We start from the raw sequence: 57,671 nt of genomic DNA, 5'->3' as shown, positions 1-57,671 counted from the left end.
CCTCTTCTTTCCCGGCGTTCCCGAAGTCCGCCAAGGACACCCTTTCCACTTGCAGTTGGATATCGACGCGGTCCAGCAGCGGGCCTGACATCCTCCCGAAGTAGCGGCGTCGCATCATCGCCGTGCAGGTACACTCCATCCCTTTGCCGGATGCTTTCCCGCAAGGACATGGATTGGCGGCCAGAACCAGTTGGAAGCGGGCAGGATAGGCAGCAGTTCCGGCCGAACGGTGGATCACCAGCTCGCCACTTTCCAGTGGCTGCCGAAGGGCGTCCAACACCCGTCGTTCATACTCCGGAGCCTCGTCGAGGAACAGCACGCCCCGATGGGCGCGTGATGCGGCGCCTGGCCGCGGAAGCCCCGAGCCGCCACCGATGATGGCAGCGGCCGTTGCACTGTGGTGCGGATTCTCAAAAGGCGGCCGCCGGACCAACCGAACGGCAGAGGCTTGGACCGCGGCCAAGGAATGGATGGCGGTCACCTCCATTGCCGCCGTATCCGACAGGTCCGGCAACAATCCAGGAAGTCTCTCGGCCAGCATCGTCTTGCCGGCTCCCGGCGGGCCGGTCAGCAGCATGTGGTGTCCCCCGGCAGCAGCCACTTCCAGCGCGCGCCGCGCTTCGCCTTGCCCTGAGACATCGCAAAGATCAGGCGTCGAGGCCAAGCTGTCCACGTCCGGATCAGGGGCATCCTCGTCCGCGGGCTCATAGTCCAGAGCGAGGTCTTTCGGGTCTGCGCCAAAGTCGTACGCCAGCCTGGCCAGCGTCTTGTAGCCCCGGACGTTTGCGCCCGGGACGAGCGCTGCCTCCGCAACATTCGCCTCGGCCACCACGATGTCCGGATAGCCCGCTTGGACGGCGGCCATGACCGCGGGCAACATTCCACGGACCGGTCTCAGCCTGCCGTCCAGGCCAAGCTCAGCGATGAACACGGTCCCGTCGATGGACCTGATGTCCTTGGCAGCCCGCAGCACTGCCATGGTGATCGCCAGGTCGAATCCCGAACCACGTTTCGGAAGTGAGGCAGGAATGAGATTCGCCGTGATCTTCCTGCGGCTCAAAGGTATCCCTGAGTTTTGCGCGGCCGAGCGAATTCGTTCCTTCGCCTCGTTCAAGGCAGCATCGGGGAGCCCGAGGATCACGAAGTTGGGTAGCGTTTGGCCGATGTCGGCCTCTACTTCCACGATGTAGCCGTTCAGGCCCACAAGGGCGACGCTGTAGCTGCGCCCGACCCCCATCTACCCAACACCCCGAAGGTGTTCCAGCACGGGATCACCGAAGCCGCTGTCTACCACCGACACCACGTCAACACGTTGACGCTGTGCCTTGAACTCGTGGGCGCGGCACCAGGACGAGACAAGTCTATGGAGCCGGGCCAATTTGGCCGGTCCTACAGCCTCGAATGGATGCCCGTAGGCCAGGCTCCTCCGGGTCTTGACTTCGGCCACCACCAGGGTGTCCCCGTCAATCGCAACGATGTCGATTTCCCCATCGGCACAACGCCAGTTGCGATCGATGATCCGCATCCCCTGGTCCGCCAGGAAATCCGCCGCCAATGCCTCGCCATATTGGCCCAGCAGGTCTTTTGCCCTCATGGCCATCACCTCCACTGACCAGCCTTCAGGCTGGAGGCGGACCGTGACAGGGCGGGATGCCGCTATGTGCGTAAACCGGCCGAATTCGTAGGCTGTGGAGGAAAAGTGCGTGCCGGTAGAGTGCTAGTTGCCGAGATCTCCAAGGTCTCCCAGCCCGCCGTCCTTGGGCAATGCAAGGTCTTCGCTGCGGGGCAGTTCTTCGACGTTGACGTCCTTGAAGGTGATGACACGGACGTTCTTGACGAAACGCGCTGAGCGGTAAACATCCCAGACCCACGCGTCCTGCAACGTCAGGTCGAAGTAAACCTCACCGTCCGCGCTGCGGGCTTGGAGATCGACATGGTTGGCCAGATAGAACCGTCGCTCCGTCTCGACAACGTAGCTGAACAGACCAACTACGTCCCGGTATTCACGGTAGAGCTGCAGCTCCATGTCGGTTTCATAGTTTTCAAGGTCCTCGGCACTCATAGTTCCATCTTGCACTATCTGCTGGTGGGTACGCGCCAAGTACACAACAGCTGCGCGACTGGCAGGAGTTATTCCTCCACGGCTCCGGTCAAGTGCCAGCTGGTGCGGTGGTAAGCACTGGGACCCTGAAGGCGGATAACGTCACGGTGGGCTGCCGTGGCATACCCCTTGTTGACATTCCAGCCGTACGCGGGCAACTCGGAGTGGAGGTCCACCATGATGCGGTCGCGGGCCACCTTCGCCAGCACACTGGCCGCCGCGACGCTGAGGCAACTCATGTCGGCTTTGACCCTGGTGTGGACAGGAGCGTCGCACAGAGCACCGGTCGGCGCCGGGTCAAAGAGCGACGCCTGGACGTCCGGTGACAGCCAGTTATGGCTGCCGTCCAGCAGCACCAGGTCAGGGGTGATGCCGCCGTCGAGAATTTCACACCACGCCCGCGTTCCGGCCAGGCGCAGGGCGGCAATGATGCCGATCTCATCAATTTCCTGTGAGGAGGCATGCCCCACGGCCGAGGCCAAGGCCCATTCACGAACCAGGGGTTCCAAGCGGTCCCGGTCCTCGGGCTTGAGCAGTTTGCTGTCGCGCACGTCCGCCAAGAGGCCATGCTCGGCCAGGTCAACCACCGTGATTCCCACGCTGACTGGACCGGCCAAAGCACCGCGTCCTACCTCATCCACGCCGGCAAGCAGGCGCACACCCTGGGAGAGAAACGATCTCTCCACATCCAACGTGGGAAACCCAAGGGGGCTCTTGGTCTTTGCTTTGCCTTTGGGCAGGGCCTTGCCTTTGGGCGGGGTCTTGCCTTTGGCCTTAGGACCTGTTGTTGTCGTTGCCATCTACTGTGCGGGGGTTGCTTGTGGGACGTTACGGAAGACGTCCGGGTAGTTGTCCAGGACGGTCCACCGGTTGATGGGCCAGGCGATAACGGTCGCCTTGCCCTCAACGTCTTCGATGTTCACGAATCCGCCGTTGGTTTCCTGGTGTGCCCGGGAGTCCGCAGAGTGGTTGCGGTTATCGCCCATAACCCACACTTTACCCGCGGGAACAACGACGTCGAAGGTTTGGGGCGAGGGGCTTTCAGCAGGATTTATGTAGGTTTCGTTGAGCGCAACCCCGTTGACGCTGACGCGCCCTTGGGCGTCACAGCAGCTGACGTGATCGCCGGGGAGCCCGATAATCCGCTTGACCAGGTGCTGCTCGCTGGCATCGGGAGCCAGGCCCACGAATTCAAGGGTGTCTCCCACCCAGTCCATGGGGCCGGCGGGCTTCTGCGCGACAGGCGGCAGCCACGCTTGGGTGTCCTTGAAGACCACCACGTCCCCTCGCGAGAGGTCGAATGGCCCGGGAACCAGCAGGTTGATGAAGATCCGGTCCTGGACATCCAGGGTGCTTTCCATGGACTCCGAGGGGATGAAGAATGCCTTGAAAAGGAAGGTCTTTAGCAGGAAGGACAGCACCAGCGCAATCGCCACAACGGTGAGGATCTCCCGGACCCATACCATGACCGGGTTCTTGGGCGACTTTTGTGCCTCGGCCCGGGTCTCCGCAGCCCCGCCCGTACTTGCCGTTTCGTCCGAGAGCCGCGCGTCGTCGTCGTACCGCTCGGGTGTCCCGGGAGCTTTGTCCGGCATCTACTGTCCGTTCTTCGATGATGTTTCGGCCTGCGGAGAGCGAGGCATCCCTGTAAATCTATCAAGTGGCCAGATGATCTGGACCGGCCTTCCGATAACCCGTTCGATGGGAACCATGCCGCCGCCCGGCGCGCCCAGCAGCCCGCGGGAGTCGGCAGAACGTGAACGGTGATCGCCCATCAGCCAGAGACGGTCGCGCGGCACGACGACGTCGAACTTCTGTGTGCTGGGTTCGTCACCCGGGTATAGATAGGGTTCCTCAAGTACCTGACCGTTCACTGTGAGGTGGCCGGTGGCATCGCAACACTGAACATGGTCCCCGGGGACGCCTATAACCCTCTTCACGTACGTGGTATCACTGCCCATCAGCCCAAACCACTGCCCGGCTGCGTTGACCGCATCCACGAAGGGACCCTTGCCGCTGCTCAGCGGCGCAAAGGAACCGCGGCCATCGAAGACCACGACGTCGCCACGCCGGATCGGTTCGACGCTGAAATCGGTGCGGGAGACCAGGATCCGGTCGCCCGTCATCAGGAGAGGCTCCATGGATTCGGAAGGAATGTAGTAGACGTCCACCCAGAGTGAACGGACCAGGCCACTGATGGCGATCGCGAGGACCAGCGCCAGCAAAACAAAACGCCAGCCCTGTTTCCGGGGCTGGCGTTCTGTTGTGTCCATGACTCGTATCCTGTGTTGCGTTGCGGATTGCTCCGGAACTACCGGGCACGAATCCTGGACCCGTTGCGTAAGTCGCAGGACTTACTTGGCGAAGTCGCGCTTTTCCTTGATCTTCGCAGCCTTACCGCGCAGTGCGCGCATGTAGTAAAGCTTGGCGCGGCGGACGTCACCCTTGGTGACGACCTCGATCTTTTCGATGATCGGGGAGTGTACCGGGAAGGTACGCTCTACGCCGACACCGAAGGAAACCTTGCGGACGGTGAAGGTTTCGCGAACGCCGTCACCCTGGCGGCCCAGGACGAAGCCCTGGAATACCTGGACACGGGAGTTCTTGCCTTCGATGATGTTGACGTGAACCTTGAGGGTGTCACCCGCGCGGAACTCAGGAACATCGCTACGCAGCGAGGCTGCATCTACGCTATCGAGGATATGCATTAATCCACTCCTGGTGAACGCCACAGGTCATTCACTTTGGGTTACGGCGGACAAGCCCGGAGCGCACGAGGGGCCCGGAAATTTCCGCCGAAGTTTCTTAGTGTCCGGCTCCGCCACTGATTGGCGTCACCGGGTTGTCCGACTGTTGGCTGAACTCCCCCTGTGGCAGGTGTCAGCCCAGCAGACACAAGGGTTAATTCTGCCATATGCACAGCAATCCGGCCAACTGGCAGGAGGGACCAACGTTCGACGGCGGCAGGAAGGTTCAGTTGGCGGCGTCGCCGCCGGGCCTGCCCCGCAAGCGACCGTCCACGACGTCGTAACCCAGCTCTGCCAGTGCGTTGCGGTCCGCGCGGCTCAACGCACCGGCGTCGAAATCCGCCAGAAGGTCCGGGCGCCGTTCGGCGGTTCGGCGGAATTGCTCATGGCGGCGCCACTGGGCAATCTTCCCGTGATTGCCACTGAGCAGGATCTCCGGCACATCATGATCCCGCCACGATGACGGCTTGGTGTAAACGGGGTACTCCAGGAGCCCATCGGAGTGGGACTCCTCGATCAAGGATTCGGGATTGCCGACCACTCCGGGAAGGAGGCGGCCGATCGCTTCCACCATGGCCAGGACGGCAACTTCGCCCCCGTTGAGCACGTAGTCACCAAGACTGACCGGGCGCACGGTGAAGTGCTCGTGGGCCCAGTCGATGACGCGTTCGTCAATGCCCTCGTAGCGACCACAAGCGAAGACGAGTTGCTCTACCTCGGCAAGTTCATAGGCCAACGCCTGGTTGAAGCGCTCCCCCGCCGGTGATGGAACGATGAGCACCGGCTTGGTGCCCGCCTCCCCAGGTACCAAGGACTCAAGCGCCTGCGCCCACGGTTCGGGCTTCATGACCATGCCGGCACCGCCGCCGTACGGGGTGTCATCGACTGTCCGGTGCTTGTCCGTGGTGAAGGTACGGAGATCGTGGACATTAAGCTCCAGCAATCCATCCTGCCGGGCCTTGCCTATGAGCGAGAGCTCCAGCGGGGCAAGGTACTCAGGGAAGATGCTAACGACATCGATCCTCATTCAGCAGGCTCCCCGGCGGATTCCGCAGCGCCTTCGTCGTTGAGCTCGAACAGGCCAGCCGGCGGAGTGATCAGGATGTAGCCTTCCTCGACGTTGACCTCCGGGACGATTTCGTCGACGAAGGGAACCAAAATCTCCTTGCCGTCTACGGATTCAATGACCAGCAGATCCTGGGCGGGCATGGTGTTCAGCGCCGCGACCTTGCCCACCGTTTGGGCACCCACGCGGGCCTCAAGGCCAACGAGCTCGTGCTCGTACCAGCCTTCCTCGCCGTCGTCGTCGAGTTCTTCCGTTTCGATGAACAGCTTTGCCCCACGAATGGCTTCGGCGGCATTGCGGTCCGCGATCTCCTCGAAGCCGAGCAGCAGGATGTCCTTGTTCCACCTGGCGCTGCGGACAGTCAGCGGGCCGGCTGAGGCCGGCTCCACGACGAACTCGGTCCCCGCGACGAAGCGCTCTGCGGGCGCGTCGGTGAGTACCTGCACCGTCACCTCGCCACGAATGCCATGGGGTTTGCCGATCCGTGCCACCTGGAGCTGCATGGGTTCCTCTGAATTCTGTTGTTCCGCGCCGCCGGGCAGTCGCGGTGGTGAAGTGTTGGACAAAGCAATCCGGCCCCTCCACCATATTCGGTGAAGGGGCCGGACCTAAGACAAAAAGTGCTGAGCGCGTTACCGGCGGCGGTCGGTATCGACGACGTCGACCCGGACCTGCTCGCCACCAGCCAAGGCAGCAACCACAGTGCGCAGTGCACGTGCAGTACGTCCTTGACGGCCGATCACCCGTCCGAGGTCCTCCTGGTGAACGCGCACCTCGAGGGATTCCCCGCGACGGTTGTTCCTGGCACTGACCTTGACATCCTCAGGGCTGTCAACGATCCCACGGACCAAGTGCTCGAGCGCTTCTGCCAGCAACTTACTCAGCCTCGGTGGTCTCTGCTTCAGCTTCGGCCGGAGCCTCAGCAGCGTCGTCCTTCTTGGCCTTCTTGGTGATGGCTTCCGGGATGATGACGGAACCCTTCTCCGGAGCTACGAAAGCTTCCTTCGGAGCTTTGGTCTTCAGGGTGCCTTCCTGGCCCGGGAGGCCCTTGAACTTCTGCCAGTCACCGGTGATCTTGAGGATCGCGGCGACCTGCTCGGTCGGCTGGGCACCAACAGAGAGCCAGTACTGGGCGCGCTCGGAGGCGACCTCGATGTACGACGGCTCTTCGGTGGGGTGGTACTTGCCGATTTCTTCAATGGCACGGCCATCGCGCTTGGCGCGGGCATCCATGACGACAATGCGGTAGTACGGTGCGCGCATCTTACCGAAGCGCTTAAGGCGAATCTTTACGGCCACTTTTGTGGTCACTCCTGTTTCTGAAACGGGGTTGAACCGCGCGTTCTGCACCCGTGGGGCGGGCCATACTTGACGGTTCGAAGGACAAGATGCGAGCACGGAGAGAGGGGCCGCACCGATCGAGTACCTGTCTATTGTGCCAGATGCCCGGGCCATTTACGACTTGCGCGGCGCGGGCCGGTGAGTTCTTGGTCACACTCGGTGGCGGCGCGATCGCAGGAGCGGCCGGCGGACAGGTTATTCAGACCAGACGTAGAGCCCGGCCCGCTCAGCCTTTTCCACGTCCGCAGCGAGGGCAGCCAGTTGCTGGACGTACTGCCGTGACTGCACGGCTTCGAAGGGCATGTCTTCCTGCGCAGCCCAGGCGGCAGCGACGTCGTCGAGGACATTGGCTTCGCCCTCGCTTTCGTAGGTGAGCAGTTCTGCAAGCGCCCTGACCATCGCCTCCGGAACACCGAGCAGCGCGTCACTGGTGACATCCACCAACGCGAGTTCGTAGTCGGCACCAGCAGCATGGACTGCCTGTCCCGCCAGGTCTCCAAGCTGTTCCACTTCGTAGTCCGTGATGCCGTTGATCCGGACTGCGGGGCCGGCAACATCCGCGCCCTTATCCAGGGCAGCTGCCCGCTTGAGCGCTTCGTCGTGGGTGGCTACAAAAATTTCGGCAAAGCCCATGGAAAGTACTCTCAATCCTTCGTGCTGACGGGGCATGGGGGCCCAGGACTGGTGGTCCTGCACCTTCACTGCCCAGCCTAGTGCAGCTAAGCGCCCGCCTGGACTCCGGGAGCGGAATCAGGACGGCGAACGGCCACCCGCAGCTTGTTCCGCCATGGGTCTTCAAACTGCAATTCTGCGCCCGTGTGGTGGTTCTGCACTCCGGCAACCCGCAGACGATCGGCCAGCGCGCCGACGTCATCCCCTGCGGGGACCTCAATGAGCACTTCGCCGAGCCCCAGGGTGTCCTTCCGGGGCCCCGCACCGCGACTGTTCCACACGTTCATGGCCATGTGGTGGTGGTACCCACCGGCCGAGACGAACAGGGCCTGGCCGTGCCAACCCGCCGTCTTCTCGAAACCCAGGGTGTCGACGTAGAAGTTGTGGGCCGTCGCGACATCGCCAACCTGAAGGTGGACGTGCCCTACCCCGGCCGCAGCCTCGTGCTGGCCTGTGACCGCGGCTTCGCTCAGGTGTTCCTGGAGGAAGCGCTGCGGCGGAAGGGCCACGTTGTCCATGACCACATTCTTGCCGTCCCACTGCCAGCCTTCACGCGGCTTGTCGTAGTAGAGCTCAATGCCATTGCCTTCGGGGTCGGTGAAGTAGAACGCCTCACTGACGAGGTGGTCGGCGCTTCCCACGAAGGCCCGGGGTTCATATCCGGCGGCGGTTGCGATGGTGGCCGCCAAGGAGGGCTGGTCCTGGAAGAGGATGGCGGTGTGGAACAGCCCGGCCTCACCACGCCCCGGCAGGTGAAGACCGGCGGCCGGCGCCAGATGGACGACGGGCTTGCCGACCCGCCCCAGGTAGAGGCCGCCGTCCTGCTCGGCCACAACTTCCAGCCCCAAGGCGCGCTGGTAGTAGTCACTCATGACTTTCATGTCGCCGACTTTGAGCATGACAGTGCCCATGGCGAGGTCGGCAGGCAGTAGGTCCTGGTTGGATGAAGCGGACATGTGAAGCTCCCGGTGTCGATGCGGCCGCCTTTCGGCTCGTTCTACCCATCTAAATTACTTGAAGCTTCAATTTATTCCTAGCGGATCAGCTGCCCTCGAAGGACGACGTGCTTCAGCGCGGAAACGGCAGCCAGATTCCGGCGCGGATCCTCATGGCAAATCACGACGTCGGCACTCGCCCCTTCGCTGATGGCCTCGGCTCCCAGCCACTTGCGGGCGCCCCAAGTGGCCGCATCAAGGACCGCTGCCGGCGGCAGGCCGGCGTCGTACAGTTCGTTCATCTCGTCTGCGATCCGGCCATGCCGGATGACGCTGCCAGCATCCGTACCGGCATGAATGGCGACTCCGGCCTCGTACGCCTCCACCACGCGTTCACGCCGACGATCCCAGAGGCGCGTCATGTGGTCCGCGTATTCAGGAAACTTGGGCGCAGCCTGGGCGGCGATATCCGGGAAGGTCGCGATGTTGACAAGTGTGGGAACGATCGGAACGGACTGCTCCACGAGCCGTGGAATGTGGCGTGGCAACAGACCCGTAGCGTGTTCGATGCAGTCGATACCGGCATCAAGCATGTCGTCGATGGTGTCTTCGGCAAAGCAATGCGCCGTGACCCGGGCGCCCTCGTCATGGGCGGCGGAAATGGCATCCTTGACCGTCTTCGCCGGAAAGGAGGCAGCCAGGTCACCAATACCCCGGTCTATCCAATCGCCCACCAGTTTCACCCAGCCGTCGCCGTCGCGGGCTTCCTTCCGGACGGTCTCGACCAACTGCTCCGGCTCAATCTCGTGACCCAATCCGCGCAGGTACCGGCGGCTTCGGGCTATATGGCGGCCGGATCTGATCAGGCGGGGCAAGTCCTCGCGCTGCTGCACCCACCGCGTGTCGCTGGGTGAGCCGCAGTCGCGGATGAGCAGGGTTCCCGCGTCCCGGTCCGCCTGGGCCTGCGCGAGGGTCGTGGGCCCATCCACCGCACCACCGGCGCCCAGTCCGATGTGGCAATGGGCATCAACGAATCCCGGCAGGACCCAGCCGTCAAGCACTCTGTCCGGTTGCTCCTTGGGGCGCTCGAACGTCAGTGTGCCCCCAACGGACCACATCCCGCGTCGCTCCTGATCTGCGGCGACGAGCACGGGTCCGCTGAATTCGATGATGTTGGACATGCCAGAATCCTAGTCCGGTACAGGGCCGGCAAGTGCAGCCAACATGTGACCAGGTGCCATGTGACTGGGTAGCGCATGGGAGCTGTGGTAGCTTCGTCATGACCACACGGGGGCCCTTGCAGGGGCTGAGATCGGGCTGAGGCGGCCTGCGACCGTTGAACCTGTCCGGGTAATGCCGGCGAAGGAAGTGAGTAATCCTTGAGCACCATCGAAACACAGCACAGCCCTGCCCAAAACGAGGTTGTTACGCAGTCCCTGAAGTCCCATTCGCTGGCCTATGTCGAAGACCCAGCCACCGGCATCCGCGTTCCGGTGACCGAAATTTCGCTTGAGCCCTCCCCCAATGGCCAGGCGAACCCGCCACTGCAGGTGTACCGGACGGCGGGCCCCGGGAGCGATCCCGTAGTGGGCCTTGAAGCCTTCCGGGCCGCTTGGATCGAGGCCCGCGGCGACACTGCCGCGTACACGGGCCGTGAACGCAACCTGCTCGACGACGGCAAGGCGGCTTTGCGGCGCGGCGCCGCCTCTGCCGAATGGAGGGGTGCACAACCCGTGCCCCGCCGCGCCGTCGAAGGCAAAACCGTCACCCAGATGCACTACGCGCGGCAGGGAATGGTAACGCCCGAAATGCGGTTCGTGGCGCTGCGTGAAAACTGCGATGTGGAACTGGTCCGCAGCGAAGTTGCCGCCGGCCGGGCGATCATTCCCAACAACATCAACCACCCCGAGTCCGAGCCCATGATCATTGGCAAGGCCTTCCTGGTGAAGATCAACGCCAACATCGGAAACTCCGCCGTCACCAGTTCCATCGCGGAGGAAGTGGACAAACTGCAGTGGGCCACCCAGTGGGGCGCTGACACTGTCATGGATCTGTCCACGGGCGACGACATCCACACCACCCGCGAGTGGCTCATCCGGAACTCCCCGGTACCGATCGGCACAGTGCCCATCTACCAGGCGCTGGAGAAGGTCAATGGCGAGGCCAACAAGCTCACGTGGGAGATCTTCCGCGACACCGTGATCGAGCAGTGCGAACAGGGCGTGGACTACATGACCATCCACGCCGGTGTGCTGCTGAGGTATGTGCCGCTGACCGCCAACCGCGTCACGGGCATCGTCTCCCGCGGTGGATCCATCATGGCCGGATGGTGCCTGGCCCACCACCAGGAAAACTTCCTTTACACGCACTTCGACGAGCTGTGCGAAATCTTTGCCCAGTACGACGTCGCGTTCTCGTTGGGAGACGGCCTGCGCCCGGGTGCTACTGCCGACGCCAACGATGCCGCACAATTTGCTGAGCTGGATACGCTGGCCGAACTGACCCAGCGAGCCTGGGAATACGACGTGCAGGTCATGGTGGAGGGTCCCGGGCATATTCCGTTCCACCTGGTCCGTGAGAATGTCGAACGGCAGCAGGAACTGTGCAAGGGGGCCCCTTTCTACACGCTGGGACCGTTGGTCACCGACGTCGCTCCCGGCTATGACCACATCACCTCGGCCATCGGTGCCACTGAGATCGCCCGGTACGGCACAGCCATGCTCTGCTACGTCACGCCCAAGGAGCACCTGGGCCTGCCCAACAAGGACGACGTGAAAACAGGAGTGATCACCTACAAGATCGCGGCGCATGCAGCAGATCTGGCCAAGGGACACCCAGGAGCACACGAGCGCGATGATGCCCTGTCCAAAGCCAGGTTCGAATTCCGTTGGCGGGACCAGTTTGCCCTGTCCCTGGATCCGGTCACCGCGGAGTCCTTCCACGATGAAACCCTGCCGGCAGAGCCCGCCAAGACGGCACACTTCTGCTCGATGTGCGGTCCCAAGTTCTGCTCCATGCGCATCAGCCAGGACATCCGCGACGAGTATGGCTCGGCGGAGTCACAAGCGGCCATCGCAGGAATGTACGACGACGTGAGGGAAGAGGGCATGCGGGAAAAGAGTGCAGAATTCCTCGCCGCCGGCGGGAAGGTGTATTTGCCGGAACTTCAAGTACCGCGAACTCAGGATGCCTGAACCGACCGGGTCCGTCCCACGTCTGCAACGAAGCTGCGGATGATGTGATCGCCGTCGGATGAATCCTGGGGCCGGTGCCCGCCCGCTGCAACGCGGCGGAGGGCGCCGGTCTCCTGGAGGTACGCGGCAATTTCCTCGTACAGAGGTTCCCACCCGCCCGTCAGGACAAGGGTGGGTACTCCGGGAACGATGTGCAGCGGTGCTCCCCACGGGGGCGCCTGCAGCCTCAAGCGACGGGCCGAGCGCTGGGCCTCGAGGGTTTCCAAGCCACCTGTTTCAGCAGAGAAGGCACGCAGGTAATACTCTCGGTGGTAATCGGCGTCGTTGAGCTGGCCCCGCACCTCATACAGCGGTTCCATCAATGCGCGGTAAGAAGCAGTGGCCGGAAGCTCCGCAGTCAAGGACAGGCAGGCCGGCTCCACCAAGACCAGAGAATGGATAAGGTCCGGGCGCTCCACCGCTGCCAGCATGGCAGGAATGGCACCTTGCTCATGCGCCACCACGTGACCTCCGCCCGAATCAGCCAGAGCCTGGATCACGATGGCAACATCGGCAGCGACATCGGACTCAACGGGCTCGGCCACGGGATCGAAGCCGTGCCTGCGGAGGAACAGGGCGTCGTAGTGAAGGGCCATTCCGTGCTGCTTCGGCCACGCCGCAGCACCGAAACTGCCCACTCCGTGAAGGAAGACTACGCGCTGCTTCTGCATTGGTTCAGCCTATGCGACAGCTCCGACATCCCAACCAGTGCGGTTGGGATGTCGGCGCGGGTTATTTGCCGAGGAACTTGTCGAAGCCTTTGGGAAGGTTCAGCGATGACGGATCGAAGTCCGCTGCGCCCTGGCCGAAAGCTGCACCCTTGGGAGCTGCCGAAGCTGCGTTGGCCCGCTTGGCCTCGGCGTCGCGCAACTCCTGGGCCGCCTTGGCCGGATTGCCGGACCGTGCCTTCTTCTTGGGAGCGTTCTTGCCGTTCTTGCGTCCGCCGCCAGGACCACCAAGGCCAGGCATTCCGGGCATCCCCGGCATGCCGCCACCCTGGGCCAGCTTCTTCATCATCTTCTGGGCTTGGGCGAAACGCTCCAACAGCCCGTTGACCTCGGACACGTGGACACCGGAGCCCTTGGCGATACGCGCACGGCGTGAACCGTTGATGATCTTGGGGGCGACACGCTCATGCGGTGTCATGGAGCGGACGATGGCCTCGACGCGGTCGATCTCTTTTTCGTCGAAGTTCTCCAGCTGCTGGCGGATGTTTTGGGCACCCGGCATCATCATGAGCATCTTCTTCATGGAGCCCATGTTGCGGATCTGCTGCATCTGGGCGAGGAAGTCGTCCAGGGTGAAGTCTTCCTGGTCGGCGAACTTCTTCGCCATCCGGGCTGCTTCTTCCTTGTCCCACGCCTTCTCAGCCTGTTCGATCAGGGTGAGGACGTCACCCATGTCCAGGATGCGCGAGGCCATGCGGTCCGGGTGGAAGAGTTCGAAATCGTCCAGGCCTTCGCCCGTCGACGCGAACATGACTGGCTTGCCGGTCACCGACGCTACGGACAGGGCGGCGCCACCGCGGGCATCGCCGTCGAGCTTGGAAAGGACGATGCCGGTGAAGTTGACGCCTTCATCGAAGGCCATCGCCGTGTTGACGGCGTCCTGGCCGATCATGGAGTCGATAACGAAAAGGACTTCGTTGGGAATGATCGCCTGGCGGATCCGGCGGGCCTGGTCCATCATCTCGGCGTCAACACCGAGGCGGCCGGCCGTGTCCACGATCACGACGTCGTGAAGCTTCTGGCGCGCTTCCTCGACACCGGCCTTGGCAACAGCGACCGGGTCACCGGCGGGGTGCTCAAGTTCGGAGGAGGTGGCGCCGGGGTGCGGGGCGAAGACAGGGACACCGGCACGCTGTCCAACAACCTGGAGCTGGGTTACTGCATTGGGGCGCTGAAGGTCGCACGCCACCAACAGGGGGCTGTGGCCCTGGGCCTTGAGCCACTTGGACAGCTTGCCCGCCAGGGTGGTCTTACCGGCACCTTGGAGACCGGCCAGCATGATGATGGTCGGGCCGGTTTTCGCCAGGCGGATACGGCGGGTCTCGCCACCGAGGATCTCCTTGAGTTCCTCGTTGACGATCTTGACGATCTGCTGGCTCGGGTTCAACGCCCCCGAAACCTCGGCGCCCAGGGCACGTTCGCGGATGCGCCCGGTGAACTCACGGACCACGGACACGGCGACGTCGGCGTCCAGGAGGGCACGGCGGATCTCCCGGACTGTGGCATCGACATCAGCCTCGGTGAGGCGGCCCTTGCCACGAAGGTTCTTGAAGGTTGCTGTCAACCGGTCAGAGAGTGAATTGAACACGCGCCGTGCACTTCTTTCGATGGTCTACGAATGGTGGCCGGTCCGGCACACCAGAGTCTTGACGATTACTGCCCCAACAGATGTGTCTCAACCACAACAAATCTGCGTTATCCACGGGACTCGACTATCTAGGGTACCAAGTCACGCTGGCAAGGTGGCATGCTGGCACAGTGACCAGTAAAACAACTGTAAAAACGTTGCTCATCCTCGGCGCGTCCGGGGACCTGACAGGCAGGCTGCTCCTGCCCGGGCTTGCAGGGCTGCTGGCGGCCGGACGCGCGCCCGGTCTGAGGCTGGTGGGTGCCGGCTCCGACCCCTGGTCCCCCGAACAATGGCAGGAAAGGGTCAAGGGCGCTTTCGCGGCGGCGTCGACGTCGGCGGATGAGGCCGGGAACGCGGCACTGGACGCTGTTGCCAACAGCACTTCCTACCACCAGGTGGACGTGACAGCGGATGGCCCCCTGGCTGATCTGCTTGCACAGCTGGAGGGCCCCGTCGCCGTCTACTTCGCCCTGCCACCCCACGTCAGCCAGAAGGCCTGCGAAGTACTGCATCGGGATCAAGTGCCGGCAGGAACGCGACTGGTCATGGAGAAGCCATTCGGTTCAGGTACGGAATCAGCTCACGAGCTGAACAAAACATTGGCGGCACTGGTCCCCGAGGACCACATTCACCGCGTGGACCATTTCCTGGGCAAGGCCACGGTGCTGAACATCCTGGGCCTCCGCTTCGCCAACCGGTTCCTTGAGCCCGTCTGGAACCGTGACCACATTGAAAGTGTGGAAGTCATCTTCGATGAGGACCTGGCCCTCGAAGGCCGGGCGCGCTATTACGATACCGCGGGTGCCATGCGGGACATGATCCAGAGCCACCTTCTGCACATCATGGCATTCCTGGCCATCGACGCCCCGGCCACCATCGAGGAACGCGACCTACGTGATGCCGTAGCCACCGTGCTGCGGGCCAGCAGCATCAAAGCCCCCTATGAGGCCTCCACCCGCCGGGCCAGGTACACGGCCGGCACCCTGGGTGAGCGCGCAGTGCCCGACTACACGGCCGAGCAAGGCGTGGATCCCGGCCGCAACACAGAGACTCTCGCAGAGGTGCAGGTCGAAATCGACAATTGGCGGTGGGCGGGAGTTCCCTTCATCCTTCGCTCAGGGAAGGCGCTGGGGCAGCGGCGCAAGGAAGCCGTCATCACCTTCCGGCCGGTTCCGCACCTGCCGCAGGGATTCTCGGGGGTGGACTCGCCCAACCAGCTCCGCATTGGATTTGGCCCGGACGTCCTGCAGCTGGACGTCGACGTCAACGGCCCCGGAGACATCTTCACCCTGGACAGAGCCAGCCTGGTGGCCGAACTCAGCGCAGCGGACCTGTTGCCCTACGGTGAAGTCCTGGAAGGCATCCTCACCGGCGATCCGTTGCTGTCCGTGCGAGGAGACACCGCTGAGGACTGCTGGCGGATCATCGAGCCCGTCCTTCGCGCCTGGGAGAAGGACGAGGTTCCGTTGGAAGAGTACGACGCCGGAAGCGCCGGGCCGGCCTCCTGGCCCACCGCCGTCGGGAACTGACGCCGCCGTCGAACGCGAAAGCGGGCCGGGTACCTTTAGTGGTACCCGGCCCGCTTGTTCTCTGCCCTGGTGTGTGGCTGCACCCTAGATGGCGGCAGCGCCCCGTTCACCGGTGCGAACCCGCACTGCTTCGTAAACGTCGACAGTCCACACCTTGCCGTCGCCGGCCCTGCCCGTGTTTGAACTGGCGATGAGGACATCCAGAATGTCGTCCGCTTGCTCATCCGTGGCGAGGACCTCGATGCGGACCTTCGGCAGCAAATCCACGTTGTATTCAGCTCCCCGGTACACCTCGGTGTACCCACGCTGGCGGCCGTAACCGCTGGCCGCGCTGACCGTCAGGCCCTGGACTCCGTAGGCCTCAAGGCCTTCACGGACTGCTTCAAGCTTTTCGGGACGAACGATCGCCGTGATGAGCTTCATGCCTGGACACTCTCCTTGCCTTCTGCGGATGCTTTGCTTGCGGGGGCTTCCGTTTTGCCGATCATGGCCTCGTGCAGCGGCTGGAAGCTGCCACCGTGTCCGTTGACGCCAAACTCGTAAGCCGTCTCAGCGTGGAGGCTGAGGTCGACACCGACGTTCTCCTGTTCGGTGGAGACCCGGAAGCCCATGGTCTTGTGGATGGCCAGGGCGATGATGGCCGTCATGACCGCCGAGAAGACAATTGCCACGCCGGCTGCTGCGAGCTGCGCCCACAGCTGGGCGAATCCGCCGCCGTAGAAGAGACCGCCGGGGGTGGAGCCTTCGCTCGGAACCGCGATGAAGCCGAGAGCAACGGTGCCGATGATACCGGAGACGAGGTGGACGCCTACAACGTCCAGCGAGTCATCGAAGCCCCAGCGGAACTTCAGGCCGACTGCAAGGGCGGAGGCCACACCGGCAACCACACCAAGGCCGAGGGCACCGACGGGGCTGACGTCTGCACAAGCCGGGGTGATGGCCACGAGGCCGGCGACGACACCGGAGGCCGCGCCGAGGGATGTCGGGTGACCGTCACGGATCCGCTCAGTGATAAGCCAGCCGATCATGGCCGCTGCCGGAGCTGCGAGGGTGTTGATCCAGATCAGGCCGCCCTGTTCAGCAGTCGCTGCTGCGCCGCCGTTGAAGCCGAACCAACCGAACCAGAGGATTGCCGCGCCGAGCATGACGAACGGGATGTTGTGCGGACGGTGGTTGGGGTCCTTGCCGAAACCACGACGGTTGCCAATGATGAGAACCAGGACAAGGGCCGCCACACCTGCGTTGATGTGGACCACGGTGCCGCCGGCGAAGTCGATGGCGTGGCCCAGGGCCTTGCCGATCGCACCTTCAGGGCCGAAAAGGCCGCCGCCCCACACCATGTAGGCCAGAGGGCAGTAAACCAAGGTGACCCAGACCGGGACAAAGATGCTCCAGGCTCCGAACTTGGCGCGGTCGGCAATGGCGCCACTGATGAGGGCCACCGTGATGATGGCGAAGGTGGCTGCGTAGCCAACCTTGATCAGGCCATCCGGAGTTGCGCTGACCCCCTCGAGGCCGAAGGTGGCGAGCGGGTTGCCCACGATCTCCAGGAAACCTTCGCCGGAGCTCATGGACGCGCCCCACAACACCCAGACAACGCCTACGATGCCGATGGAGATGAAGCTCATCATCATCATGTTCAAGGCTGCTTTGGCGCGTGTCATGCCGCCGTAGAAAAATGCCAGACCAGGTGTCATGAACAGCACAAGCGCCGCCGCCACCATGACCCATACGTGACCTGCGGTAAGTTCCATGGTGCACGTTCCTCTCTTGCTAGATCTGCGGTTCAACCGCCGTCCTGACGCCTTTTGCGTCCTGCTTAAGAGTTTTGTGCCGCAGTGTTTCACCTGCGCGGGTTTTATATTGCGGGGCCGTTACAACAACCTCCCCAACGTAAATGGTGCATATCTGCGACGTTACGGATATGTTTCAGGCGTCGGACTTCACGGGTGGACCTGGTTTTCCGACACTCAACGCGTTCAGGCGCCAAATCCCCCACCAGAAGGACCGTCACCGAATGACCCAGTCGCCCCGATCCGTCAAAGCTCCAAGGATCCGGCAGGAGAAGGTTCCCTTGCCCCGCGACATCAAGGTGATGTTGGCCGCGGCGTTCCTGATCGCCTTGGGATTCGGGTTGGTCGCTCCCGTTTTGCCGCAATTCGCCACCACTTTCGACGTCGGTGCCACGGCCGCCGCGGTGATCGTGAGCATCTTCGCCTTCATGCGACTGGTCTTCGCGCCGGCCGGCGGTGCGTTGATCGGTCGTTTCGGGGAACGGAACGTCTACGTTTCCGGCCTCTTGATCGTTGCTGTGTCCACCGCTGCCTGTGCTTTCGCGCAGGATTATTGGCAGCTCCTGATCTTCCGTGGCCTGGGCGGCGCCGGTTCTGTGATGTTTACCGTTGCCGCCATGGGATTGCTCATCAGGCTTGCTCCCCCGGAACGCCGCGGACGCGTGTCCGGCGCCTATGCTTCGGCTTTCCTCATTGGCAGCGTGCTCGGACCGGTAGTAGGTGGCCTGTTGGCAGGTTTCGGACTGCGAGTTCCGTTCCTGGCCTATGCCGGTGCGCTGCTTGTCGCTGCCATCGTGGTCCGGACCATGCTTAGTGGGGACGGCAGCGTCTCCCAGGATGCCGGGAATGCACCGGTGATGGCGCTGCGCGAGGCATTGGCTGACTCGGCGTACCGGGCAGCCGTGTTCTCCAGCTTCGGCAATGGCTGGGTAACCTTCGGTGTCCGCATGGCCACCATCCCGCTCTTTGCGGTGGCCGTGCTGGATTCACGGCCGGAAACAGCCGCCTGGGCCTTGGCCGTCTTTGCGGTGGGCAACGCCGTTGCCCTGACGTTTTCCGGCCGCCTTGCGGACGCGTGGGGGCGCAAGTTCATGTTGATTCCAGGCCTCGTAATCACGGGCGTGGCCACAGGGCTCATCGGGTTGACGACGGACCTCACAGCGTTCCTCGTCGCCTCAGCGGTGGCGGGGTTCGGCTCCGGCCTGCTGGGCCCGGCCCAGCAGGCCGCCGTCGCCGATGTCATTGGGCGCGGAAGATCCGGTGGCAAGGTGCTTGCCGTCTTCCAGATGGCGGCCGATACCGGCGCGATCATCGGCCCGGTTGTGGCCGGCCTGATGGCCGATCACTGGGGTTATGGTTGGGCCTTCGGCATCACAGGATGCGTGCTGCTGCTAACGGCTGCGGGCTGGGTGGCGGCCCGCGAGCCGCTGGCAGCACGCATTAGTTGAGCAGGGCGTCAACGAAGCCTTCGGCTTCAAACGGAGCGAGGTCGTCAGGGCCTTCACCGAGGCCGATCAGCTTCACGGGGACGCCGAGTGACTTCTGGATGGCCACAACGATGCCACCCTTGGCCGTACCATCCAGCTTGGTCAGCACGATGCCCGAAATGTTGACGACCTCTGCGAATACCCGGGCCTGGTTGAGTCCGTTCTGGCCGGTGGTGGCATCGAGGACCAACAGGACTTCGTCCACCTCGGCGAGCTTCTCGATGACGCGCTTGACCTTGCCGAGTTCATCCATGAGGCCGGTCTTGTTCTGCAGGCGGCCTGCGGTATCGACCATGACCACATCGACTTCCTGGTCGATGCCGGCCTTGACGGCCTCATAGGCAACCGAGGCGGGATCGGCGCCGTCGATGTCGGACTTCACAGTGGGCACGCCCACCCGCTGGCCCCACGTAGCCAGCTGTTCGGCCGCGGCCGCGCGGAAGGTATCTGCCGCACCCAGCAGCACATCCTTGTCTTCGGCCACGAGGACACGTGCCAGCTTGCCTACCGTGGTGGTCTTGCCGACGCCGTTGACACCGACAACCAGTACGACGGCGGGACGGTCACCTTTGCGTTCGACGTTCAGTGAACGGTCCATCCCGGGATCAACCAGCTTGATGAGTTCTTCCCGCAGCATGGTCTTGACGTCTTCGGGGCTACGGGTGCCCAGGACTTTGACCCGCTCACGCAAAGCATCGACCAGTTGCATCGTGGGTTCGGTGCCGAGGTCGGCAAGGAGGAGGGTTTCTTCCACCTCGTCCCAGACGTTCTCGTCGATCTTGTCGCCGGACAGCAAAGCCAACAGGCCCTTGCCGAGGATGTTGTTGGACTTGACCAAGCGGGCGCGAAGGCGGGTCAGGCGCCCTTCCACCGGCGCAGGAGTGTCGATGGCGATGGTCTCAAGCCCTGCGGCGTCGTCCGGAACCGCGGCTCCGTCAACTGTTCCGTCAAAGGTGGGCGCCGGAGCCTTGGCACCGTCCGGGCGGTCCTCCACAAGGGTTCCGCCGCCTGCTGCAGAGGACTGCACGGGATCGTTGGCATCGCGTGTTCCGGGGTACTTCGGGCCCGACTTACGGGCTTTCAGGAGTACCGGCACGAGTCCGCCGACCACTACGAGCGCAGCGAGAATGGACAGAATTATGGGTAGGAAATCGTTCACTCCCCTACCTTCTCATAAAGCTAAGCCCCGGAACTGAGCCTCTGGCTGATGACGGTGGACACCCCATCGCCCCGCATGGTGACACCGTAAAGTGCGTCGGCCACTTCCATGGTGCGCTTTTGGTGGGTAATCACGATGAGCTGGCTGGACTCCCGCAGTTCTTCGAAGATGGTGATCAGGCGGCCCAGGTTGGTGTCGTCAAGGGCTGCTTCGACTTCGTCCATGACATAGAACGGCGAAGGCCGGGCTTTGAAGATGGCCACGAGCAGCGCAACTGCGGTCAGGGAGCGCTCACCGCCGGAAAGAAGCGATAACCGTTTGATCTTCTTTCCTGCAGGGCGGGCCTCCACTTCAATCCCGGTGGTCAGCATGTCATCAGGGTCCGTGAGGACGAGTTTGCCCTCCCCACCGGGAAAGAGCCGGGCAAATACGTGGTCGAATTGGGCCGAGGTGTCGGCAAAGGCCTCCGTGAAGACCTGCTGCACCCTGTTGTCCACCTCTTTGATGATGTCCAGCAGGTCTTTCCGGCTGGACTTGAGGTCCTCCAACTGCGAGCTGAGGAACTGGTGTCGTTCCTCAAGGGCGGCAAACTCTTCGAGTGCCAGCGGATTGACCTTGCCCAGGGCTGCCAGCTCGCGCTCTGCCTTCTTCAGCCGTTTTTCCTGCTCTGAGCGGACGAATGGAATTCCCTCGACAATGGGTTCTCCGTTGGCGTCCACCGGTGCCCGCAGTTCTGCCCATTTGTCGGTGGTGGACCCTGCAGGAAGCGGAACCGGCTGGTCCGGACCGTAGTCGGCGATGAGCTGCTCAGCCGAAAGTCCCAAGTCGTCCACGGCCCGGGTTTCCAATGCCTCGATCCGCAGCCGCTGCTGCGTCCGTGCCATTTCATCCCGATGCACCGAATCAGTCAGTTCGGCCAGCTCCCGGGCAAGGGACTCATTGGCAGTTCGAACGTCCGAAAGCTCCTTTTCGAGGAGCTCCCGCGTTTGCTCGGCCTGGTCGCGCTCCTTGGCCGCAAGATCCACTGAAATGTCGAGATAGCGAAGACTCTGCTCCACGGCCGAACCCACGGCGGCAGCACGTTGCGCTTGTGCCCTGCGGCGCTGGGCCCTACGGGCGGCCTCTTCACGGGCCCGGCGCTCGGTAGCCGCAGCCCGTTCCAGGGAAGCTGCACGGTTGCTGATGGCACCGAGTTGCTCTTCGGCCGTGCGAAGGGCGAGCCTGGCTTCTGTTTCAAGGGTGCGGGCGGTCCGTGCATCCGCAGCGAGTTGATCCCGTTCATCAGTGGATGGTTCCTCGTCCGGGACCTCCTGGGCAGCGGCAAGGCGTTCAGCTGCAACTTCCAGGTCCAGCTGCGCTTCGGCGATGTTGACCTCCGCCTTTGCCATGGACGCCGCAAGCCGCTCGCTTTCGCCCACCGCGCTGCGTAGGACGGAGTTCAGATGGCCCAGCCGTTCAGCGACAGCGGCAAGCCGGGCATCGGATTCATGGAGCCTTTCCAAGGCGGCATCTGCACGATCCTGTGCCTCGGCACGGCGGGACTGGGCCCCGGCCAGGGCGAAGCGGCCCCGCTCCAGCCTGGCAGTGACTTCTTGAAAGCGGGCGCCGGCGTCGTCCACTGCTGCCTGGACCTCCAGCAGGGAGGGCGCGGTAGCTGACCCGCCGAGGACCGTCACCGCTGTGAACACGTCACCTTCGGTGGTGACGGCTTTCAGCCCCGGTTGTTCCCGAACCACTCGGGCCGCAGTCCCGATGTCATCCACGACGACGGTGGCGGCCAAGAGCTGCAGCGCACCCTGGGCTGAGGGGTCGTCTATTTTGACGACGTCGGCGGCCCACCGGCAGCCAGCGGGCAGTTCGTTCGTACCCGCCCATTCGTTGCCTGCCCCGTCATCCTCGGGCAGGGTGTCGGCCAGAAGCAGCGCCGCACGGCCGGCGTCGTCCTCTTTCAGCCTGGTGATTGCCGCCGCGGCGGCCTCAACGCCGGCCACCACCAGGGCATCCGAGGCGCTACCCAAGGCTGCGGCGATCGCAGTTTCGTAGCCCTGCTCTATGGTGACCATGCCAGTCAGCGGGCCGAGCACGTTCTCGGCCGTCAGCAGGTGACCGGAGCCATCCTTGCGGTTGAGCCCCAGCTGGAGGGCATCGCGTCGGGCGGCCAGGGCATCGCGTTCCCGAATCGCGTCCCGCTCGGAGGCCTTGAGCTCTTCGATCTCCGCGATGACAGCGTCCAGTGCCTCGTTGGCGTCCTCGTACTCGGCGTCCAGGCTTTCTTCGCCATCTTCGGCTCCTGCCACCTGGGCTTCAAGTGCAGTAAATTCGCTGTGTGCCTGGCGGCGCCGCTCATCACCGGCCCCAAGGGACTCCCGCAACCGGCCACGTTCGGCCTCTGCCGCCTCCGCCCGGGATCGCGCTGCCGCAACCTGGCCGGCGAGCCTGGCAAGGCCCTCCCTGCGGTCCGCTGCGGCGCGCAACATACCGGTGAGGCGTTTGTCTTCGGCGGCTGCGAGCGCTTCGGCTGCGTCCTTGGCGACAGTGGCTTCCAGAAGCGCCGCCTGTTTGGCCAGGATGTCGTGTTCCAAGGCCGCTTGTTCTTCCCGGACCCTTGCCGCCTGGCGCTCCAAGTGTTCCGGGTCCCGGCCCGATTCGACGGCGGCTTCCGCGGAACCGAGCAAGCGCTTGCGTTCTGAGGCCAGTGAACCGAGCGAACGCAGGCGCTCCCTGCCGGCTGAGAGCTGGTACCAGTTGTCGCGGGCGGCGTTGAGGCGGGGGGTTGCCTCGGCAGCTTGCTGTTCAAGCTCCGCCTGGCGCCGCCGCCCCATCCCCAACCCGGTTTCGACCACCTTGCGCCGCTCTTTCAGCGCGGCTTCGTCAGCGACGTCCTTTTCCAGGCTGGTTGTCAGTTGTACGAGATCATCGGCGAGGAGACGCGCGCGGGCGTCGCGGACGTCGAACTGGACGGTCTGCGCGCGGCGGGCGATCTCGGCCTGCTTGCCCAAGGGTGTCAGTTGCCGCCGGATCTCTGCTGTGAGGTCGCCAAGGCGTGCGAGGTTGGCCTGCATGGCCTCCAGCTTGCGTACTGTCTTTTCCTTGCGCCGCCTGTGCTTGAGGATGCCTGCGGCCTCTTCGATGAATCCGCGTCGGTCTTCGGGTGTCGCGTGGAGGACACGGTCCAACTGGCCTTGGCCAACGATGACGTGCATCTCCCTGCCAAGGCCGGAATCGGAAAGAAGTTCTTGGATGTCCAAGAGCCTGCAGGCCGCACCGTTGATGGCATATTCAGATCCCCCGGTGCGGAACAGTGTCCTGGAGATGGTTACTTCGCTGTACTCAATGGGAAGTGCGTTGTCGGCGTTATCGATGGTCAGGGAGACGTGCGCCCGGCCCAGCGGCGGGCGGCCGGAGGTACCGGCGAAGATGACGTCTTCCATCTTTCCGCCGCGCAGGGTCTTGGCGCCTTGCTCGCCCATGACCCACGCCAGTGCATCCACCACATTGGATTTGCCGGAACCGTTGGGACCGACAACAGCGGTGACGCCGGGTTCGAAGTCGAACGTCGTGGCCGACGCAAACGACTTGAATCCGCGGACGGTCAAACTTTTCAAATGCAAGGCGCTTCGGTTCTCCTGGGTGGCCTGGGTGTTTGTATCCCCTAAATCTACTGCTGTTCAGCTGAAATCCCCGGATCTGAAGCGGGAAAGCCTTGCGGCGGACATGCCACGCCCCTACACTCCTGCCAAGGGTTACTTTGGTGGGTTCGTTCCGGTGATCCGGCTTTGGCTTGAACTTCTGTTCGTCCGCAGCCGGGTCCGGTCCCGCAAGAGGAACGTCGATCCGCAAAGGACCCTGGGTTCCATAACTGAAGATCTTGGTTTGACCCTGGCTGGGGAGCGGCAAGCAGGGACTGCGCGCAGGCGCAGCACCGTCATTGCAATTGGCGTACCACCCCAGGAGTTCTCATGGCCGGTCCTTCAGCAACCCCATCCCAGCGGGCCCTCAAAGGGTTGCTTTTCCCTTTGGTCTTGGCCATGGTGGCGGCAATGCTGCCGCTGACCGCGCCGGCTGCTGTGGCGGCGGGTCCCTGTGACCCAGTAGTAAACGCCGTCGCTTGTGAGAACTCAAAACCAGGCAGCCCGCCATCGGAGTGGGACATCCTTGGCGCCGGTGATGACACCATCCAGGGCTTCTCCACCGAGATCAGCGTCAACGCCGGGCAGCCCATCCGCTTCAAGATCGACACCAAAGCACCCAGCTACACCATCGCGATCTACCGCACTGGCTGGTACGGCGGCAATGGCGCCAGGAAGATCGCCGACGTCACTCCTTCAGTCCTTCGACAAACCCAACCTGCTTGCCGCAGCGACGTTACTACCGAGCTGTACGACTGCGGCACATGGGCGGTCTCGGCAACCTGGCAGGTTCCCGCCACCGCTGTTTCGGGAGTGTATATCGCCCTGCTGACGCGACCGGACACGGGCGGGCAGAGCCACATCACCTTCATCGTCCGCAATGACGGCAACCGCTCGTCAGTGGTTTTCCAAACGGCGGATCAGACCTGGCAGGCCTACAACACCTATGGGGGCGCCGACTTCTATCAGGGCTCAGTCAACGGGCGGGCCTACAAGGTCAGCTACAACCGCCCGGTGAATACCCGTGGAGGCATCGGGGGCAGGGACTTCTACTTCGCCAATGAATACCCCATGGTGAGGTTCCTGGAACAGAACGGCTATGACGTCAGCTACATCAGTGGGCTGGACGCCGATCGAAGCGGTGCTGAGTTGCTGAACCACAAGGTGTTTCTTTCAGTCGGACACGACGAGTACTGGTCCGGCCCGCAGAGGGCCAACGTTACTGCGGCCCGTGACGCGGGCGTCAACCTCCAATTCCTCTCGGGCAACGAGATGTACTGGCGTACGCGGTTCGAGCCCTCCTCCGTGGACGGCGCCGCGGGCCGCACTTTGACCTGCTACAAAGAGACCTGGAGCAACGGAAAGATCGACCCCACCAGCCAATGGACCGGCACGTGGAGGGACCCGCGCTACGCCTCCCAGGCCAATGGCGGAGGCCTGCCTGAAAACGGTCTGACGGGCACGGCGTATATGTCCAACTACACTGACCTGCCCGTGACGGTTTCCGCCGCCGAAGGTAAGTCGAGGCTGTGGCGGAATACCTCCTTGGCTTCCCTGCCGGCGGGCTCCACAGCGGCACTGGCACCGCACACAGTGGGCTACGAATCCGACGAGGACCTCGATAACGGTTTCCGGCCAGCAGGCCTGATCCAGCTTTCCACAACAGTGGGCAGTGTCAGTGAGTACCTTCAGGATTACGGGAACACCGTCAAACCCGGGACTACCACCCACCATGTCACCCTGTACCGGGCGGCAAGCGGCGCTTTGGTCTTCTCCGCGGGCAGCGTCCAGTGGACGTGGGGTCTGGACCAAGAACACGACGGCGACGGAGCTGCGGCCGATGCACGCATGCGGCAGGCCCAGATCAACCTGTTCGCCGACATGGGCGTACAGCCGGCAACCTTGGCATCAGGCCTTGTTGCTGCGAGCGCGAGCTCGGACCTGACCGGCCCCACCGTAACCATTAACGCTCCGGCAAACGCCGCAACCATTGCCCACGGGACCAGCGTTACTGTTACCGGAACAGCGACGGACAGCGGCGGCGTAGTGGCCGGCGTCGAAGTTTCCACCGACGGCGGCACCACCTGGCATCCGGCCCAGGGCAAGGGCACCTGGACCTACAGCTACATCCAGAAGGGCTTGGACACCGCCACGATTCAGGTACGGGCTGTGGACGACAGTGCCAATATCGGAGCGGTGGCCACCAGGAACCTGACCCTCACTGGCCCGTACAGCGTCTTCGGTCAAACGGTGCCTGCAACAATTGACTCCGGAGACGGCGGCGCCTACGAGATGGGCCTGCGATTCACTCCCTCAGTGGATGGCTTCATCACCGGCATCCGCTTCTACAAGAGCACGGCGAACACCGGTACCCACATCGGGTCCCTGTGGAGCTCGACTGGTACCCGCCTGGCAACCGCAACCTTCGCCAACGAAACCGCCTCGGGTTGGCAAAGCGTGCTCTTCAGCCAGCCGGTAGCAGTTACCGCAGGGCAGAAGTACACGGTCTCCTACTGGGCGCCCAAGGGGCATTACGCTACGAAGGACTACCAATGGGCGAGTTTTGGATTCAATGACCCACCACTGAAGGTTGTCGGTGGTTTCGGAGCCGAACCCGCGGGTGTCTACAACACCTCCCAAGGCTTCCCGACCACGAGTTTCAATGGCGGAAACTACTTTGTCGATGCCCTCTTCAGCACCGTAGACACCTCCCCCCTGACTGTTAATGGGCAGTCTCCCATCCCGTCGTCGTCGTCCGTGGCTGTGACCACGAAGGTGAGCGCCTCGTTCTCCAAGCCCGTGACTGCGGCCAGCGTCCAACTTTCCCTTAAGTCTTCAGCTGGACCTGTAGCGGGAACTACGAGCTATGACGCAACCACCCGGAAGGCCACGTTCACACCGACCTCCCAGTTGGCCTACAGCACCGTTTACACGGCAACGTTGGCAGGCACCGACAGTACCGGAGGCCAGGTCACCTCCGGCGGTACGTGGACGTTCACTACTGCGGCCACGGCGTCCGTCCCGGGTTCGTGCCCGTGCAGCCTCTATGACGACACCGTGACACCGGGCATCGCGGAAATCCAGGATGGAGTGCCGCTGACTTTGGGCGTCCGCTTCACCAGTGTCTCCGCCGGGCAGGTCACCGGTGTCCGCTTCTACAAGTCGGCCGGAAATACGGGGACACACACCGGCGCCCTTTACACCGCAGGCGGCCAGCAGCTGGCGACGGTAACCTTCGCCAACGAGAGCAGCTCCGGGTGGCAGACGGCGATGTTCAGCCAACCGGTCCAAATGGCAGCCAATACTGAGTACATTGCGAGCTACAAGTCGCTTACAGGGGCGTACTCGGCAACCACCAACGGGTTTGGATCAGGCATGAGCGTAGGGCCGCTGCGGACAGTTTCCGACGCGGGAGCCTACTCCTACAGTGGAGACTTCCCTGCCTCCCGGTCCACCGCCAGCTACCTCGTGGACGTAGTGGTGGTGATCTCTGCGCCTCCGTTCACCGTCGGCGGCCAGTCCCCCGTTCCGAACGCATCGAGCGTCCCGGTCAACACCACCGTCAGTGCGGTTCTTTCGGAAGCAGCAGTTGCCTCGAGCGTCGGGCTGTCCCTGAAGACCGCGGCCGGCGCTGCGGTTGCCGGAACCACCACGTATGACACAACCACCCGCAAGGTCACCTTCACTCCCGCAGCTGCCCTGGCGACGGCTACCTCGTACACAGCCACAGTGACTGCGACGGCGTCGTCCGGACAACCGATGTCCTCCGGCGGTACGTGGCAATTCACCACGGTCCAGCCTGCTGGCACGCCCGGGACATGCCCCTGCACGCTGTACGACGACTCGGTGACTCCAACCACTCAGGAAGTCAATGATGGCGTGCCGTTGACCTTGGGCGTCAGGTTCACCAGCGACACTGCCGGGCAAGTGACGGGCGTGCGCTTCTACAAGTCGGTCGGCAATACAGGCACCCACACCGGGTACCTGTACACGGTGGGCGGCCAAGTCCTGGCGACAGTGACTTTCTCCAACGAATCCAGCACCGGGTGGCAAACGGCTACGTTCAGCCAGCCGGTGAACATCCAAGCTGACACAGAGTACATAGCCGCCTACAAGACCACCACCGGTAAGTACTCCTACACTGCTGGAGGCTTCGGCGATGGCTTTACCCGGGGACCCTTGAAGACCCAACCCGATTCCGGGGCTTACTCCTACAGCAGCGACTTCCCCAACACGGCCTCGACGGCCAGCTACCTGGTGGATCTGGTCTTCACCGTGGCGGTCCCACCGCTGACCGTCACCGCGCAGGTGCCCGCTCCGGGAGCCACGGCCATTCCCACCGACGTAAAGCCCTCGATCACGTTCTCTACTGCCATCAATCCGGGCGCAACTTTCACGTTGACTGCGAACGGCTCGTCGGTGGCAGGAACGGCGGCATTGTCAGCTGACGCGCGCACCATCACGTTCACTCCGGCTGCGGCCCTGCCTGCCAGCACCCAGATAACGGTCAACGTTTCGGCCGTGGCAACTCCTCAGGGGCAAACCCTGCCCCCGACCACCTGGCAATTCACCACGGCAGCGGCAGCTGTCCAGCAATCGACCATCTTCGGCTCGCTGGTTCCGCAGGTTGCTTCCAACTCCGATTCGCTGTCAGTCGAGCTGGGGACTGCCTTCACCGTATCCCAAACAGGCAATGTGACTGGAATCCGCTTCTACAAAGGAACCGGAAACACCGGTACGCACGTAGGTTCGCTCTGGAATTCCGCTGGCACCCGGCTGGCGCAGGTTACATTTACCAATGAAACGAGTACAGGCTGGCAAACGGCCACCCTCGGCGCACCCGTGGCGTTATCCGTCGGCCAAACCTACGTGGTTTCCTACCGGGCACCGAATGGCCACTACTCCTCCACACCAGGGTTCTTCAACCAGACGTGGACCAGTGGAGTCTTCACGGCCTCGGGACCAAACAACGGGCGCTACCGGTACGGCTCAGGCGGCGTGATGCCGACAAGCTCCTGGAACGCCACGAACTACTTCGTGGACGTGGTGTACTCCACCACCGCCCCAGCCCAGGCGGCTGCTGCTACCCCGTCAGCCACCGCCACTCCGACAGCGACGGCAACGCCAACCGCAACTGCTGCAGCAACCGCTGCCCCAACAGCCACTGCGACACCGAGTCCATCTCCCAGCCCGACGCAGTCAGGCGGACTCGTGTGCGGGCTGTTGCGGATCTGCTGACGTCCCGGCTACCGGCAGCCACTGCTCACCGAACGACACTGGGCGACCAAGCATGGGCAATGAACATGCTTGGCTGCGCGCCGGGCTCAGTTCCCAGCTTCCAAATATTGCTGTCGCCATCGGTGGTCTCGTCCGGCAGCCCGTACAAAAGGTTCTGTTCATCGAGCCATTCGATCTGATCGTCGACACTGCGCTTTTCGGCGAGGACACTCTCGCGTCCCGTAGCGAGGTCAAGAACCGCGACGTTCCAGTGCGCCGCCAGCGCACCGCCGTCGTTCTTCTTGTACGCGATCCTGGTGCCGTCCGGTGAGATGGAAGGGCATTCCACGTTGTCATGGACAGCCGTCAACGTCTTCGCGGACAAGCTCCCCCGCACCAACCAGATGCGTCCGGAGGCGGCCGCTGTAGCGTAGAAGGCGTCGGGCTGGCCCGGTACAAAGGTCACGCCCCATATGTTCCGGTCGGTGGCCTGGAGCCGCTCCCCGTTGACAAGCAGGGCGAAGTCCTCGAGGTTGCCTGACGACGTGCCCCCGGGGATAGTGATTTCCGTGGCGGTGGAAAATCCCGCCGTCGCATAAGAGTGGCCTGTAACGAACACGGTGGTGGCGATCCTGGAACCATCGGGAGTTACCCTGGTCCTGCTGGGTATCCCGGGCAGCGGCCAGGCCCTTTGCTGCTCCCAGGTGCTGTTGAAAAGCCTGGCTTCAAAGGAAGTGACCAGCCCCCTGTTGGTGCGCAGGCACACCACGCTCTCCATGGAGCCATACACGCGATCGCACTCCTGGTCGCTGACGGCCCGGGTGCCGTCAGGGGCTGACAATGAGACCGTTGCGGCATGTCCGTATCCCTGTCCGGTTGCCGTGTTCCGGAATAAGACGAACGGAGTCCGTGGAAGCTGACCGCCCTCCGAGGTCCCCACGGAGGAGGCCGCAGTCCGGCTTTCTTCAAAGCGCTGGTAGGCGCCCACCGCATAAATTCCAGCAGCCACCAGAACCACTATCGTGACCACCAGGAGGGCGCCCCACCGCACCTTTCGTTCGGCGGCCTGATCCTTCATACGGCGTCGTCCACATCGACAGGGGCTGCGCTGCGGGCACCTCGAAGGATGAAGAACACCGCCACAATTACACAGGCCAGCAGCACCCCTGCCACTACCATCGCTGTGGAGGCACCCACCGCGTACCACAACACGCCGAAGCCGGCGGAGGCGGCCATCCGGCTCAAGGCAACCACGGTTTGCGCGGAAGCGATCCCCGTGGCGAGCTTTCCGGACGGCGTCAGCTGGCTGGCCAAGGCGGCAAGAACCCCATCAGTGCCGGCGTAGAAAGCTCCCAGCAGGACCAGGCAGAGCATTGTTGACCACAGCCCCCCGAAAGGTCCCGCTGCCAGGAAGTAGGTGGCCAGCAAGGCACCATGCCCCGCCACGAAAACCGGGATCTTGCCTACCTTGTCCGCCAACCTTCCCAGCGGGATGGCCAAAGCGAGGAACACCACATTGGTCCCGACGAACAGCAGCGGAAACCACTGGACGGCGAACGAGTCCCTGTCCTGCAACACCAAATAGATGAATCCGTCGCCAATGGTCACCAGGCCCAGAAGCCCCGCGGCGATGAGCAACCTGCCCAAGCCCGGTTCCCTCAGATGGCTCCAGGAGAAGGCGAAAAGCCGGCGACCCTCCCGTACCGCCGCCCCCTTGAGTGCCCGTGCCTGGACATCGGGGACTACCAAGGCGAGGACTGCGACACCGATCACCGCAAAGGCCAGAGACACGACGAACACCGTGCTGAAGCCGTTGGGAATCAGCAACAGCACAACGAAGGCGATCAACGGCCCCGCTGCCGCACCAATGTTGTCGAGCATCCTGTGTACGCCAAAGGACCTGGCCAGATGTTGCGGTTGCGCCGAAGTGGAAATGAGCGCATCCCGGGGCGCTGTCCGGATACCCTTGCCGATGCGGTCACCGGTCACAATGGCGGCAATGGCCCAAAAGCCTCCCGCGAAGAGGAAACCGATCCTGGCAACCATGGACAGGCCGTAACCGGCCAGAGCAATCCGCTTGGGGTGTCCGCTGCGGTCCGATGCCCAACCGGCAGCGATCCGGACGATGGCACTGGCACCTTGGTTGATGCCATCAATGAAGCCGAACGCAATGGTCGACAGGCCCAGGAAACCCGTCACGTACAAGGGCAGGATCGCCGACACCGATTCCGAGGAGACATCAGTGACCATGCTGACAATGCCGAGCCACAGGATGACCGGAGACAAGCGGAACGGCACCTCGGTTGATAGTGCCGTTCCTGTCCCCTGCGGCTTGTTCCGTTTACCGCCGCTGCGGTCCGAAAGGGAAATGTACATGGGTACCTCAGTCCGCGCTCGTGTGCAGGCTGCCCAACAGCTGGAAGCGCGAGCTGCCCGTTCCCGTGGTCGATACCGAAACCGTTACAGTGTCAGCGCCCCGCACGAACCGGGCGGCCATGGCACCCTCGCCGGCGGGTGCATCCTCGGTCCAGAATCCATGGGAGACCAAGGAGTCTCGGAAGGATCCCAGAACTTCTGCCCGGGGCTTGTCAACGATGCCGTCGGCGGCAACCTGGAGGATGTTTCCTGAGGTCGACATCGAGGTCGAACCAATGGTTGTGCCGGCAGGCAGGGTCAGGACTCCTGCGGGCCATCCGTCCACCACTTCGCCGGACGCCGTACCGGGCTCCGGCAAGGCTCCGGTGATCAGTGGAGCGGGAGGCGTCGGCTCGGGCAATCCTGTAGGGGTTGCGGTGACTGGCGGCAGGACTTCCAATGCCTGGCCGCCCGAGGGGGACGCACCGGCGTCGCCACCGCCTTCGGCGCTTCCGCCCGATGAACCGCCCGACGGCGAACTTCCGGAGGTGGGTGCCTCGGCGCCTTGGGAGGTGGTGCCGGCTGGAGCGCTGGACCCGGATCCCGGACCGGGGCTTGAAGTCGGCGATGACGTACTTTGCGCCACAGGTCCTGGCTTCGCAGCCAACTGGTCAAAGAGAAGTGCGACGGCGGCGATCAGCACAGCCAGGCATACGCCCGCGATGACCAGCCGTCGCGCCATCATGGCGTTCCCGCAAGAACTTTGTGCCGCGCCAAGCGTTTCATGGGGACAGTCTGCCACCCGCACCGGGATTCCGGAACAGTTTTGGCGCTACCAGCGGCCATTCCTCGGGCGCGGCTGGCACACGGGGCAGGTGTAGGAGGAGCGGTTCATGAATTGCTCCCGTTTGATGATGCTTGGGAGGCCATTTCCCGCACATCGCGCGCAGTATTCACCGACCCGCCCGTAGGCGTTGAGGGAACGCGCAAAGTATCCGGAATCGCCGTTGACGTTGACATACAGCGAATCGAAGCTGGTGCCCCCGGCAGCCAAAGCCGCCTCCATGACGTCCTTAACTGCCGTGATGAGCCGCTCAGCATCCGCCCGGCGCAAGGTATCAGTGGCCCGCGCATAGTGCAGTTTTGCCTGCCATAGTGCTTCGTCGGCATAGATGTTGCCGATGCCGGAGATCACGCCCTGGTCAAGGAGGGCCCGTTTGAGGCCTGTTTTCCGCTTTTTGATCTTGCGGTAGAAGTCGTCAAGGGAGAAATGCGGGTCCAACGGGTCCCGGGCGATGTGCGAAGCTTCTTCAGCTATTTCCGGCAACGGTGTCTCGCCGAGGCCGCCTGGTCCGCCGTCTGGAGTGGGCACGAGCGAAGTGACAAAGAGCCCGCCGAAAATCCGCTGGTCCACGAACCGCAGTTGCTCCGGCATGCCGTCCGCCGGGCTCAACGTGATCCTGACCTTGAGGTGCTTTTCATCCGGCACCTCCGGGTCCTGCATCAGCAGTTGCCCGCTCATTCCCAGGTGTGCCATCAACGCCACCTTCGGCAACGCTTCACCGGTTATCGTGGGCGCGCTGTCCTGGAAGCCGTTCATGGACAGTGGCATCCAAAGGAATTTGCCGCGCCGGACGACGTCGAGGACAGTAGCCTGTTCGAGGTTTCCTACGAAGTCTTCGGTGCCCAAGGCGTGGCGCCGGATGGAACGCGGGTCAAGTACTTGGACATCCTTTATGGTCCGGCCGCGAACCCACTTGGCCAGTCCGCGACGGACCACTTCTACTTCGGGAAGCTCTGGCATGGAGGCTCAGGCGGAGGCGGGACCTGCGGGAGCAGAGTCCAGCGCAGTCAGGGCCCGCCAGGCATCCGCAGCCGCTTCCTGTTCGGCTTCCTTTTTGGAGTGTCCTGAACCGCGTCCGTAAGGTGTTCCGCCAATGTTCAGGACAGCTTCGAAGGTCCGCGCATGGTCAGGTCCGGAGCCTTCCACCGCGTAGTGGATGGCGCCCAGCTGCCGGCTGGCGGTGAGTTCCTGGATGCTTGTCTTCCAGTCGGTTCCGGCTCCCAGGGCGCCTGCGTCCTTCAGGAGCGGCCCCACCAGGCGCATCACCAGCTGGCGCGCCGTTTCGATGTCGTTGGACAGATACGTCGCACCGATCAGCGCCTCCATGGTGTCAGCCAGGATGGAGGCCTTGTTCTTGCCATCGGTGAGCTTTTCGCCCTGTCCGAGGTAGATGAATTCGCCGATGCCTATCTCCCGGCCGATTCCGGCCAGGGCGCGCGTACTGACGACGGCGGAGCGCCGCTTGGCGAGCTCGCCTTCGGGCAGTTCGGGGTTCTCACGGTAGAGGGAATCGGTCACGGAGAAACCCAGGATGGAGTCGCCGAGGAACTCGAGGCGCTCGTTGGTGGGGATCCCGCCGTTCTCATACGCGTATGAGCGATGTGTGAGAGCAAGACGAAGCGTCTCGGTGTCAATCCAGACACCGAGACGCTTCAGAAGCTCTTCAGTTGAAGACATCCTTTGTCAGCCTCTACGGCAGATTAGGCGTCTGCGACCTTGCGGCCCTTGTATTCAAGGAACAGCGCGGTGCCGGCAGAGTCGGTAACGACCTTTGCCTGGTGCGGCAGGCTGTAGGTAACCTGACCGTTTTCGATGGTCTTGACCAGGTTGGGGGCAGTTGCCTTCCACTGGGCACGGCGGGCGCGTGTATTTGCGCGAGACATTTTCCGCTTGGGAACAGCCACGGCTATCTCATTTCTCTCTTAGACGAACACTTACTAATCGGTTTGCCGGTCAGTCTTAGCCAGATCAGCTAGGGCAGCCCAGCGAGGGTCAATGACCTCGTGGTGGTGCCCCGGCTCGTCTTCCAGACGCACTCCACATTCGGAGCACAGGCCCTGGCAGTCTTCCCGGCACACCGGCTGGAACGGCAGCATAGTGACAACTGCGTCCCGCAACACCGGCTCAAGATCGATCAGATCGTACTCGACTCGACGTTGCTCTTCATCGTCTTCTTCAGCGGAAAGCTCAGCGCCTTCGTAGAAGAAAAGTTCTTGCACATTGACCTCAAGGTCATACGCAAGGGGATCCAGGCATCGACCGCATTCGCCGGTTACTTCGACGACCGCGGATCCGGATACCAGAATTCCTTCGTGTACGGCCTCAAGACGAAGATCGAGCTCGATATCCGAGCCTTCCTTTACGCCAATGAGCGCCACACCAAGGTCACTTGGTGCAGGTACATGCTCGTTGAGTGTCCGCATGGTCCCCGGACTGCGTCCAAGGTCCTTGACTACCAGCGCCAAGGGCGAACTTGCATCTCGCTTAATGAGAACTCCTGTAGAACATATGACCGACGTACCATCTTAGCCTGATCACGCGTGAGGACTCAAACCGGCACCAGGCGCGCAGAGGTGCTCGCTGATTTCGGAATGGGAGAACTCTGCTTGAGGGCGCAGGTACCCCACAAGCTTACCCTTTGCGAGGCGGTTCGCTGGGCGACTCGCCTGCGAGGAGCCTCTTCAACACCGACTTGGGCACGAAGTCGGAGATGTCGCCCCCGAGGACGTTGACTTCCTTGATCAGGGTTGATGACAGGTGCACATAATGTGCTTCGGCGGGCAGAAAGACCGTTTCGACGCCGGTCAACTGTCGGTTCATGGTGGCCATCGGCAACTCGTAGTCGAAATCCGAGGAGGAGCGCAGGCCCTTGACGATTGCCGAAATGCCCCTGCGTCGGCAGTACTCGGCCAGCAAGCCTTCTCCCATGGGCTCAACGATGATGCCACGCAGGGAAGCCAGCGTCTCGCGCGCCATCTCCATGCGCTCTTCGAGGCCGAACCTGTACTTCTTGGCGTAATTGGTGGACACGGCAACGATGACTTCGTCAAACAGGCCGGCAGCCCGGGCAATGACTTCGAGGTGTCCGTTGTGGATGGGGTCAAAGGATCCAGGGCATACCGCGCGTCTCATGAGACGAACCTACCCCATCGCTTCACCGGGATACCATGGCTCCCATGGCATCAGAAGGCAGCAGCATCCCTTTCTCCGGAACAACCACCGGGGCTCCGGCCCCCTGGAAACGCGCCGCGGTTGGAGCCAATCTGTTGTCACCCGACGGTGGCCTGGGCGTCACCATCTTCGAGGAAATGACAACGTTGGCCATGTCCACCGGGGCCATCAACCTGGGCCAGGGATTTCCCGACGAGGACGGCCCTGCCGAAATCAAAGCCGCTGCACAGGCCGCCATCGCCGACGGCGCCAACCAATACGCACCCGGTAAAGGTGTTGCCGCGTTGCGGGAAGCTGTGTCCGTTCATCAGCAACGCTTCTACGGGCTCGATCCCGATCCCGAAACTGAAGTCCTGGTCACCACAGGGGCAACCGAGGCCATCGCTGCTGCGCTGCTGGCCTTCGTCCAACCCGGCGACGAAGTCCTGACCTTCGAGCCTTTCTACGATTCTTATGGGGCCATCATCGGGATGGCCGGAGCCAAGCATGTCACTGCTCCCCTGCTGGCACCGGACTTCCTACCCGAGCTCGCTTCGTTGGAAGCGTCCTTCAGCAGCAGGACGAAAATCGTCCTCCTCAACAACCCCCACAACCCCACTGGAGCAGTCTTTCCGGAGAGTGTGCTCACCAGGATCGTGGAGCTGGCCGCCAAATACGGCGCTATCATCGTCAGTGACGAAGTGTATGAACACCTCACCTTCGGAGTGGCCCACCTCCCGGTGACTTCCCTCCCCGGTGCCGCTGAACGGACCATCACCATCTCCTCAGCCGGTAAGACCTTCTCGTTCACCGGCTGGAAGATCGGCTGGCTCACCGGACCGGCGCACCTGGTGTCCGCAGTCCGCACGGTGAAGCAATTCCTCACCTACAGTTCCGGAACGCCGTTCCAGAGCGCGATCGCTGTCGGGCTGGGGCTTCCTGACGCTTTCTACCAGGGCATTGCCGACACCCTCCAGCAAAAACGCGACGTCCTCGCCGAAGGCCTTCGTACCGCCGGCTTTGGCGTCTACAACCCCAGTGGCACCTACTTCATCAATGTCGACACCGCACCCTTGGGCATCCAGGACTCCGTTGATCTTGCACGGCGCCTGCCCGCCCTGGTTGGCGTGGCTGCAATCCCTGTCCCCGTCTTTTGCCACCCCGAAGGCGCCGAACGCACCAGAAGCCTGCTGCGCTTCGCCTTCTGCAAAAAGATCGACGTCCTAGAAGAAGCGGCCGGGCGGCTTGCCAGCCTCAAGGACCGGCTGTGACGACAAAAGACCGGGGTCACGCCGAACGCTTCCTGAGAACCACCGGCCAGCACGCCACCATCGAACCGGACCAGTTGGTGGAGGGCAGCTTCATCCTGAGCATCGGCGGCGCCGAACAGTCGCACGTGAACCTGGCTGCGCCGGAGGAGATCTTCTACGAGTACCTTCGCAGAATCGGGTCTTTGGTGGATCTGGCCGCCCCTTCCGGACAAGCCATCCGCGCCCTTCATCTGGGCGCAGGAGCGCTCACGCTGGCACGTTACATTCAGGCCACCCGCCCGGGCTCGGAACAGTACGCCGTTGAGCTGGAACGTGAACTTCTGGACTTCGTCCTCCAAAAGCTGCCCTTGCCCGAAGGCACCAGGTTGACCACCCACATTGGCGACGCACGTGCCGCCTTGGCTGAGCTGCCCGCGGAGGTGGAATTCGACGTCGTTATCCTTGACATCTTCTCCGGGCCCGAGGCTCCTGCCCATATCGCATGCCGTGACTTCTACGAAGAAGTCGCCGCACGGCTGACTCCTGACGGCGTCCTGATAGTGAACGTCGGAGACGAGCCTGCGCTGACGCTGGTCCGCAGCCAGGCCTCGGCCCTTCGGGCGGCCATGGAGGACGTTGCTGCCTTTGCGGAAACCGGGATGTTCGCGGGCCGCTATCCGGGCAACATCATTCTGGCCGGCACCCGGAGGCCATGGCCCGCGGAGTGGACAGCTGAGCTGTTGGCCAGGGGGCCGCACCCTTCCACCGTCCTCTACGGTGTGGACCTGGACCGGATTACCGGCTAACTCAGGCAAGTTCGGCGAACCACAACTTGGTCTCGCCGTATTTCTTATCGGCGAAGCATTCCAGGGCGTCAGGCCATGCGGGTTCAGGACTGCGGGAACTGCGCTCCACCACTACGACGGCAGCATCGTCCAGGTGCGGCGCCAATTTTTCGAGTACCGCGCTCAAGGCCTGCTCGTCCAAGGGGTAGGGCGGATCGAGAAAGACCAGATCCCATACCGCAGACTCGCCTGCCCGTTCAAGGTAGGACTCCACTTTGGAGCGGTGGACGGAAACCTTCTTGGTCCCCAGGCTCTGGTTGACCAGGTCCGCATTCCGCTGGCAGACGTCGCTGGCCTTCGCATCGAACTCCACCAGATCCACGCTGCGCGCACCCCGGCTGGCGCTCTCAACGCCCAGCGAACCGGAACCGGCATAAAGGTCAAGGACCCTGGCGTCGTCGATGACCGCCAACGACTCCAGCCTCGAGAACAGCGCTTCCTTGACACGATCAGTTGTGGGCCGTGTCGCAGTCCCGGGAACACTTGCCAGAGGGTTTCCACCAGCAACTCCGGCGATGATCCGGCTCACTGGGCGACTCCCCGTCGACGCTGACTGGGACTACTAACCGCGTTCAAGGAACGCCTCCTTCTCGGGGTTCAAGTACTGGTCGATCGCAGCGGAAAGGGCCGGCTGGTCCTGCAAAGCAGCATCCTGGCCGACCAAGGCCTGGGCATCGGCCCGAGCGCGGGCAATGATGTCCTCGTGCTCAAGGACCCGGAGCAACTTCAACGTTGACCGCCCCCCGGATTGCGAGGCACCCAGGATGTCACCTTCACGGCGAAGCTTCAGGTCCTCCTGCGACAACTCGAAACCGTCGGTGGTGGAGGCAACGGCTTCCAGCCGGCGGCGGCTCGGATGGCCCGGTTCCAGGGTTGTCACAAGGAGGCACGTGCCGGGAAGCCCACCACGCCCCACCCGGCCCCGCAGCTGGTGGAGCTGAGAGATGCCAAAACGGTCGGCATCCAGGATGACCATCAAGGTGGCATTGTGGACATCCACACCCACCTCGATGACCGTAGTGGAAACCAGCACCTTGGTCTCGTTTGAGGCAAACGACGCCATCGTTTCGGACTTCACCTGCGGGTCCTGCCGGCCATGAAGCGGTGCCACCGGCACGCCGCCCAGCGACGGCTCCTGCACGAGGCTCTCGACGACGGCGGTCACCGACGCGAGCTCCCGGGCCGAACCCTCGTCCGACAGCGACGCGTCGCTTGGCTCCGCTTCCCCCGGGCTGAAGTCGCCGTCGTCGTCCGATCCGATCTTGGGGCACACCACATAGACCTGATGCCCGGCATCGACTTCCTCGCGCGAACGCTTCCAAATGCGGTCCGCCCAGCCAGGGTTTTCCGACAGCCCCACCACGTGGGTGGAAATGGGCGCGCGGCCGGCCGGAAGTTCGTCGAGAATGGAGGTCTCGAGGTCGCCGAAAACAGTCATTGCCACAGTGCGGGGAATGGGCGTTGCAGTCATCACCAACAAGTGCGGCGGCCGTTGGGCTTTTGCCCGGAGCGCATCACGCTGCTCAACTCCGAAGCGATGCTGCTCATCCACCACGATCAGCCCAAGATCCTGGAAACTGGTCTTGTCGCTCAGCAGGGCATGCGTACCAATGACGATTCCGGCATTTCCCGAAGCCGCGTCCAGCATCGCCTGCTTCCTCGCGGCAGTAGGCATGGAACCGGTGAGCAGCGTTACCTGCACGGACTGTTGGGACTGGTCTCCGCCCAGCATTCCCGCGCCGCCAAACATGGTGTCACGGGCAAGGGGGCCGAGCGTGCGCCGAATCGAATCGAAGTGTTGGGCGGCAAGGACCTCGGTAGGGGCAAGGAGCGCAGCCTGGCCACCGGCATCGACCACCTGGAGCATGGCGCGCAGGGCAACAATGGTCTTTCCGGAACCCACCTCTCCCTGCAGGAGCCTGTTCATGGGCGTATCCCGGCCCAGCTCTTCAGCGAGCGTCTTTCCGACGGCGGATTGGCCGGCTGTCAGGGTGAACGGCAGGTTCCGATCGAAGCTGCTGAGCAGGCCGCCTGCCGTGGGACGCCGGGCGGTGGCTTCTTCGGCGGCGAGTTGGGCACGCCTGCGGGCCAAGGCGGTTTGCAGGACCAAGGCTTCCTGGTATCGGAAGCGTTCCTGCGCCCGATGCCAATCCTTCGGCGTCTCGGGCGAGTGGATCAGGCGGTACGACTCGGCGACGCTGAGCAGGCCGTCCCTGGCAGCAATACGCTCTGGGATCGGGTCCTCCAACGCGTCGAGGTCCATGGTTTGAAGCAGGGAGGCAACCACCTTGTGGATGGACCAGCTGGTCAGCTTCGCCGTGGCCGGGTACACCGGAATCGGCATCGCCGCGAGCTTGGCGGGGTCCACGGAGTCCTCAGCCTCCGGATCCTCGTCCAACAGGAGGAAATCCGGATTGGTCAGGCCCAGGGCACCGCCATAACGGGTGACCTTGCCTGAAAACATGGCCCGCCGACCGGCCAGGAGTTCCGCCTTGGCCCGGAAACCATTGAAGAAGCTGACCTTCAGCGTCCCGGGAACACCGTTCCCGCCGGCCTCGTCGGTCACGACGACATCGGTGATGGAGCCCCGGCGGGCGCGCATCTGCCGTGTGCTGTTGGACACCACACGGGCTATGAGCGTGACCTCCTCATCCAACGGCAGCTTGCTGATGGGAGTCAGTTCGCCTCGGCTCAGGTAACGCCGCGGGAAGTAGTTCAACAGGGCACCACACGTTTTGAGTCCCAGGTGTTTCTCGATGACCGCCGCTGACCGCTTGCCGATCCTGCGCTCGAGCGGCAGCTCCAGTTCAGTAGTCATGCCGTGGCTGGTCTGAATCATCATGTCGCGGCACGGCCAATTGGCTGACGGCGATGTCGGTGGGTTCACCCAACGAACGGATCAGTTCGACGGCAGGAGCGGGGTCGGGAACGTGGACGTGGACACGCCACCGGTAGCTTGCTTCCGTTGTGGATTCCTCGTCGTCGTCATCGCTGGGCTGCGACCCGCCAACCTGGCTCATGATGACCGAATCCCCCATTTCATCCAGGCGTTGACGCAGGATGGCGGCATTGAGCGGGGACAGGCTGATGGTGCACATGACCTCCACGCCCTCATCGGCCGGCATGTGCTCGTGAATGTGTGGATCCTGCAGCTTGTAGCCGTGCAGGTCGTCCAGAAGCTCATCCTGCAGTTCCTCGCCCAGTACTGCGGATCGTAGGCAATCCAACACCAGCAGCATGCCCACGCCACCGGCATCAACCACGTGCGCCTCCTGCAACTGGACAAGCTCATCCTCGGTGCGGAGAACAGCCTGGTAGGCGGCTTCCACCACGGCATCCAGTGACAATCCGAGCGCATGGTTGCTGTCGTCGCCGTCCTGTTCAGCGTCAACCCGCTGTGCGGCGTGCGCAGCGGCCTCCAGGACAGAGAGCATGGTTCCAGCCACCGGTTCGCTCAGTGCAGACCAAGCACGGATTTGGGCCCTGTTCAGCGCTGTCGCCAGAAGCGGAGCACTGAGCCTTGTCTTGCCTGCCAAAGGCTCGGCCGCGGCGCACAGGAATACCGCAAACAGCGTTCCGGAGTTGCCTCTCGCCTGCTCCATGGCTGCTTGGCCGGCCTTCGAAAGCACAGCGCCGACATCATGGGCTTCCGTTTCATCAAAAGCGGAAGAAGCAGCACGCACTGTGAGGTAGAGGTTGGTTCCCGTGTCTCCGTCGGCGACGGGAAAGATGTTAATCGCATTAAGGCGGTCGCTGTGGTTTCCGAGGACCACCTCCGCCTTGCCGAGCCAACGTTTCATGGCGTGCGCGTTCGCGGCGATCTTAGTCTGCAAAGTGATCCCATCCAACGGTGTCAGCAGCATGCCCGGCGATCCGGACGCCGCTGCCTGTCGGCTCGACAACGGCTTGAACTGAGCCTATCGCAGTGAAGCCGTGCGGCAGCTGAATTCCTGCTGGGAACGTAGCAAGCAACCCGTGGTCCTCTCCCCCGCCCAGTACCCAGGGCATTGCTTCAAGATTCAGCAACGCAGCAGCGGGTTCCAGCACGGCTGCATACTTTTTCAGCACAAGGGGATCGAAATCGAGCACGGCGCCGCTGGCGGTGGCGAGCCGACCGCCGTCGCGCAGCAAGCCGTCTGAGATGTCCAACATGGCTGTTGCGCCGGCCCTGGCAGCCTCCGGTCCCGCCGCCAAAGGCGGCAGAGGCCTGCATTGGCGCTCCACAAGGCCCTTGAGCTCTTCGCTGAGGCTCTCGTAGGGAACATCGCTTTCAAGCAACGCCCAGCCCGCGGCCGCCCGCCCCAAGGTGCCAGCCACCGCTACGACATCGCCCGCCGTCGCCCCAGAGCGCAGCACCGGCGCCACTCCGGCAAGGGTTCCGACGACGGCGACCGTCACCGCGATTTCGCGGCCGCGCCCGAGGTCGCCTCCGGCAACAGAGCAATCCGGGGCACCCAACTCAACGATGGCGGCGGTGAGTCCATCCGCAAAAGCTTCCACCCAGTCAACAGGTGTGGACGGCGGCATGGTCAGGCTGACCACAAGGGAAGAAGCACTGCCACCCATGGCATTGATGTCACTGAGGTTCTGTGCGGCGGCCTTCCACCCGACGTCGTACCCGGTGGTCCCGTAACCGTTCTTCCACTGGAGCCTGAAGTCCTGGTCCTGGGTTTGCGTGTCGATGGAAATCAGGGTGCGGCCATCCGGAGCGGCTATCAGGGCAGCATCATCACCGGGACCCAGCAGAACGCCGGCGCTGCTGTTCAGGCGGGGAAAGATCCGGGCAAGGAGCTCGGACTCCGAAAGGTCTTGGACGGTCAGTTGTTCTGCAGGCACGGCTCTACGCTATCGCGATCCTCCGACAGGATAACGACGCAGCGATTCACGGCCGGCTGCGCAGCAATGTGACCGGGGCTACCCACGCCCGTTCGGCCCGTGCGTGCGGGATAGGCTGGAGAGATGCATCGAATGACCCTCCGCCGGACTGCGCTGGCCGTCTCCCTGGCCTCTGCATCCGTCCTCGCTTTGTCGGCCTGTTCACCTGCCGTTGACGTTACCGCAGCCGCGGACGCCGCCAACCCTGCCTGCGCCCCCATGATGGTGGCCCTGCCCGACAAGATCGGCGATGCTGCGCTCCGCAAGACGAACAGCCAGGCTACCGCTGCCTGGGGAGATCCCTCGCAGGTCATCCTCCGCTGCGGCGTGAACGTGCCCGGACCCACCACCGACCGCTGTGTCAGCGTCAACGACATCGACTGGGTCATCAAGGAAGGCGATCCGGTATACACGCTGACCACGTTTGGCCGCGTGCCCGCCACGGAGATACTGATCGATCCGGTCAAGTTGGAAGCGGCCAACATAAGTTCCGCGACAGTCCTGACCGAGCTTGCGGCCGCCGTCGGGAAAATCAAGCCCACCGGCAAGTGCGTCGGCCAGGAGGACCTCCAGAACCTGCCCTCCAGCAAGTAGGGCGCCCGCTTTTGAACGGCGACCTGCACTGGTTGTGAACTAGCGCAGGCCCGTCTTCCGGGTCAATGCCAAGTGGATGAGTTCGTCAATGAGCTCTGCGTAAGCCAGTCCTGAGGCAGCCCACATCTGCGGGTACATGCTCTTCGGAGTGAAGCCGGGCATGGTGTTGATCTCGTTGATGATCAGTTCGCCCGCTGGAGTGTAGAAGAAGTCCACGCGGCTCAGGCCTTCGGCGCCCACGGCGTCGAAAGCGACCGCCGCCAATTCCCTGACACGTGCTATTGCTTCGTCCGGCATGTCGGCCGGGCAGCTGAGCGCAGCCGCCCCGTCCTCCACGTACTTGGCAGCGAAGTCGTAGAACTGGTGTTCCCCGGAAGCGACAGCGATCTCACCCGGCATCGAGGTGCGCGGTGCATCGGTGCCGCGCCCCTGCAGGACGGCACATTCGATCTCGCGTCCGATGATCCCGGCTTCGATGACCAGCTTCAGGTCGTGACGGCGGGCTTCTTCGACGGCGGCATCGAGGCCTTCCAGCGAATCAACCTTGGAAATTCCCATCGAAGAACCCGCACGGGCCGGCTTGACGAATACAGGGAATCCGAGCTTGTCCACGCGTTTTCGGACAGCCTCCGGGTCGGTTACCCATTCGCGGTCCGTCACGGCTATGTAGGGCCCAACCTTCAGTCCGGCGGACTCGAAGACCACCTTCATGAAGTGCTTGTCCATTCCCACTGCAGAGGCCAGCACCCCGGCGCCTACATAACGGGTGTCGGACAATTCCAGGAGGCCTTGGATGGTTCCGTCCTCCCCCCACGGACCGTGCAGCAGCGGAAACACCACGTCCACGCTGCCCAGTTCCTGCGGAACGGCATTGGGCTCTGTGACGATCAACTGGTGTTCGCCGCCGACTTCGGCCAGGGTGACGGTTTTGCCCGACGCCGCAACCTCCGGAAGGGATGTCGAGCTCAAGGACCACTGGCTGGTGTCGCCCGATGCCAAAACCCATTGACCGGACTTGGCGATGCCGATCGGGATGACCTCGTACTTATTTGTATCGATGGCGCCCATAACACCAGCGGCGGTGACGCAACTGACAGCGTGCTCGCTTGAGCGGCCCCCGAAAAGGATCGCCACGCGGGGTTTGGCCTTCACGGCTGCGGGTTCTTCAATCACCATCAGTAGTCGCCTTCGGACTTCAGTGCCCGGGCCAGCAATCGCGGCCCCAGGTCATCAACGGACATTCTGCCTTCAAGCACGGCTACTACCGCCGCGGTGATGGGCATTTCAACTTTCAGTTTCCCCGCCAGTTCGTGCACGGCAGGGCCGGACTTGATGCCTTCGGCGGTCTGCGTCATTTCTTCCGCCACTTCCTCCAAGCTGAGCCCTTCACCGAGCAGCCGTCCGGCGGTGTGATTGCGCGAGAGCGCAGACGAGCAAGTGGCCACGAGGTCACCGAGCCCGGCGAGTCCGGCCATCGTGTGGGCTTCCCCGCCCAGCGCCAGAGCGAGCCTTGACGTTTCGGCGAGTCCACGGGTGATCACGGAAGCCTTGGTGTTGTCGCCCATTTGGCGGCCTTCACAGATCCCCACAGCCAAGGCGATGACGTTTTTGACAATGCCGCCGATTTCCACTCCGACAACGTCGGTACTGGTGTAGGGACGGAAGTAGGGTGCCGTGCAGCACAGGGCAATGGCAGCGGCTGTGTCGGCGTCGCTGCAAGCAACAACGGAGGCGGTTGGCTGCTCGCGGGCAATCTCCATGGCCAGGTTGGGTCCGGAAACCACAGCAACCCGCGATTCCGGGAGGCCAAGCTCCTGGGCAATCACTTCGCTCATGCGGGCGTCCGTGCCCAGTTCCAGGCCCTTCATGAGGGACACCACCACGGCGTCGGGGGCCAACAGCGCTTTCCAGTCACCCAGCTGAGGCCTCAGCGACTGCGCCGGTACAGCGAGGACCACCAAGGTGGCGTCCTTCAGTACTTCTTCCACGTCCGTGGATGCGGTGATGGACGCCGGCAACTCAATGTCCTTCAAGTACTGCTCATTGCGGTGGGCCGAGTTGATCTGCTCCACTACTTCGGCGCGGCGTCCCCAGATACGGATCGTGCGCTCGACTCCGGCAGCTGTTGCAGCGTCAGCGAGGATTTTCGCAAACGTGGTGCCCCAGGACCCTGCGCCCAGCACGGCCACTGTGGTGGGCACAAACGCCGGGCTTTCGATCAGCGTCACTTTCCGGCCTCCGGGTCCTCGGCTTCGGTTGGGGCATCTTCAACGAGCCGGCCATGCTTGCTCTGCTTGTGGAGCGCGGGGTCCCAGCGCTCAGCCGGCGCCGCTTCGCCGCGAAGCGTCTCCAGGAGTGACGTGATGGCGTCCATGATGACCTCGGTGGCTTCGGTGAGGGTGCCGCGGTCCAGGGGCCGGTCAACGAAGGAACTCAAATCCACGGGCTTGCCCACCAGGACCCGGACAGTCTTGCGCGGGAAGACATGGAAACGCTTGGCGTACCTGGGGAACACCTCCTGCGCACCCCAGTGCGCAACGGGAACCACGGGCGCTCCGGTCTGCAGTGCCAGCCGGGCAGCCCCGGTGTGGCCCTTCATCGGCCATAGCCCGGGATCGCGCGTGAGCGTACCTTCCGGATAGATGATGATGGCGCCACCGGCGTCCACCACCTCCTTGGCCAGCTGCAGCGAGCGGTTCGCTCCCGCCGTCGAGCGTTCAACCGGAATCTGATTCGTAGCGCGCAGCAGTCCACCCAGCACGGGCACTTTGAAGAGTCCCGACTTTGCCAGGAAGTGCGGTGGGCGCTTCTGGTTGTACACCATATGCCCCACAACGATGGGATCGATCTCGGTGCAGTGATTGGGCACCGCGATGAAACCACCGGCAGGAAGATTTTCCAGGCCTTCCCACTTCTTGGCCATCAACAGGTTCATTGCCGGGCGTGCAATCCCCGCCAGCAACGTGAACACGGCACGGCTCGTAGCCGATTCCTTCAAAGGATCCCCCGCTACTTGATGGTGGTGATGTCGAAATCGGCGCCCAAGGCAGCCAGCTTCTCGGTGAAGCGCTCGTAACCGCGGTTGATGATATCGATCCCGGTGACCTTGGATGTTCCCGTTGCGGCCAAGGCTGCAATGAGGTGGCTGAAGCCGCCACGAAGGTCAGGGATGTCGATGTCCGTGCCCCGGAGTGGGGTGGGGCCGGAGATCACGGCCGAGTGCAGGAAGTTGCGCTGGCCGAAGCGACACGGCACGCTGCCAAGGCACTCGCGGTGCACCTGGATGTTAGCTCCCATCCGGGCGAGTGCTTCGGTGAAGCCAAAGCGGTTCTCGTAGACGGTCTCGTGCACAATCGACACGCCCTCGGCCTGGGTCAAAGCGACCACCAGCGGCTGCTGCCAGTCGGTCATGAAGCCGGGGTGCACGTCTGTTTCGAGGACCAGCGGAGTGAGTTTTCCGCCCGGGTGGTAAAAGCGGATTCCGTCATCGCCGATGTCCATCCCTCCGCCAACCTTGCGGTAGGTGTTCAGGAAGGTCATCATGTCGCGTTGGGAGGCGCCTTCGACAAAGATATCGCCGCGCGTCACCAGGGCCGCTGAGGCCCAGGAAGCGGACTCGTTCCGGTCCGGGAGCGCACGGTGGTTGTACCCCCGCAGGTCCTTGACGCCTTCGATGCGGATGGTGCGGTCCGTCTGGACGCTGATGATGGCGCCCATCTTCTGGAGGACAGCGATCAGGTCAATGATCTCCGGCTCGGTTGCCGCACCAATGAGCTCGGTAATGCCTTCGGCACGGGTTGCGCTGAGCAAAACCTGCTCAGTGGCTCCCACCGACGGATAAGGAAGCGAAATCTTGGCGCCGTGCAGACCATGGGGGGCTGAAATGTGGATGCCGCCCGGACGCTTTTCCACGACGGCACCGAACTGCCGGAGCACATTCAGGTGGTAATCGATGGGTCGGTCGCCGATCTTGCAACCGCCAAGGTCGGGAATAAAAGCCTCACCGATCGCGTGGATCAGCGGCCCGCAGAGCAGGATGGGAATCCGGGAGTCGCCGGCGTGGGCGTCGATAGCTGTGCTGGACGCCGTCTTGGCTTCCGTGGGATCCAGGGTAAGGTCCCCCGTCACCGGATCCTTGACCACAGTCACTCCATGCAGCTGCAGGAGGCTGGTGACCACCTCTACATCCTTGATTTCCGGCACGTTCCTCAGCACCGATGGTTCACTGCCCAGCAAAGCGGCCACCATGGCCTTGGGCACAAGGTTCTTGGCACCGCGGACGGTCACTCGTCCGGTTAACGGGACGCCACCGCGGATTGTCAGAACACTACTCATCTATACCGGTTTCCTCACGACTACTCGCCCCCCAAACTGACAAAGGCTCCAGCTAAGCATAGAAGCTCACGTTACCGAACCGAAATGGACCCGCCCCGCGGCATACGGATCCCGTGTCGGCGAAACCAGCGCAAAAAAGGACCGCCGGACCCTTTCCAAGGGGTCCGACGGTCCTCTGCCAGCGTAATTCCCACTGCCCCGTCAGCTGTTAGCCCGCTTCCACTTTCGCTGGAAGCGTCCGAGGCTTGAAGGACGGCCGAGTGGCTTCGTACGCGGTGATGTCTTCTTCGTGCTGGAGGGTCAGGCCAATGTCGTCCAGGCCTTCCAGGAGGCGCCAGCGGGTGTAGTCGTCGATCTCAAAGGGTGCAACGACGTTGCCACATTCGACCGTCTTGGACACCAGGTCCACCTTGACCTCGGTGCCCGGGTTGTTTTCCAGGACCTTCCAGATGAGCTCGATGTCGTCCTGGGCAACCTCCGCGGCGAGCAGGCCCTGCTTGCCGGAGTTGCCGCGGAAGATGTCAGCGAACCGCGAGGACAGGACAGCCTTGAACCCATAGTCCTTCAGTGCCCACACAGCGTGCTCTCTGGAGGAGCCCGTGCCGAAGTCCGGACCGGCCACCAGCACGGAGCCGGCATTGAAGGGAGCCTGGTTGAGGATGAAGGATTCATCCTTGCGCCACGCGGCGAAGAGGGCGTCCTCGAAGCCGGTACGGGTGATGCGCTTGAGGTAGACAGCCGGGATGATCTGGTCGGTGTCCACGTTGCTCTGGCGCAGCGGGACCCCGATGCCGGTGTGGGTGGTGAATTTTTCCATGGGGTCCTCCTAGACTGCGGTTCCGGTCAGCGTTCCGGCCGCGGCCGGTTCAAGGTCCGACGGCGAGCTCAGCGTCCCGCGGATGGCGGTGGCTGCTGCGACGACGGGCGAGACCAAGTGTGTACGTCCGCCCTTACCCTGCCGGCCTTCGAAGTTGCGGTTGGACGTCGAAGCGCAGCGCTCCCCCGGCGCCAACTGGTCCGGGTTCATACCCAGGCACATGGAGCAGCCGGCGAAACGCCACTCGGCACCAAAGTCCTTGAACACCTTGTCCAGGCCCATGGCTTCGGCTTCCAAACGGACACGGGCCGAACCGGGAACCACCAGCATGCGCACGTTCGGGTCCTTCTCACGGCCGCGGACAATGTCCGCGGCTGCGCTCAGGTCCTCGATGCGGGAGTTGGTGCACGAACCCAGGAAGACGGTATCCACCCGGATGTCCTTCATGGGCGTTCCGGCTTCCAGGCCCATGTAGGTCAGTGCGCGTTCAGCGGCCAGCTTGGCGTTCTCGTCGCCGAAGTCCTCCGGAGATGGCACTTTCGCGGACAAGGAAACACCTTGGCCGGGGTTGGTTCCCCAGGTCACGAACGGTTCCAGGGTGTCGGCATCCAGGTCCACCTCGACGTCGAACGTCGCGTCCTCATCGGTGTGGAGCGTGTTCCAGTACTCGACGGCGGCGTCCCAGTCTGTGCCCTGCGGCGCGTGCGGACGGCCCTTCATGTACTCGTAGGTGGTCTGGTCCGGAGCGACCATGCCGGCACGTGCTCCGGCCTCGATGGACATGTTGCAGATGGTCATGCGGGCATCCATCGACAACGAACGGATGGCCGAACCCCGGTATTCCAGGACATAGCCCTGGCCACCGCCGGTACCAATCTTCGCAATGACGGCCAGGATGATGTCCTTGGCAGTAACACCCGGGCGCAGCGTGCCCTCGACGTTGATTGCCATGGTCTTGAACGGCTTCAGGGACAACGTCTGGGTAGCCATGACGTGCTCGACTTCGGAGGTTCCGATACCCATGGCCAGCGCTCCAAAGGCGCCGTGTGTGGAAGTGTGCGAGTCGCCGCAAACCACCGTCATGCCGGGCTGGGTCAGGCCCAGCTGCGGGCCCACGACGTGCACGATGCCCTGTTCCTTGTCACCCAACGAGTGCAGGCGTACACCGAACTCTTTGCAGTTGGCGCGCAGCGTTTCGATCTGCGTGCGGCTGGTGAGGTCGGCAATCGGCTTGTCGATATCCAGCGTCGGAGTGTTGTGGTCTTCCGTGGCGATCGTCAGGTCCACGCGGCGCAGCTTTCGGCCGGCCAGGCGCAAACCTTCGAAGGCCTGCGGGGACGTCACTTCGTGGACGAGGTGCAGGTCGATGAAGAGAAGATCGGGCTGGGCGTTGGCTCCTTCGCCTTCACCCTTGCGCACAACGTGCGCGTCCCAGACTTTCTCGGCCAGTGTCTTTCCCACGGCCTGCTCCCTTCACTGTTGATTGTTCTACATCCACTGAAGCAGCACCGCTGCAAAATAGGCCAGTGAAACAACTTGCATCTCAGATATTGAGACGGCAATATCATTACATGGACAATTCTAGTGGAGTCGGTGTCATTGATAAAGCGGCCCAAGTGCTTGATGCCCTCGAGGCCGGACCAACGACACTTGCGCAGCTCGTAGCAGCCACCGGACTCGCCCGGCCCACGGTTCACCGTCTTGCCCTGGCACTGGTCCACCACCGCCTGGTAAGCCGCGACATCCAGGGGCGCTTTGTCCTCGGCAGCCGGCTCGTCGAACTTGCATCTGCCGCGGGCGAAGACCGCCTGATCGCCTCCGCCGGCCCCGTACTCATCCAGTTGCGCGATGCCACCGGCGAAAGCGCTCAGATTTTCCGGCGCCAAGGCGACTGGCGCGTTTGCGTGGCATCGGCGGAGCGTCCCATCGGCCTCCGCGACACCATCCCGGTCGGCACCCAGTTGTCCATGAAGGCCGGCTCTGCCGCCCAGGTGCTGCTGGCGTGGGAAGACCACGACCGCCTCTTGGAAGGACTGCAAAACGCCCGGTTCACGCCGACCGTCCTGGCAGGAGTACGACGCCGGGGCTGGGGTCAGAGCCTCGGCGAACGCGAGCCGGGGGTCGCCTCTGTTTCGGCACCGGTGCGCGGACCATCGGGTAGGGTGATCGCCGCGGTGTCGATCTCGGGCCCCATCGAACGACTCACCCGCCAGCCCGGGCGCCTGCATGCCGAAGTCGTCTGCAACGCTGCGCGGGTCCTGACTGAGGCGTTGCGGAAGAACAACGACTAGTCATGGACAGCTACGCCGTGTTCCTGCGCGGAATCAATGTGGGCGGCATCAATATCAAGATGGCCGATCTCAAGGGCGCGCTTCAGGACTACCCGTTCTCCAAGGTCAAGACCCTGTTGGCCAGCGGAAACGTCGTGCTGCACAGCGAACTCAGCGCCAAGGACGTCAAGGCACAATTCGAGAAGTGCCTCCGCGATTCCTTTGGCTATGACGCCTGGGTGGTGGTCCTGACAGCGGATCGCGTGGCCCAGCTGGTTGAGGCATGCCCCTACCCGGCCGACGACAAGTCCACGCACAGCTACGTCACGTTGGCCTCTGACAGCGCCATGCTCGACGAGCTCTTCGAGGCTGGCAAAGCGCTGGATGGCGTGGAACAGACCCGCCTCGGCCCGGAGGCAATGGCATGGTTGGCTCCTGCCGGTGGGACGTTGGACAGCCCGTTCAGCAAGCTCTCCGCCAAGCCCCGCTACAAGGCAAGCACCACCACCCGGAACCTCCGTACCCTGGTCAAAGTCAGCGACGCCGCCGCAGACCTCTAATTCGTCCGGGCAGCCTTCAGGGCAGCATTGAAGGCCCGCAACCGCGTGACTTCAACATCAACCGGTTCCACGATCCGTCGCTCAGCCACCACCGCAACCGCTGCCCTCAACCGCTTCGCCGCCCCCGCCGCCCTGGCCCGGGCCGCCCAGCCACCCAGAACACGACCAAGGATGGCCAACAGCACGCCCAGCGCGACTCCCCCGGCAACCATGAGCGTGGGCCACGGCCACCCTTCGGTCCGGGGCACCTCCGGCACAGGCATCTGGAAGTAGCCAAGGGCCGCCAGGACACCGAGCCAACCAAGGCCTCCTACCGCCAACAGGAGCGCAATCCACTGCAGCGTATTGAACAGCAGCCACCACAAGGGTCGTTTCGCGGTTTTCAGGTCCGTTCCAGCGATGGCCTGGTCCAGCGCATCTGGCAGCTGTTCGCGCCCTTCCCGTGCAGCTGCCCGGATTGCTGCACGCCACGGACCGGGAGCACCAGCTGATGCCTCATCGGCAAAATCCCTGACAGCCGCGTCCGTACGCGCGCGCTGCGGCGCGCCGGCAGGTGGCAGGGACGTCCGGCTCAACTCGGGCCTGGTGTCGTTTCGCCCCAAGTTCAGCCTCCGCAAAGGGTCGGACCGGAACCGCAACAACCATCGAGTCACGGGCCACCCTGTCCTGCGAGCCGATTCCCTCCGGAAGGAACGCTGGACCGCGTCCACCACCACCGGCACGTTGGCCGCCGTCGCCAACTCCTGGGCGAGGCGGGACTTGGCGCCACTGGTGATGCCCTTCGCTTCCCCGTCGCCGGACACTTCGATCAATCCGGCGGCAGCCTTGGCGACATCGGCTGCCAGGCGCTGCGTGGTGGCAGCCCGCTGGACCACGACGTTCCTGATGGCGGCGCGAACGGTTGGTACGCCGTCGCCGGTCAGGGCTGACGCACTCATGACGCGGACCTTCTCCAGGCCATCACGAGCAAGGATCCCTTTTAAGGACTCCATGACTGCGGCAGCATCCGGGGCACTGAGCTTGTCCACCTGGTTCAAGACGACCAAGGTGACAGCGCCATGGGAGGCCATTGGGCGGAGAAACCCGTTGTGCACCGCCGCATCGGCGTATTTCTGGGGGTCCATGACCCACACCAGGACATCCACCATCCCGACCATGCGCTGGACAATCTGCCGGTTTTCCAGTCGCGTCGAATCAAAATCCGGCAAATCAAGGAGCACCAGCCCGGCGTCGGCCTCGGCGAAGCCCGGCACCGCCTGCAACACGTGACGCTCCTTCACTTCCAACCAATCGAGCAGCGGGCCGCTGCCCTCTTCGCCCCAGATGCCCGCCAACGGCTCCGACGTCGTTGGCCTTCGCGCAGCTGCAGTGGCCACATCACTGCCGGACACTGCGTTGAACAACGATGATTTTCCACTGCCTGTGGCGCCGAAGAAGCCCACCACGGTATGCCCCGCCGACAATGAACGCCGCGACGCCGCCCGCTCCAGGACGTCATAGACGGATTGGAGTTCCTGATCCGGAAGGACACCCTCGGCGAGTTCCCGGGCGGTGTTCAAGGCTTCGAGCTTTCGCTGCAACTGGGACGATTCACGGACCTGGCTGTGGCGGCTCATGCGGCCCCTGCCAGCCGGCCGAGCGCCGTGGAATGCCTGAGCAGGTCATCTCCGGAGCCCGTCGGGGCAGCCTCGATCCTGCTGAGGAAGCGATGCCGCTCTTCATCGAGGAGGCGTTGGCACTGCGTGTGCAGATCTTGCCGTGCCTGCTGGGCCAGGCGACGGACCGCGTCCTCGCCGAACACTGCTTCCAGCAGCTTCTGGCCGACCACGGCCGTTCCACCGGCGATGCCAATTTCGAGTCCGCTCAGCCCGGCCGTCATGGAGAACACCACGACCATGAGCGCAGCACCCAGTCCGTTGACGCCGAAGGACAACCACCGCGCCTGGGTCCGTTTACCTTGGCCTTGTGTGCGGATCATCTCCATCAGGCCCTCCTGCCACGTACGAATGGACGCAGCCGCTTTGGCGTCAAAGCCCGCGCTGGTCCCCGACAGGTCATCGGTACCCAACAGCTGGCGGCCTGCAGGATCCGAGCGCCAACGCCTGTCAACGTTTTCGGCCGCGTTCGCAGCTTCGTCCAGGATCACGGCCTGGAGCCCTGTTTCGATTGCGGTCTCCACCTTCACGGCGGGAGCCGGTTCGCCGCGGAAGAAAGCGCCCATCCGGTCCCTCATGCGTCCGATGTTCTGTTCGAGGCTGCGGAAGAACTCCCCCGTTCCCACAAAGTCCTGCCACCGTGCCAGCACTTCGCCGCGCAAGAGTGCCCCATCCTTCGTAGCGTCCAGAATGCGGTCCAGCGCATGCTCATATTCCTCTTCGCACAACCGCCCAAGGTCACGTGCTGCAGCTTCCTGCGCACTCGCTGCGGCAGCAATGCCTTCCAGTCGATGACTCACCGCTTTGACGGCACCGTTGAGTGTCCGGCGGGCGACGTCGGCACGGCCGGCCGCATCAGCAGCCAAGGCTCCCAGCCACCGCCGCAGGGGTTTCACCGATTCCTCAGGCAGCATCCCCAACCCGTCCAAGGCGCTCTCCCGCACGACAAAGAGCTTTGCGTCGCCAAGTCCTTGTCGGTCGAGCATTGCCTGCAGATCGGTTTTGACTTCCTCCTCAGCCGCCGGCGGCACGCGGTCCAGGACCACAGCTACGGTGATGTCCCGCGAAGCCGCGTCCACGAGCAGCCGCCACGGAACGGCGTCGGCATAGCGGTTGGCGGTGGTGACAAAAATCCAAAGGTCAGCTGCCGCCAGCAGCTGCCCAGCCAGCCGGCGGTTGTCGTCGGAAATGGAGTCCACGTCCGGGGCATCCAGGAGTGCAATACCCTGAGGAACCGTGTCATGCCCCGCCAGGACCAACGACGTAATCGCTTGGGCATCAGGGGCCGCACCTGCCTGGTTCGCCGGCACAGGAACTGCAGACACCGTCCCGCGGATCCGCTGCAGACCGGGCAGGATCCGTTGCCCTTCGAACCACTCTGCGTCCCCGGGGTGATGGAGAAGGATCGGCTGGCGGGTTGTGGGTCTGATCGCCCCTGCCCGGGTCACAGGAAAGCCCACCAAGGCGTTAACCAGCGTGGACTTGCCTGCGCCGGTTGAACCGCCGACGACGGCCAGCAGCGGGGCGTCCAGGCTGCGGTAGCGGGGAATGATGTAGTCATCGAGCTGCGCCAACGACTCCCGGATCCACTGGCGGGCTTCCTGCGCCTCGGGCACTGCCAGGGGAAGGGTGGTGGCCGCGAGTTCGGTACGGGCAGCTTCCAACGTCTCGACGGCGGCCGCCGCCCCTTGTGGGACGCCGCGCGGCTCTGGGCCGGCCCCGGAAGCTGACGGGTCTTCGTGTGCAGTCACAGCATCATCATGCCAGCCCGGCACCCCATACCAACGGCGGGCAGGCGCAAAGGGCAAAAAGAAATCCCCCGGAACCAGAGTTCCGGGGGATTTGCTTGTGACCCCAGCGGGATTCGAACCCGCGTTACCGCCGTGAGAGGGCGGCGTACTAGGCCGCTATACGATGGGGCCTTGCACTTTCTTATCACCGTTTCCGGCGATCAAGCTGAATGAGTATTTCATACTTTCAGCTCTGTTCCAAATCGCTTTCGCGGCTTGGAACTTCCGAATTTCCAGCGTATTTACGCGGATTTTCAGAGCTGGGATACCAGGACTCGAACCTAGAATGACGGTACCAGAAACCGTAGTGTTGCCAATTACACCATATCCCAAAGTGACTTTCGGACCGGAGTTCCTTGCCCCGGTTTCCCTCGGCTTTTCCCTCCGTGCCCCTCAGCACGAGTAATGACTCTACCGGAGTCTTGCCACCTGCACAAATCCGTAGGGCGTTACCTGCATCACATGAAAATCAGGTGGTCGCCGGCGCCTTGGCCAGGAGCTGCCGTAGCGAATCCACTTGGCGGCCACTGAACCCGGCTACCTCTTCGCCCACCCTGTTGAGCCACACGCCCACCAAGCCGGCCGCCGTCGCGCCGTCGGCATCAAGCAAGCGGTTGTCGCCTACGTAGAGGGTCTCCCCCGGCGTGGTGCCCAGAAGGCGTACACCCTCCCGGTAAATCGCAGGATCCGGCTTGGCGACACCCACCGTGTCGGTGCCGACCAGGATCCTGATCCGTTCCAAGCCGGCGCCGTCCAACTTTGCACGCTGGTAGTCGTGGACGTTGTTGCTCACCGCGCCGTAGGGGACGCCGGCCGCATCCAGGGCATCGAGCACTTCTTCCACGTCATTGAAAGCCCTGACGTAGGCAGTTTGGCGTTTGTGGTACTCAGCCACCCAGGCTTGGGACTCCTCGCCGTCCTCAAGCTCGACGCCAAAATGCCCCAAAGCAGCCCGTCCGCGAAGCAGCCTCTGCTCGTTGAAGGTCAGCTCGCCAGCCAGGTAGCGGTCATAAAAATGCGTGGTCTCATGCGTGAAGATGCGTCCGAACTTCACCCACCCGGCCTGGTCAAGGCCGGGCAGGAGATGTTCGCTGACGTCACGCAACGCGGTCGTCATGGCGTATTCAAGGTCCACCAAAGTGTCATCGATGTCGAAGAGGACACCGCGGATGGTGCCAAAGGAAGTTGCAATAGCCATGACGGGTGCTGCTCCTAGCCGCGGAAAGCGCGAACACGGGCCAAGGAGGAATCCTTGCCCAGAATCACCATGGACTCGAACAGAGGCGGGGAAATCCGGCGGCCCGAGATCGCCGTGCGCACAGGTCCAAAGGCAGCGCGGGGCTTGATGCCCAAATCTTCCACCAGCGCCTGCTTCAGAGCGGTCTGGATGTTCTCCGCAGTCCATTCCGCGATGGGTTCCAAAGCGGCCAGCGCCGCGTCGAGAACTTCTTCGAGGTTGGCAGGCAGACCCTTGCGGGCGTCGTCAGCGATGTCGATGGCGTCATCGGCCTTGAACAGGAAGGCGAGCATTTCCGGAGCCTCGCCGAGGAGGGTGATGCGCTCCTGGACCAGCGGCGCTGCCTCGGCAAGGATCTCCTCCTGCCGTGGGGTAAGGATCTCGCCAACGAAACCGGCAGCGCGGAGGTAAGGAACGAGCCGCTCCTTGAAGTCCTCGGGTGCAAGCATGCGTACGTGGGTTCCGTTGATGGCCTCGGCCTTCTTGAGGTCGAAACGGGCAGGGTTGCCCAGGACATCGTGGATGTCGAAGTTGGCCACGAGCTGCTCCACCGTGAAGATGTCCTCGTCAGCGCTGAGAGACCAGCCCAGAAGCGATAGGTAGTTGAGGAGGCCCTCAGGGATGAAGCCACGTTCGCGGTGCAGGAACAGGCTGGATTCGGGATCGCGCTTGGAGAGCTTCTTGTTGCCCTGTCCCATCACGTAAGGCAAGTGGCCGAACTCCGGCATGTATTCGGCGACACCGATCGCGTAGAGGGCACGGTACAACGCGATCTGGCGCGGGGTGGAGCTCAGCAGGTCCTCGCCGCGGAGGACGTGGGTGATGCCCATCAGCGCATCATCCACGGGGTTTACCAAGGTGTACAGCGGAGCGCCGTTGGCCCGAACGACTGCGAAATCGGGTACTGAACCGGCCTTGAACGTGATCTCACCGCGAACCAGGTCGTTAAACGTCAGGTCCTCATCCGGCATCCGGAGGCGCAGGACAGCTTCCCTGCCTTCGGCCTTGAACTGGGCGAGCTGCTCCTCGGTGAGGTGGCGGTCGAAACCGTCGTAGCCCAGCTTGGGGTCACGGCCTGCAGCCCTGTGGCGGGCTTCGATCTCATCGGGCGTGGAGTACGACTCGTAGACATGTCCCCCGGCCTTGAGCTTGGCGATGACGTCCTGGTAAATATCGCCCCGCTGCGACTGGCGGTACGGCTCATGCGGACCGCCGACTTCCACACCCTCATCCCAGTTGATGCCGAGCCACTTCAGGGCATCGAGCAACTGGTGGTAGCTCTCCTCGCTGTCGCGGGCAGAGTCCGTGTCCTCGATGCGGAAGATCAACTTGCCGCCGGTGTGGCGTGCATAAGCCCAGTTGAACAGGGCTGTGCGTATCAGGCCAACGTGCGGGGTACCCGTCGGTGAAGGGCAAAAACGGACGCGGACCGGGGTCTCGGCGTTGACGGCAGGGATGGCGCTGGAGGCAGCGTTCGACGCAGAAGCAGTAGTCATAGTAGTTCCAACTTTACCGCTTGGCACCACCTCGGTTTCCCTGACTGAAGCGAACGACGGCGGCAGTCGTTTTCCCGGTGAAAGCTTGGGTTCTAGCGGTCGTTGCAACACCCGATATTTTTGGGAGTTGCAACGACCGTGCCGCATTTATGCGATGTTCCTGGGGAGTTTCGGAAGTTTGCGAGATCTACTGCCGAGCAGCGGGAAGCTTTCTTCAGGGCTTTTGATCGGCTAGGGAGTGTGACGGAGGCCGCCGCTGAGCTCGGGTTGAACCGGAACACCTGCTACCAGTGGGTTCGAAAGGCCGGACTGGCCAGGAATCGTGCCGAAG

Annotated in this window: 52 protein-coding genes, 2 tRNA genes and 1 riboswitch (1 of these 55 running past the window's edge); of the genes, 10 read left to right on the top strand and 44 right to left on the bottom strand. The window is 63.2% G+C overall.

Annotated elements, in window-relative coordinates; genetic code table 11:
- The 14 genes from ACFVSI_RS17720 to ACFVSI_RS17655 form a co-directional block, all read right to left on the bottom strand.
- Positions 1-1,237, bottom strand: partial view of a YifB family Mg chelatase-like AAA ATPase gene (locus ACFVSI_RS17720; protein WP_387826457.1) — the 5' portion only. 305 nt of this gene lie to the left of the window's left edge; only the first 1,237 of its 1,542 coding nucleotides appear in the window; the start codon lies at positions 1,235-1,237; the stop codon falls past the left edge of the window.
- Positions 1,238-1,603 (bottom strand): YraN family protein, encoded by a 366-nt coding sequence (locus tag ACFVSI_RS17715; protein ID WP_387826477.1) that lies wholly within the window; start codon positions 1,601-1,603, stop codon positions 1,238-1,240.
- A gap of 114 nt (positions 1,604-1,717) precedes the next feature.
- On the bottom strand, positions 1,718-2,062 hold the full coding sequence (locus ACFVSI_RS17710; protein ID WP_018776202.1) for a DUF2469 domain-containing protein: 345 nt from the start codon (positions 2,060-2,062) through the stop codon (positions 1,718-1,720).
- A 68-nt stretch (positions 2,063-2,130) separates the two neighbouring features.
- Positions 2,131-2,901, bottom strand: a complete 771-nt coding sequence (locus ACFVSI_RS17705; RefSeq protein WP_387826454.1) for a ribonuclease HII — start codon at positions 2,899-2,901, stop codon at positions 2,131-2,133.
- Positions 2,902-3,696 carry a signal peptidase I gene (gene lepB / locus ACFVSI_RS17700; RefSeq protein WP_387826452.1) on the bottom strand — a complete coding sequence of 265 codons (795 nt, stop codon included), beginning with the start codon at positions 3,694-3,696 and terminating at the stop codon, positions 2,902-2,904.
- On the bottom strand, positions 3,697-4,374 hold the full coding sequence (gene lepB, locus ACFVSI_RS17695; RefSeq protein WP_387826449.1) for a signal peptidase I: 678 nt from the start codon (positions 4,372-4,374) through the stop codon (positions 3,697-3,699).
- A gap of 81 nt (positions 4,375-4,455) precedes the next feature.
- On the bottom strand, positions 4,456-4,809 hold the full coding sequence (gene rplS / locus ACFVSI_RS17690) for a 50S ribosomal protein L19 (RefSeq protein WP_144659988.1): 354 nt from the start codon (positions 4,807-4,809) through the stop codon (positions 4,456-4,458).
- Positions 4,810-5,074: 265 nt separating this feature from the next.
- Entirely contained in the window at positions 5,075-5,875 is an 801-nt protein-coding gene (gene trmD / locus ACFVSI_RS17685; protein ID WP_387826445.1) for a tRNA (guanosine(37)-N1)-methyltransferase TrmD, read from the bottom strand.
- Positions 5,872-6,417 (bottom strand): ribosome maturation factor RimM, encoded by a 546-nt coding sequence (gene rimM, locus ACFVSI_RS17680; protein ID WP_387826442.1) that lies wholly within the window; start codon positions 6,415-6,417, stop codon positions 5,872-5,874. The genes trmD and rimM overlap by 4 nt, the downstream gene beginning before the upstream one ends.
- Before the next feature lie 129 nt (positions 6,418-6,546).
- Positions 6,547-6,789: an RNA-binding protein gene (locus ACFVSI_RS17675; protein ID WP_144659985.1), complete on the bottom strand. Its 243-nt coding sequence runs from the start codon at positions 6,787-6,789 to the stop codon at positions 6,547-6,549.
- 1 nt (position 6,790) lies between these two features.
- Entirely contained in the window at positions 6,791-7,213 is a 423-nt protein-coding gene (gene rpsP, locus ACFVSI_RS17670) for a 30S ribosomal protein S16 (protein WP_018776208.1), read from the bottom strand.
- A 237-nt stretch (positions 7,214-7,450) separates the two neighbouring features.
- Positions 7,451-7,888 carry a hypothetical protein gene (locus ACFVSI_RS17665; RefSeq protein ID WP_387826438.1) on the bottom strand — a complete coding sequence of 146 codons (438 nt, stop codon included), beginning with the start codon at positions 7,886-7,888 and terminating at the stop codon, positions 7,451-7,453.
- Between the two features lie 86 nt (positions 7,889-7,974).
- Complete coding sequence (locus tag ACFVSI_RS17660; RefSeq protein ID WP_387826436.1) at positions 7,975-8,883, bottom strand: VOC family protein; 909 nt, start codon at positions 8,881-8,883, stop codon at positions 7,975-7,977.
- A 77-nt stretch (positions 8,884-8,960) separates the two neighbouring features.
- Positions 8,961-10,043: an amidohydrolase family protein gene (locus tag ACFVSI_RS17655; RefSeq protein ID WP_387826433.1), complete on the bottom strand. Its 1,083-nt coding sequence runs from the start codon at positions 10,041-10,043 to the stop codon at positions 8,961-8,963.
- A gap of 96 nt (positions 10,044-10,139) precedes the next feature.
- Positions 10,140-10,247, top strand: a riboswitch (TPP riboswitch).
- Between ACFVSI_RS17655 and thiC the strand changes: the two genes are divergently transcribed.
- Positions 10,242-12,056: a phosphomethylpyrimidine synthase ThiC gene (gene thiC, locus ACFVSI_RS17650; protein ID WP_387826430.1), complete on the top strand. Its 1,815-nt coding sequence runs from the start codon at positions 10,242-10,244 to the stop codon at positions 12,054-12,056. Its footprint overlaps the riboswitch before it by 6 nt.
- Here thiC and ACFVSI_RS17645 read toward each other — a convergent pair.
- Positions 12,044-12,766, bottom strand: a complete 723-nt coding sequence (locus ACFVSI_RS17645; RefSeq protein WP_387826427.1) for an alpha/beta fold hydrolase — start codon at positions 12,764-12,766, stop codon at positions 12,044-12,046. The two genes, thiC and ACFVSI_RS17645, sit on opposite strands and share 13 nt — an antisense overlap.
- Positions 12,767-12,827: 61 nt before the next feature.
- Positions 12,828-14,411: a signal recognition particle protein gene (ffh, locus tag ACFVSI_RS17640; protein WP_144659980.1), complete on the bottom strand. Its 1,584-nt coding sequence runs from the start codon at positions 14,409-14,411 to the stop codon at positions 12,828-12,830.
- Between the two features lie 170 nt (positions 14,412-14,581).
- Between ffh and ACFVSI_RS17635 the strand changes: the two genes are divergently transcribed.
- On the top strand, positions 14,582-15,982 hold the full coding sequence (locus ACFVSI_RS17635) for a glucose-6-phosphate dehydrogenase (RefSeq protein WP_387826424.1): 1,401 nt from the start codon (positions 14,582-14,584) through the stop codon (positions 15,980-15,982).
- Positions 15,983-16,066: 84 nt separating this feature from the next.
- Here the strand turns inward: ACFVSI_RS17635 and ACFVSI_RS17630 are convergent, their stop codons facing one another.
- A complete protein-coding gene (locus ACFVSI_RS17630; RefSeq protein ID WP_144659978.1) occupies positions 16,067-16,405 on the bottom strand; it encodes a P-II family nitrogen regulator in 339 nt (112 codons plus the stop codon).
- Positions 16,402-17,736, bottom strand: a complete 1,335-nt coding sequence (locus ACFVSI_RS17625; protein WP_144659977.1) for an ammonium transporter — start codon at positions 17,734-17,736, stop codon at positions 16,402-16,404. The genes ACFVSI_RS17630 and ACFVSI_RS17625 overlap by 4 nt, the downstream gene beginning before the upstream one ends.
- A gap of 263 nt (positions 17,737-17,999) precedes the next feature.
- Here ACFVSI_RS17625 and ACFVSI_RS17620 point away from each other — a divergent pair, with 263 nt between their 5' ends.
- Positions 18,000-19,223: an MFS transporter gene (locus tag ACFVSI_RS17620; RefSeq protein ID WP_387826420.1), complete on the top strand. Its 1,224-nt coding sequence runs from the start codon at positions 18,000-18,002 to the stop codon at positions 19,221-19,223.
- Here ACFVSI_RS17620 and ftsY read toward each other — a convergent pair.
- Complete coding sequence (ftsY, locus tag ACFVSI_RS17615) at positions 19,216-20,421, bottom strand: signal recognition particle-docking protein FtsY (protein ID WP_387826417.1); 1,206 nt, start codon at positions 20,419-20,421, stop codon at positions 19,216-19,218. The two genes, ACFVSI_RS17620 and ftsY, sit on opposite strands and share 8 nt — an antisense overlap.
- Before the next feature lie 20 nt (positions 20,422-20,441).
- Positions 20,442-24,032, bottom strand: a complete 3,591-nt coding sequence (gene smc, locus ACFVSI_RS17610) for a chromosome segregation protein SMC (protein ID WP_387826414.1) — start codon at positions 24,030-24,032, stop codon at positions 20,442-20,444.
- A gap of 348 nt (positions 24,033-24,380) precedes the next feature.
- On the opposite strand from smc, the gene ACFVSI_RS17605 reads away from it, so the two are divergent.
- Positions 24,381-29,288, top strand: a complete 4,908-nt coding sequence (locus ACFVSI_RS17605) for a DUF4082 domain-containing protein (RefSeq protein ID WP_387826411.1) — start codon at positions 24,381-24,383, stop codon at positions 29,286-29,288.
- A gap of 25 nt (positions 29,289-29,313) precedes the next feature.
- Here the strand turns inward: ACFVSI_RS17605 and ACFVSI_RS17600 are convergent, their stop codons facing one another.
- The 8 genes from ACFVSI_RS17600 to coaD form a co-directional block, all read right to left on the bottom strand.
- Complete coding sequence (locus tag ACFVSI_RS17600; protein ID WP_387826408.1) at positions 29,314-30,345, bottom strand: TolB family protein; 1,032 nt, start codon at positions 30,343-30,345, stop codon at positions 29,314-29,316.
- Positions 30,342-31,643, bottom strand: coding sequence for an MFS transporter (locus tag ACFVSI_RS17595; RefSeq protein ID WP_387826405.1), 1,302 nt, complete (start codon positions 31,641-31,643; stop codon positions 30,342-30,344). The genes ACFVSI_RS17600 and ACFVSI_RS17595 overlap by 4 nt, the downstream gene beginning before the upstream one ends.
- Positions 31,644-31,650: 7 nt before the next feature.
- Positions 31,651-32,367: a hypothetical protein gene (locus ACFVSI_RS17590; RefSeq protein ID WP_387826402.1), complete on the bottom strand. Its 717-nt coding sequence runs from the start codon at positions 32,365-32,367 to the stop codon at positions 31,651-31,653.
- An 87-nt stretch (positions 32,368-32,454) separates the two neighbouring features.
- Positions 32,455-33,426 carry a bifunctional DNA-formamidopyrimidine glycosylase/DNA-(apurinic or apyrimidinic site) lyase gene (gene mutM, locus ACFVSI_RS17585; RefSeq protein ID WP_387826399.1) on the bottom strand — a complete coding sequence of 324 codons (972 nt, stop codon included), beginning with the start codon at positions 33,424-33,426 and terminating at the stop codon, positions 32,455-32,457.
- Between the two features lie 6 nt (positions 33,427-33,432).
- Positions 33,433-34,143: a ribonuclease III gene (gene rnc, locus ACFVSI_RS17580; RefSeq protein WP_144659970.1), complete on the bottom strand. Its 711-nt coding sequence runs from the start codon at positions 34,141-34,143 to the stop codon at positions 33,433-33,435.
- A gap of 23 nt (positions 34,144-34,166) precedes the next feature.
- Entirely contained in the window at positions 34,167-34,370 is a 204-nt protein-coding gene (rpmF, locus tag ACFVSI_RS17575) for a 50S ribosomal protein L32 (protein WP_011775139.1), read from the bottom strand.
- Positions 34,371-34,403: 33 nt separating this feature from the next.
- Positions 34,404-34,931 carry a DUF177 domain-containing protein gene (locus ACFVSI_RS17570; RefSeq protein WP_262275266.1) on the bottom strand — a complete coding sequence of 176 codons (528 nt, stop codon included), beginning with the start codon at positions 34,929-34,931 and terminating at the stop codon, positions 34,404-34,406.
- A 166-nt stretch (positions 34,932-35,097) separates the two neighbouring features.
- A complete protein-coding gene (coaD, locus tag ACFVSI_RS17565; protein ID WP_144659968.1) occupies positions 35,098-35,598 on the bottom strand; it encodes a pantetheine-phosphate adenylyltransferase in 501 nt (166 codons plus the stop codon).
- Between the two features lie 35 nt (positions 35,599-35,633).
- On the opposite strand from coaD, the gene ACFVSI_RS17560 reads away from it, so the two are divergent.
- Together ACFVSI_RS17560 and ACFVSI_RS17555 are read left to right on the top strand one after the other, a co-directional pair.
- Positions 35,634-36,887 (top strand): aminotransferase class I/II-fold pyridoxal phosphate-dependent enzyme, encoded by a 1,254-nt coding sequence (locus tag ACFVSI_RS17560; protein WP_387826393.1) that lies wholly within the window; start codon positions 35,634-35,636, stop codon positions 36,885-36,887.
- Positions 36,884-37,672 carry a spermidine synthase gene (locus tag ACFVSI_RS17555; RefSeq protein ID WP_387826390.1) on the top strand — a complete coding sequence of 263 codons (789 nt, stop codon included), beginning with the start codon at positions 36,884-36,886 and terminating at the stop codon, positions 37,670-37,672. The genes ACFVSI_RS17560 and ACFVSI_RS17555 overlap by 4 nt, the downstream gene beginning before the upstream one ends.
- A gap of 1 nt (position 37,673) precedes the next feature.
- On the opposite strand, the gene rsmD is transcribed toward ACFVSI_RS17555, so the two are convergent.
- From rsmD to thiL, 4 genes are read right to left on the bottom strand one after another with little or no spacing between them, the layout of a single operon-like run.
- Positions 37,674-38,240, bottom strand: a complete 567-nt coding sequence (gene rsmD, locus ACFVSI_RS17550; RefSeq protein ID WP_387826387.1) for a 16S rRNA (guanine(966)-N(2))-methyltransferase RsmD — start codon at positions 38,238-38,240, stop codon at positions 37,674-37,676.
- Between the two features lie 33 nt (positions 38,241-38,273).
- Positions 38,274-40,529, bottom strand: coding sequence for an ATP-dependent DNA helicase RecG (locus tag ACFVSI_RS17545; protein WP_387826384.1), 2,256 nt, complete (start codon positions 40,527-40,529; stop codon positions 38,274-38,276).
- Complete coding sequence (locus ACFVSI_RS17540) at positions 40,519-41,511, bottom strand: DAK2 domain-containing protein (protein WP_387826474.1); 993 nt, start codon at positions 41,509-41,511, stop codon at positions 40,519-40,521. The genes ACFVSI_RS17545 and ACFVSI_RS17540 overlap by 11 nt, the downstream gene beginning before the upstream one ends.
- Before the next feature lie 22 nt (positions 41,512-41,533).
- Positions 41,534-42,547: a thiamine-phosphate kinase gene (thiL, locus tag ACFVSI_RS17535; RefSeq protein ID WP_387826381.1), complete on the bottom strand. Its 1,014-nt coding sequence runs from the start codon at positions 42,545-42,547 to the stop codon at positions 41,534-41,536.
- A 123-nt stretch (positions 42,548-42,670) separates the two neighbouring features.
- On the opposite strand from thiL, the gene ACFVSI_RS17530 reads away from it, so the two are divergent.
- Positions 42,671-43,180, top strand: a complete 510-nt coding sequence (locus ACFVSI_RS17530; RefSeq protein ID WP_387826378.1) for a DUF3515 family protein — start codon at positions 42,671-42,673, stop codon at positions 43,178-43,180.
- Between the two features lie 39 nt (positions 43,181-43,219).
- Here the strand turns inward: ACFVSI_RS17530 and ACFVSI_RS17525 are convergent, their stop codons facing one another.
- The 6 genes from ACFVSI_RS17525 to leuC all read right to left on the bottom strand — a co-directional run bounded on the left by ACFVSI_RS17525 (position 43,220) and on the right by leuC (position 49,793).
- Entirely contained in the window at positions 43,220-44,356 is a 1,137-nt protein-coding gene (locus ACFVSI_RS17525; RefSeq protein ID WP_387826376.1) for a D-alanine--D-alanine ligase family protein, read from the bottom strand.
- Positions 44,356-45,408, bottom strand: a complete 1,053-nt coding sequence (locus ACFVSI_RS17520; RefSeq protein WP_387826373.1) for an NAD(P)H-dependent glycerol-3-phosphate dehydrogenase — start codon at positions 45,406-45,408, stop codon at positions 44,356-44,358. The genes ACFVSI_RS17525 and ACFVSI_RS17520 overlap by 1 nt, the downstream gene beginning before the upstream one ends.
- Positions 45,405-46,178, bottom strand: a complete 774-nt coding sequence (locus ACFVSI_RS17515) for a lysophospholipid acyltransferase family protein (RefSeq protein WP_387826370.1) — start codon at positions 46,176-46,178, stop codon at positions 45,405-45,407. Before ACFVSI_RS17515 ends, ACFVSI_RS17520 begins: the two co-directional genes overlap by 4 nt.
- Before the next feature lie 11 nt (positions 46,179-46,189).
- Positions 46,190-47,515 carry a UDP-N-acetylglucosamine 1-carboxyvinyltransferase gene (gene murA / locus ACFVSI_RS17510; protein WP_144659958.1) on the bottom strand — a complete coding sequence of 442 codons (1,326 nt, stop codon included), beginning with the start codon at positions 47,513-47,515 and terminating at the stop codon, positions 46,190-46,192.
- 208 nt (positions 47,516-47,723) lie between these two features.
- Positions 47,724-48,332, bottom strand: a complete 609-nt coding sequence (gene leuD / locus ACFVSI_RS17505) for a 3-isopropylmalate dehydratase small subunit (RefSeq protein ID WP_387826366.1) — start codon at positions 48,330-48,332, stop codon at positions 47,724-47,726.
- Between the two features lie 9 nt (positions 48,333-48,341).
- Positions 48,342-49,793, bottom strand: coding sequence for a 3-isopropylmalate dehydratase large subunit (gene leuC, locus ACFVSI_RS17500; protein ID WP_387826364.1), 1,452 nt, complete (start codon positions 49,791-49,793; stop codon positions 48,342-48,344).
- Between the two features lie 110 nt (positions 49,794-49,903).
- Here leuC and ACFVSI_RS17495 point away from each other — a divergent pair, with 110 nt between their 5' ends.
- Together ACFVSI_RS17495 and ACFVSI_RS17490 are read left to right on the top strand one after the other, a co-directional pair.
- Complete coding sequence (locus tag ACFVSI_RS17495; protein ID WP_014922101.1) at positions 49,904-50,623, top strand: IclR family transcriptional regulator; 720 nt, start codon at positions 49,904-49,906, stop codon at positions 50,621-50,623.
- A 2-nt stretch (positions 50,624-50,625) separates the two neighbouring features.
- On the top strand, positions 50,626-51,162 hold the full coding sequence (locus ACFVSI_RS17490; RefSeq protein ID WP_387826359.1) for a DUF1697 domain-containing protein: 537 nt from the start codon (positions 50,626-50,628) through the stop codon (positions 51,160-51,162).
- On the opposite strand, the gene ACFVSI_RS17485 is transcribed toward ACFVSI_RS17490, so the two are convergent.
- The 6 genes from ACFVSI_RS17485 to gltX all read right to left on the bottom strand — a co-directional run bounded on the left by ACFVSI_RS17485 (position 51,159) and on the right by gltX (position 57,340).
- On the bottom strand, positions 51,159-52,778 hold the full coding sequence (locus tag ACFVSI_RS17485) for a GTPase (protein WP_387826356.1): 1,620 nt from the start codon (positions 52,776-52,778) through the stop codon (positions 51,159-51,161). The genes ACFVSI_RS17490 and ACFVSI_RS17485 overlap by 4 nt on opposite strands.
- On the bottom strand, positions 52,775-54,568 hold the full coding sequence (locus ACFVSI_RS17480; protein WP_387826353.1) for a dynamin family protein: 1,794 nt from the start codon (positions 54,566-54,568) through the stop codon (positions 52,775-52,777). Before ACFVSI_RS17480 ends, ACFVSI_RS17485 begins: the two co-directional genes overlap by 4 nt.
- Before the next feature lie 98 nt (positions 54,569-54,666).
- Positions 54,667-54,739: transfer RNA gene (locus tag ACFVSI_RS17475), tRNA-Glu, on the bottom strand.
- A gap of 128 nt (positions 54,740-54,867) precedes the next feature.
- Positions 54,868-54,939, bottom strand: a tRNA-Gln gene (locus ACFVSI_RS17470).
- Between the two features lie 137 nt (positions 54,940-55,076).
- Positions 55,077-55,805 carry an HAD family hydrolase gene (locus tag ACFVSI_RS17465; protein ID WP_387826350.1) on the bottom strand — a complete coding sequence of 243 codons (729 nt, stop codon included), beginning with the start codon at positions 55,803-55,805 and terminating at the stop codon, positions 55,077-55,079.
- A gap of 14 nt (positions 55,806-55,819) precedes the next feature.
- Positions 55,820-57,340: a glutamate--tRNA ligase gene (gene gltX, locus ACFVSI_RS17460; RefSeq protein ID WP_387826347.1), complete on the bottom strand. Its 1,521-nt coding sequence runs from the start codon at positions 57,338-57,340 to the stop codon at positions 55,820-55,822.
- Positions 57,341-57,478: 138 nt separating this feature from the next.
- On the opposite strand from gltX, the gene ACFVSI_RS17455 reads away from it, so the two are divergent.
- On the top strand, positions 57,479-57,671 hold a 193-nt coding region (locus ACFVSI_RS17455), incomplete at its 3' end, for a helix-turn-helix domain-containing protein (protein WP_387826344.1).

The organism is Paenarthrobacter sp. NPDC057981 (assembly GCF_042886835.1).
Lineage (GTDB): Bacteria > Actinomycetota > Actinomycetes > Actinomycetales > Micrococcaceae > Arthrobacter.
Note: the sequence above shows the minus strand (reverse complement) of the source record. Positions and strands in the feature narration are given on the sequence as shown.

Bases quoted from the DNA above. Each gene is read 5' to 3' on its own strand.
- ACFVSI_RS17710 (WP_018776202.1), bottom strand. From the start codon at position 2,062: ATGAGTGCCGAGGACCTTGAAAACTATGAAACCGACATGGAGCTGCAG.
- ACFVSI_RS17705 (WP_387826454.1), bottom strand. From the start codon at position 2,901: ATGGCAACGACAACAACAGGTCCTAAGGCCAAAGGCAAGACCCCGCCC.
- lepB (WP_387826452.1), bottom strand. From the start codon at position 3,696: ATGCCGGACAAAGCTCCCGGGACACCCGAGCGGTACGACGACGACGCG.
- lepB (WP_387826449.1), bottom strand. From the start codon at position 4,374: ATGGACACAACAGAACGCCAGCCCCGGAAACAGGGCTGGCGTTTTGTT.
- rplS (WP_144659988.1), bottom strand. From the start codon at position 4,809: ATGCATATCCTCGATAGCGTAGATGCAGCCTCGCTGCGTAGCGATGTT.
- trmD (WP_387826445.1), bottom strand. From the start codon at position 5,875: ATGAGGATCGATGTCGTTAGCATCTTCCCTGAGTACCTTGCCCCGCTG.
- rimM (WP_387826442.1), bottom strand. From the start codon at position 6,417: ATGCAGCTCCAGGTGGCACGGATCGGCAAACCCCATGGCATTCGTGGC.
- ACFVSI_RS17665 (WP_387826438.1), bottom strand. From the start codon at position 7,888: ATGGGCTTTGCCGAAATTTTTGTAGCCACCCACGACGAAGCGCTCAAG.
- ACFVSI_RS17660 (WP_387826436.1), bottom strand. From the start codon at position 8,883: ATGTCCGCTTCATCCAACCAGGACCTACTGCCTGCCGACCTCGCCATG.
- ACFVSI_RS17655 (WP_387826433.1), bottom strand. From the start codon at position 10,043: ATGTCCAACATCATCGAATTCAGCGGACCCGTGCTCGTCGCCGCAGAT.
- ACFVSI_RS17645 (WP_387826427.1), bottom strand. From the start codon at position 12,766: ATGCAGAAGCAGCGCGTAGTCTTCCTTCACGGAGTGGGCAGTTTCGGT.
- ACFVSI_RS17630 (WP_144659978.1), bottom strand. From the start codon at position 16,405: ATGAAGCTCATCACGGCGATCGTTCGTCCCGAAAAGCTTGAAGCAGTC.
- ACFVSI_RS17625 (WP_144659977.1), bottom strand. From the start codon at position 17,736: ATGGAACTTACCGCAGGTCACGTATGGGTCATGGTGGCGGCGGCGCTT.
- ACFVSI_RS17620 (WP_387826420.1), top strand. From the start codon at position 18,000: ATGACCCAGTCGCCCCGATCCGTCAAAGCTCCAAGGATCCGGCAGGAG.
- ACFVSI_RS17605 (WP_387826411.1), top strand. From the start codon at position 24,381: ATGGCCGGTCCTTCAGCAACCCCATCCCAGCGGGCCCTCAAAGGGTTG.
- ACFVSI_RS17600 (WP_387826408.1), bottom strand. From the start codon at position 30,345: ATGAAGGATCAGGCCGCCGAACGAAAGGTGCGGTGGGGCGCCCTCCTG.
- ACFVSI_RS17595 (WP_387826405.1), bottom strand. From the start codon at position 31,643: ATGTACATTTCCCTTTCGGACCGCAGCGGCGGTAAACGGAACAAGCCG.
- ACFVSI_RS17590 (WP_387826402.1), bottom strand. From the start codon at position 32,367: ATGATGGCGCGACGGCTGGTCATCGCGGGCGTATGCCTGGCTGTGCTG.
- mutM (WP_387826399.1), bottom strand. From the start codon at position 33,426: ATGCCAGAGCTTCCCGAAGTAGAAGTGGTCCGTCGCGGACTGGCCAAG.
- rnc (WP_144659970.1), bottom strand. From the start codon at position 34,143: ATGTCTTCAACTGAAGAGCTTCTGAAGCGTCTCGGTGTCTGGATTGAC.
- coaD (WP_144659968.1), bottom strand. From the start codon at position 35,598: ATGAGACGCGCGGTATGCCCTGGATCCTTTGACCCCATCCACAACGGA.
- ACFVSI_RS17560 (WP_387826393.1), top strand. From the start codon at position 35,634: ATGGCTCCCATGGCATCAGAAGGCAGCAGCATCCCTTTCTCCGGAACA.
- ACFVSI_RS17545 (WP_387826384.1), bottom strand. From the start codon at position 40,529: ATGACTACTGAACTGGAGCTGCCGCTCGAGCGCAGGATCGGCAAGCGG.
- ACFVSI_RS17540 (WP_387826474.1), bottom strand. From the start codon at position 41,511: ATGAAACGTTGGCTCGGCAAGGCGGAGGTGGTCCTCGGAAACCACAGC.
- ACFVSI_RS17530 (WP_387826378.1), top strand. From the start codon at position 42,671: ATGCATCGAATGACCCTCCGCCGGACTGCGCTGGCCGTCTCCCTGGCC.
- ACFVSI_RS17525 (WP_387826376.1), bottom strand. From the start codon at position 44,356: ATGGTGATTGAAGAACCCGCAGCCGTGAAGGCCAAACCCCGCGTGGCG.
- murA (WP_144659958.1), bottom strand. From the start codon at position 47,515: ATGAGTAGTGTTCTGACAATCCGCGGTGGCGTCCCGTTAACCGGACGA.
- leuD (WP_387826366.1), bottom strand. From the start codon at position 48,332: ATGGAAAAATTCACCACCCACACCGGCATCGGGGTCCCGCTGCGCCAG.
- ACFVSI_RS17495 (WP_014922101.1), top strand. From the start codon at position 49,904: ATGGACAATTCTAGTGGAGTCGGTGTCATTGATAAAGCGGCCCAAGTG.
- ACFVSI_RS17490 (WP_387826359.1), top strand. From the start codon at position 50,626: ATGGACAGCTACGCCGTGTTCCTGCGCGGAATCAATGTGGGCGGCATC.
- ACFVSI_RS17485 (WP_387826356.1), bottom strand. From the start codon at position 52,778: ATGAGCCGCCACAGCCAGGTCCGTGAATCGTCCCAGTTGCAGCGAAAG.
- ACFVSI_RS17465 (WP_387826350.1), bottom strand. From the start codon at position 55,805: ATGGCTATTGCAACTTCCTTTGGCACCATCCGCGGTGTCCTCTTCGAC.
- gltX (WP_387826347.1), bottom strand. From the start codon at position 57,340: ATGACTACTGCTTCTGCGTCGAACGCTGCCTCCAGCGCCATCCCTGCC.